Source organism: Acrocarpospora phusangensis (assembly GCF_016862995.1).
In the GTDB taxonomy this organism is placed as follows: Bacteria; Actinomycetota; Actinomycetes; order Streptosporangiales; family Streptosporangiaceae; genus Acrocarpospora; species Acrocarpospora phusangensis.
In genome coordinates this window covers 1-57,531 of record NZ_BOOA01000021.1, presented here as the reverse complement: position 1 = coordinate 57,531, position 57,531 = coordinate 1, and the positions used below count along the sequence as shown (strand labels likewise).

Genomic DNA, 57,531 nt, shown 5'->3' with positions numbered 1-57,531 from the left:
GTCAGGATCGTGGAGGGCGTGTCCGGCACGGTGGAGATGTCCACCGAGATCAGGATCAGGTTTGACTACGGCAGGATCGTGCCGTGGGTGCGCCGCCTGGACGGCAACCTGCAGGCCATCGGCGGGCCCGACTCGGTCTGGGTGCACTCCTCGATCCCGCTGAAGGGCGGCGACTACAAGCACCGGGCCACCTTCCGGGTCTCCGCCGGGGAGCGGCAGACCTTCGTGTTCACCTGGCATCCCTCGCACCAGCCCCGCCCCGAGGAGATCGACCCGATCGACCAGCTCGCCGAGACCGAGGCGTTCTGGTCCTCCTGGGTCGCCTCCGGCCGCCACGGCGGGCCCTGGCGGGACGCCGTGGTCCGCTCCATGATCACCCTCAAGGGCCTCACGTACGCGCCGACCGGCGGCATCGTGGCCGCCCCCACCACCTCCCTGCCCGAGGACATCGGCGGCGTGCGCAACTGGGACTACCGCTACTGCTGGCTGCGCGACGCCACGATGACGCTGGACGCGCTCACCCAGTCCGGCTACCTGGAGGAGGCCGGGGCCTGGCGGGAGTGGCTGCTGCGGGCCATCGCGGGCCGCCCGCAGGACCTCCAGATCATGTACGGCGTGGCCGGCGAGCGCCGCCTCCCCGAGACCACCCTGGAGTGGCTGCCCGGCTACGAGGCCTCCCGCCCGGTCCGCATCGGCAACGGCGCCGTCGACCAGCTCCAGCTGGACGTGTACGGCGAGGTGGTCAACTGCCTCTACCAGTCCCGCCGCCACGGCCTGCCCCCCAACGCGCACGCCTGGCAGTTGACCCGCAAGCTGATGGACTTCCTGGAGTCCGGCTGGGACCAGCCCGACGAGGGCCTGTGGGAGGTCCGCGGCCCCCGGCGCCACTTCACGCACTCCAAGGTGATGGCCTGGGTGGCGGCCGACCGCGCGGTCCGCCTGGTCGAGGAGCTGGACCGGCCGGGCCCGGCCGGCCGGTGGCGGGCGCTGGCCGACCGCATCCACGCCGAGGTCCTGCGCAAGGGCTACGACCCCGCCCGCAACACCTTCACCCAGTCGTACGGCTCCCGCGAACTGGACGCCGCCCTGCTGCTGATCCCGATGGTGGGCTTCCTGCCGCCGGAGGACCCGCGCGTGATCGGCACCATCGAGGCCGTGGAGCGCGAGCTGAGCAGCGACGGCTTCATCCTGCGCTACCCGATCGCCGAGGCCAACAGCGTGGACGGCCTGCCCGGCGGCGAGGGCGCGTTCCTGGCGTGCAGCTTCTGGCTGGCCGAGGCGAAGGCCAGGATCGGGCGCAAGGAGGAGGCGATCGAGCTGTTCGAACGCCTGCTGGCGCTCCGCAACGACGTCGGCCTGCTCGCCGAGGAGTACGACCCGCGGTACGGCCGCCTGGCAGGCAACTTCCCGCAGGCGTTCAGCCACGTGCCGCTGATCCACACGGCGCAGGCCCTCAGCTAGGCCCTCAGTTGGCCCCTCCGGCCAGGCGGGCCAGTAAACGGGCGAACTCGGCGGGCGGGGTGACCACCAGGCGGACCTGGCCGTCCTGGGCCACCAGGTCGGCCTGGATGCGGGTGAGCCGGTCCTGGTGCCACCAGTACACGTGCGGGCTGAGCCCTTCGCCGCGGCGCTCCTCGAACTCGCGCTGGGCGTAGACGCGCATGCGCTCCAGCGCCCGTACCACGCCGATGCCCTCGACCGGGTGGACGGCGATTGCGCCCGCGTGCGGGAGCACGACCAGCACGCCGTCGGCGGGGGCGGGCAGGCGGCGCAGGTGGGCGACGGCGGTGGGCGCGGTCAGCAGCCGCACGTTGACGCCGCCCAGGTTGAGGTGCTCGGCGGTGAGGCGCTCGTCGGCGAGGGCGTTGGCGAGCGCCACGTCGAGGGCCTCGGCGGGCGGGATCGGCCAGCAGAAGGCCTCCTCCGGCCGGACCGGGCGCCCGCCGATGGTGAGCACCTCGATCAGGTCGGCGCTCAGGTGGCGGCCGATGATCCGGGACGGGTCGGGGATGCCGGGGTCGTCGGCGGCGTGCACGCGGGTGCGGAGCAGCGGCTTTATCCGCGGCAGGTTGCAGGCGTCGAACGGCTCGCCGGAGATCGCGCGGGAGAGGTGCTCGGAGACCAGCATCGGCCAGTCCTCGCGGGACCGCCGCGCCGCCTCCCGGCGCAGGCCGACGAGGTTGACGGTGCGGACGGGTCCGGAGCCGTCCCCGGCGCGGTCGCCCATGAGCAGCGAGGTGCCGTCGTTCTCAAAGGCGCACGTGTAGCCCATCGTCTCCACGACGAGCCCGAGCAGCGAGTCGAGGTCCACGTCCTCGGCTGCTCTGGGCTCTGGCTGCACGGGCTGGCCGGGCCGGATCCGACCACGTAGCCGCCGCAACAGACCCAAGGCACCCATCCCTCCGCGTTCAGTTGAGAAGGCTTGCTGAAAGCCAGCTTCAGGGTGCCTTGTCCGTGTCGCTAATGAGGCCCGTCAGAGAGCACGATTCGGTATCAATAACCCCATCTGTCCCCAGCCACACACTGAACTGTGGTGATCCATGCCCGATCGGGAGCCCCGCGATGATCGGCACTCCCAGGGGCAGCAGCCGTTCCGCCAGGACCGGTAGCACGTTCCCACAGCCCACCCAGGACCCGAGGGCGAACCCCTTGACCCCGTCGAACGCCCCGTTCTGCAGCAACTGGGTGAGCATGCGGTCAACCCTGTACGGATCCTCCCCGACATCCTCAAGCAGCACGATATGCCCTTCCGCCCTCATCTCGTACGGCGTTCCGCACATCGCGGCAAGAAGGGTGAGATTTCCGCCGATCATCGGCCCCACCACCCGCCCCGGGGACATGACCAGCTCACCCGCCACGGCCGTCGGCGTGTGCCCGTGGAACAGCGTCGTGTGCAGGTGCCCCAGCGAGTACGGCTCAGGACCCTCCGGGTCGCCCAGGGTGGCGCAGGCGGGCATCGGGCCGAACACGGTAGCCAGGCCGAGCCGCCGGGAGAAGGCCAGATGCAGCGCGGTGACGTCGCTGGAGCCGACCAGGATCTTGTTCCCGGCCGACTTCATCGCGTCCCAGTCGATCAGGTCGAGCAGGCGGCTCGCGCCGTACCCGCCGCGGGCGCAGATGACGGCGGCGACCTCGGTGTCGCACCAGGCCTCCTGGAGGTCGGCGGCGCGGGCCACGTCGGGGCCGGCCAGATAGCCCCTGCGGGTGAAGATGCGGGAGCCGAGGACGACGTTCAGCCCCAGATCGGTGAGGACGCGGCGGCCGCGCCAGAGGCGCTCGGCGTCGATCGGTCCGGAGGGGGCGACCAGGGCTACGGTATCGCCGGGAGCCAGCCTCGGCGGGGTGCGTTCGTGCACCCCCCAAAGGGTGTCAGACTAGGGCTCACCTATGCGACATCCGACCCACATTCTCGTGGTAAACGGCGTAAAGGTCCGACAGCCGGTCTTCGTGCTCGGCGCCCCGCACTCCGGCGCGGACCTGCTCGCGCGTGCCCTGAAACGATCGCCGGGCTTCCATCTCACGATGGGCCGGGCGCCGGTGGCCCGCGTGGTCTACGCGTTCGCCCGCAAACCGTCCATCGCCAGGAGCGGCGGCGCGCCCCGGGTGCTCCGCGACGTACTGGCCGAGGCCTGGCAGGTGACGCCGGGCGCGTGCGGCGAGTGCGCGGCGCCGTGCCGGGAGGCGGGCGGCCTGATCGGCAACGGCGGCGCGGGCCCGTGCGCGCTGGAGCAGGTCGGCTCGGGCACGCTGGAGCGGTTCGGCGACGCCAGCCCCGACCTGCTCTACAGCGCGCCGGTGCTGCTCCAGGCCTTCCCCGACGCCCGGTTCGTGCAGCTCATCAGGGACGGCAGGGACGTGGTCGCCGACATGCTCACCGACCCGGCCGCGATGGCCTGGTTCAAGCCGCACATGCTGACCGAGGACACCGAGTTCCCCAACCCGTTCCTGGGCGTGAACGCGGCGGCCCACCGGGACCGCTGGAAGGAGATGGCCACCGCCGGCAAGAGCGCCCTGCGCTGGCGCGCCGCCATCCGGCTCAGCGCCGTCCTGCGCAAGCAGCTGCCGCCCGAGCAGCTGCTCACCCTGCGCTACGAGGACCTGCACCGCTCCCCCGCCGACGCCATCGACACGGTCTCCGCCTTCCTGGACGCCAAGATCTCCGCCATCGCCCTGTACGGCGCCAGCGCCCCCAAGGTCGGCGCCTGGCGGCGCCGCCTCACCCCGGCCGACCTCAAGATCGTGGAGAAGGTGGCCAGGGAGGAGCTCAAACGCCTGGGCTACCAGCAGTGACGGCGGTGACCGGTCACGCGGCGCCGGTGAACTGGGTGCGGTAGAGCTCGGCGTACAGGCCGCCCTCGGCCAGCAGTTCCTCGTGGCCGCCGCGCTCGGCGACCCGGCCGTCCTGCATGACCAGGATCGTGTCGGCCTCCCTGATGGTGGAGAGCCGGTGCGCGATCACCAGCGAGGTACGGCCCCGCAGGGCCGTCTTGAGCGCCTTCTGCACGGCCGCCTCGGACTCGGAGTCCAGGTGCGCGGTGGCCTCGTCCAGCACGACCACGTCGGGGGCCTTGAGCAGCAGCCGGGCCAGCGCCAGGCGCTGCTTCTCGCCGCCGGACAGCCGGTAGCCCCGGTCGCCGACGACGGTCTCCAGCTCGTCGGGCAGGCTGTGCACCAGGTCGGCGATCTGGGCCGCCCGCAGCGCCTCCCAGATCTCCTCGTCGGTCGCGTCCGGGCGGGCGTAGCGCAGGTTGCTGCCGATGGTGTCGTGGAACAGGTGAGCGTCCTGCATGACCACGCCCACCGTGTCCCGCAGGCTGCCCAGGGTGGCGTCGCGGACGTCCACGCCGTTGAGCCTGACGGCGCCCTCGGTCACGTCGTACAGGCGGGAGACCAGGGAGGTCGTGGTGGTCTTGCCGGCGCCGGAGGGGCCGACCAGGGCGACCAGCTCGCCGGGCCGGGCGGTGAAGGAGACGCCGTTGAGGACCTGGGCGGGCTCGCCGGTCTCGGGCCTGGCCACGGTCTCCAGGGAGGCCAGCGAGACCTCGGCGGCGGCCGGGTAGCGGAAGCGCACGTCGTCGAACTCGATCGTGACCGGGCCCGGCGGGATCGGGCGCGCGTCCGGCTTCTCGGCCACCATCGGCTTCAGGTCCAGCACCTCGAAGACCCGGTCGAAGCTGACCAGGGCCGTCATCACGTCCACGTGCACGTTGGAGAGGCTGGTCAGCGGGCCGTACAGGCGCATCAGGAGGGCGGACATGGCGACCAGGGTGCCCAGTTCGAAGGTGTCGCCGATGGCCAGGACGCCGCCGAAGCCGTACACGAGGGCGGTGGCGAGGGCGGCGATCAGGCCGAGCGCGACCCGGAAGACGGTGCCCGCCATGGCGACGGTGATGCCCAGGTCGCGGACCCGGCTGGCGCGGCGGCTGAAGTAGGCCGCGTCGTCGTCGGGGCGGCCGTAGAGCTTGGCGACCATGGCGCCGGCGACGTTGAAGCGCTCGGTCATGACCGAGCCCATCTCGGCGTCCAGCTGCATCTGCTCGCGGGTCAGCTGGGACATCCTGCGCCCGACCAGCTTGGCGGGGATCACGAAGATGGGCAGCATGGCCAGCGCCACCAGGGTGATCTGCCAGGACAGGATGAGCATGGTGACCAGCACGATGACCAGGCCGATCACGTTGGACACCACGGACGAGAGGGTGCTGGTGATGGCCCGCTGGGCGCCGATCACGTCGGAGTTGAGCCGGGACACCAGCGCGCCGGTCTGGGCCCGCATGAAGAACGCCACCGGCATGCGCTGCACGTGGTCGAAGACCTCGGTGCGCAGGTTGTAGATCAGGCCCTCGCCGATGCGCGCGGAGAACCACCGCTCGCCCATGCTCAGCAGCGCGTCCAGCACGGCCAGGCCGGCGATGGCCAGCGCCAGCCAGACCACCAGGTCCACCCGGTGCTGCGGGATGCCGGTGTCGATGATCGCCTTCACCAGCAGCGGGTTGGCGATCACGATCATGGAGTCCACGATCACGAACGCCAGGAAGGCCGCGATCTGCCAGCGGAACGTGCCCGCGTAGCTCCCGATGCGGCGAACCGTGCCCGGTTTGAGCCGTTCCTGCATCACCGAGCTGTCGCGCCGCATGGACCGCATCACCGAGGGGCCGTAGCCCCCGCCCATCATCGCCATACTCGTCCAAGCGTTGTAATCACGTAATCAGACAACCCGCCGGACGCCGCGCCGATTCCGCCTCAGCTGGAACCGAACAAAGTTCTAATGCGGGCGATCTGCTCCCTCCGCTCCGCGACCGCCTGCTGGTCCAGGGTCCGCCCCAGCGCGCCCTGCAGCAACCGCTTGGTCGCCGTCGCGGCGCCGCGGTCGGTCGCCAGCAGGGCGCCCGTCAGATCCCGTACGGCCTGCGCCAGCTCACCCGGCGGGACCGCCAGTTCGGCCAGGCCGAGCCGCACCGCCTCGTCGGCTGCGACGACGCGCGCGGTGAGGCACAGCTCGATGGCCCGGGACAGCCCGACCAGGTCGACCAGCGGCTTGGTGCCGGTCAGGTCGGGAACCAGCCCGAGTGCCGGCTCCTTCATACAGAATTTCACGTCATCCGCCACGACCCGCAGGTCGCAGGCGAGAGCCAGCTGGAAACCCGCGCCGATCGCGTGCCCTTGCACGGCCGCGATGGAGACGATGTCCGGGCGGCGCAGCCACAGGAAGCCGCGCTGAGCGTCCGCTATCCGTCTCTCGAAGGCGCTGTCCTCGAGAGACGCGGCCGAGACGAACGAGCCCTGCCCGGGCACCCCCTCCGGCGTGAACATGCGCAGGTCGATGCCCGCTGAGAAGGACGGCCCCTCGCCTCTCACGACGACGATGCGCACCTGGTCCGGGAGGTTCTCCCCGATCCGGGCCAGGGCCGACCAGGTCGCGAACGTCTGCGCGTTCCGCTTGTCCGGCCGGTCCAGCGTGATCGTCGCGATCGCACCGTCCACCTCGTAGCGCAGTCCGATCTCCGCGAGTTCGCTCGCCGAGACGGTCTCCGCACTCCCCCCAAGATTGGCGTCCACAGTCACCCGAGTCCCCTTCCCTGCGGTCGCGCCCGAGCTTACCGAACGAAGTTCTACCCGGACGCGGCCGCTCCGGAAATCGGGATTGAGCGGCTGCGGTCGCTACTGTGAGGCGGATCTAGCGCTTGGACTTGCCTCGGGTCGCCCCGCCGCGTCCGCGCAGAGTCACGCCGGACTCGGAGAGGATGCGGTGGATGAACCCGTACGACCGGCCGGTGGAAGCGGCCAGGGCACGGATGCTCTCACCCGCGGCATAGCGCTTCTTGAGATCGCTGGCCAGTTTTTCACGGTCGGCCCCGGTCACCCGGGTGCCCTTCTTCAGAGTCTCGGCCACGAGTACCTCCTGTAGTGCCAGACTTCCGCAGCGTTACTCACGCCATGATCAGTCATTTCGGCGGGATCGGCTACCTACTCCCAGGGAAAAGATCCGTACCCGCCAAAATTAAGATCAGGCGAGGGCCACAAGATCGGAAAATTCGTCGCTCCACGCGTCTTCGATTCCGTCAGGTAGCAAGATCACCCTATCCGGTTGCAGGGCCTCAACAGCCCCCTCATCATGCGTGACTAGCACAATCGCCCCCGAATAGGACCGCAACGCCGACAAGACCTGTTCCCGGGAAGCCGGATCGAGGTTGTTGGTGGGCTCGTCGAGCAACAGCACATTGGCGCTTGAAAGAACCAGAGTGGCCAGCGCCAGCCGGGTCTTCTCCCCTCCGGACAACACCCCCGCGGGCTTGTCCACGTCGTCTCCGGTGAACAGGAAGGACCCGAGCGTCTTGCGCAGGTCCACGTCGGCCAGGTCGGGCCCCGCGGACCGCATGTTCTCCAGCACGGTACGCCCCGGGTCGAGCGTCTCGTGCTCCTGCGCGTAGTAGCCGATCTTCAGCCCGTGACCTGGGCGGACCTCGCCCGTGTCGGGCTTCTCCAGGCCGCCCAGAATGCGCAGCAGGGTGGTCTTGCCGGCGCCGTTGAGGCCCAGGATGACCACCCGGGTGCCCCGGTCCACGGCGGCGTCCACGTCCGTGAAGACCTCCAGCGACCCGTACGACTTGGACAGTTCCACGGCGGTGAGCGGCGTGCGCCCGCACGGCGCGGGGGCCGGGAAGCGCAGCTTGGCCACCTTGTCGGCGCGCCGCTCGGTCTCCAGGCCGGACAGCAGCCGCTCGGCCCGGCGTGTCATGTCCTGCGCGGCCTTGGCCTTGGTGGCCTTGGCCCGCATCTTGTCGGCCTGCGACATCAGCACCGACGCCTGTTTCTCGGCGTTGGCGCGCTCGCGTTTACGGCGTTTCTCGTCGGTTTCCCGCTGGGCCAGATAGGCCTTCCAGCCGACGTTGTAGGTGTCGATGACGCAGCGGTTCGCGTCCAGGTGCAGTACGCGGTTTACCGTCGCTTCAAGTAGGCCAACATCGTGGCTGATAATGATCAAGCCGCCCTGGTGCGACCGTAAAAAATCACGAAGCCAGCCGATTGAGTCCTGATCGAGGTGGTTTGTCGGCTCGTCCAGAAGGAGAGTCTCCGCTCCGCTGAACAGAATCCTGGCCAGTTCGACCCGTCGCCGCTGACCGCCGGAGAGGGTCTCCAGGGGCTGCTTGAGCACCCGGTCGGGCAGGCCCAGGCTGGACGCGATGGAGGCGGCCTCGGACTCGGCCGCGTAGCCGCCGAGCACGTGCAGCCGGTCCTCCAGGCGGCCGTACGCGCGGACGGCCTTGTCGCGGGCGCGCTCGTCGGCGGCGGACATGCCCAGCTCGGCCTTGCGCAGGTCGCGGATGATCTCGTCCAGGCCGCGCGCGGAGAGGATGCGGTCCCGGGCCAGCACCTGCAGGTCGCCGGTGCGCGGGTCCTGCGGCAGATAGCCGACGTTTCCAGAAATGTTGACTGAGCCCGCGGCGGGGATGCCCTCGCCCGCGAGCACCCGGGTCAGCGTGGTCTTGCCGGCCCCGTTCCGGCCGACGAGGCCGATCTTGTCGCCGGGGTTGACCCGGAAGGTGGCCTTGTCGATGAGCAGGCGCGAACCCGCGCGCAGTTCGACGTCAGTAGCAATGATCATGATGAGTGGAACACTCCGGTGAGATGTGGCAGAGGAACCCAGTGACGGGGGTCGGTCAGTCGGGAGTGCCCATGCGCCAATTGTAAGGGCACATCGGAGCCCTCCCCCAAGATCACCCAAATCCCGGAAGGGGGGTTGCGCACCGGCCTTCCACTCTCACGGCCGACGGCTGCCGCCCCTTCGACCCGGAACGCTCCAGGATTGTCCCTCGGACTGGGCCAATCCCTCCCCAGGCCACCCGAAACTTCCGGCCCGATCAGATGCCAGACCGCACGAATAAGGTCAAGACTCGGTAAATATCGCGATATTTCACCCAAACGCCGCCAAGCTGGTACGGCATCCCCCCGCTGAGGCCGGAGCCACGATCAGCCTCGCGTGTGGCCATCGGCAGCCCAGCCTTCCGGGCGGCACCCCCCACTCAGGCCCGTTCAGGTGGCAGCGTCGACGACTCTGATCCGGACGGCCCGGAATAGTCCCGGTGTCTCGGTCAGGACCGCGAGCTTGGGGTCCGGAACCGTGAGAAAAGGCTCACGCTCCAACGCGAACAGCGGCCCCAGCCGCCGATCCCCCCGAAGCTCGTCCACCGCCCTCCGGTCCCCGCCGGTGACGAACGCGTCGAGCTCCCCCGCATGCGGAAGCAGCACCCGCGCGGCCACGTCCGCCGCCGCCTGGAACGCTTCCGCGGACTGCTTCTCCCGCCGCCGCGCGAACCGCTGCTGCGACCACCCACCGGCCGCGCTCCGGCCGTGGACCAGCCGGTTTCCCACCTTCGAGACGACCAGCCGGTCGCCCTCGAAGACCCCCGCCGCGTAACCCCCGAGCCGCACGAGGAGGACTCCCACCCGCCTGGGCAGATTCGCGTGCGCGACGAATCCCGCGATCAGGTCTCCGTCGCTGTCCAATGGCGGAAACGGGACATGGCACTCGGCCACCGACCCATCGGGCGCGACCAACGTCACGACTTCCGGTCCGCCCTCAACGAGGGGCTCCCCATGCCTTTCGGCGAACCCCCGAACCCAGCGCCCAATGCGCTCCGGGCCGACCGAAACCCATCTCCCTCCGCCCGCCGCAGGCCTCGCCCTCATGACAGGCAGCCTAGCCACCTCCGGGCCGCTCGCCGTACACGAGCATGGGCGGGGGTGGGGGTGGGGTGAACGCGGGCAGAGTGGGGTGGAGTCCCCACGCGGGTGGAGGGGAGTAAATCTCAGCCGTGGGCGGGGCGGGCGGAGCCCGAATGGGCAGTGCCCGAGAGCTGGGCGGGGCGGAGCCCGGGATGGGATGGGCGGAACCCGAGTAGGGCATAGCCCGGAACTGGGCGGGGCGGACCGGGCGGAGCGGAGCCCGGGGTGGGGAACGGGAGGAGCCGAGAAGGGCGTAGCCCCGGAGTTGGGCGGGGCGGACCGGGTGGGCGGAGCCCGGGATGGGGCGAGCGGAGCCCGAGTCGGCATAGCCCGGGAGCCCGGGCGGAGCGGACCGGGTGGGGCGGAGCCCGGGTGGGGCGAGCGGAGCCCGAATCGGCATAGCCCGGGCGGGGCGGACCGGGTGGGGCGGAGCCCGGGTGGGGGCGGGGGTGGAGCCCGGTGACGAGGGTGGGGGTGGGGTTATATGCCGCAATCAATTGAGGTATTTGCCGCAACAAACGGGGAAATGTCGGTGAACTTCGATTCACAGACACCGTCCCGTACCTGCGCAGACCCGACAATTCCAAGCGTGTCGGTTCCCATACCCCTTTCGGCACCGGTCGCGACCTCTCCGCCCGCCGCGGAACACTCGCCCTCCGGACCGTTCACCGTCTCGGGGTACATCCCCGCCTGGTCCGCCGTGCCCGCGAACCCCGCCCACGAGGACACCCGCGCCGCCATGCCCTCGGGCCCGGCCACCGTCTACACCCCGGTCGTCGACCTCGACTCCGGCGGCGTGATCGCCGTCCAGGTCACCTCGGAGGGCCGCTACGGCGCCGACCCCGCCGACATCACGGCCACCGTGAACGCCGTACAGGCCGCGACGACGGAGGAGGCCCGGCTCCCCCTCGTCCTGTCCATCCCCGCCGCCGCCGTCGTGTCCGGCTCCGCCGGGCTCGCCCCGCTGCACGAGGCGATGCGCGCCGGCGGGCGCCGCCCCCGCGAGGTCATCCTCGTCATCGAAGGCGACCTGCCCGCCGAGGACCGCAGCCACCTCCTCACCGGCGTCGACGGCCTGCGCGCCGCCGGCTACCTGATCGCCTTCGGCGGCCTGGGCGTCACCCACCTGCCGCTCGACCTGCTCGCCGACGCCTCCCCGTACGTCATCGTGATCGCCCCCCAGCTGGTCGACCGCATCCCCCGCGACGCCCGCCGCGGCGCCCTCGCCGAATCCCTGGTCACCATGGCCCGCGGCATCGGCGCCCACGTCCTGGCCCCCGGGATCCGGGACGAGTCCCAGCTCGGCGCGATCCGGGGCTGGGGCATCCGCCTCGCCCAGGGCCCGCTGCTCGCCCCGCACGACTGGAAGCCGTCCCACGGCCGCGTCCACGTCCCGGTCCCCATCCCCGAGGCCAGCCCCGTCGCGGCCCTGCTCGGCCCCCGCGTCCAGGAGTTCCTGCTCCCCGCCATGACCCTGGCCCAGACGGCCAGCGCCGAGGACGTGGTCGCCGCCTTCGGCTCCGAGTCCTCCGTGACCAGCGTCGTCCTGGTGGACGAGTACCAGCGCCCGCAGAGCATGATCGACCGCAGCCGATTCCTGCTCTTCATGGCCGGCGCGTACGGCCACGCCCTCCACGCCAAGAAACCCGCCCACCGGATCGCCGACAGCCCCCGCCTGGTCCCCAAGACCACCCCCGCGATCGCCGCCATGCAGCTGGCCGGCCGGGAAACCGAGCGCGTCTACGACGATCTCGTGGTGGTCGACGAGGTCGGCCGCTGCCTGGGCATCGTGCACGTCAGCGACCTGATCCGCCACGTCGCCAACAACCAGGCGGTGAAGGTCTGATCAGACGAGCCTGCTGACCCGCCCCGACTCCAGCGAGTAGTAGGCCCCCATCACCCGCAGCCCGCCGTCCTTCACCCTGGGCGCGAGCAGCGGATCCCGTACGAGCTGCCGCGCCACGGCCACCGTGTGGTCCCGCACCATGCTCTCCACCAGCAGCTGGTCGACGATCACCTGCCCCCGCCCGGTCATGCGCAGGTAGGCGGGCCGCAGCGCCGTCACGATGTGCTGGAGGCCGCCCGGCAGCCGGTCCCCCTTGCTGAGCGCCCGCGCCGCCGCCGTCACGGCCCCGCACCGCTGATGCCCGAGCACCACCACGAGTGGCGCCCGCAGATCCTCGGGTCCGTACTCGATGGCGGCCGTGACCAGCGGATCCACGGTGTGCGCGGCGGTACGCACGGCGAGCAGGTCCCCCACGCCCGCGTCGAACACCATCTCCGGCGGCACCCGCGAGTCGATGCACGACACCACCACCGCGTACGGCGCCTGCCCGCCGGCCACCTCCCTGCGCCGGGCCACGTCCTGGTTCGGATGCACCGAATGCCCCGACGCCCACCGCTCGTTCCCGGCCATGAGCAGCCGCCAGGCCGCGTCCGGGGTGCGCGGCGGGCTCTCGTGCGGCGTCTCCCGCCGGTCGATGGAGCCGACGGCCACGCCGCCGACGAATCCGGCGCCCGCGAGGAGCCCGCCCGCGAGCACCGCTCCGCCGTACAGGATCCGCCGACGTCTCACACCCGCGCCACTACTCACAGTGACGATTGTCCGTGCCCGGCCCCGGGATTGTCCGCCCGTTGGCGAACTCCTCCCGGCCGAGCTTTCCGGAGATTACAGGCGACAGGCGTAGATATCGGTCACCAGGATGGCCTTGGCGCCCAGGTCCCAGAGCTGGTCCATGATCGACTGGTGGCCCTTGCGCGGCACCATGGCGCGCACCGCCACCCAGCCCTCCCGGTGCAGCGGCGACACGGTCGGGCCCTCCATGCCCGGCGTGATCGCGATGGCCTCCTCGATCCGCTCAGCGCGGATGTCGTAGTCCATCATCACGTAGTCCCGCGCGACCAGCACGCCCTGCAACCGCCGCACGAACTGCTGGAACCCCGGCACGTCGGCCGCGCCCACCTGCTTGATGAGCACCGCCTCCGACTCGGCGATCGGCTCCCCGAACACCTCGAGCCCCACGTTGCGGAGCGTCGTCCCCGTCTCCACGACGTCGGCGACCGCGTCCGCGACCCCCAGCCGCAGCGCGGTCTCCACCGCGCCGTCCAGCTTGATCACCCGCGCATCCACGCCCTTGTCGGCCAGATACTTGCCGAGCAGCCCCACGTACGACGTGGCGATACGCTTGCCCATCAGGTCCTCGACCCGCGTGTACAGCCCCGGCGAGGACGCGAACCGGAACGTCGAACGCCCGAACCCGAGCGGCACGACCTCCTCGGCCGGCGCCCCCGAATCGAAGAGCATGTCCCGCCCGGTGATGCCCGCGTCGAGAGTGCCCTCCCCCACGTACACCGCGATGTCCCGCGGGCGCAGGAAGAACAGCTCGGTGGAGTTCTCGGGGTCGACGACCACCAACTCCTTGCTGTCCCTCCGCTGCCGGTACCCGGCCTCTCTCAGAATGGTCTGGGCGGCTTCGGTGAGCACACCCTTGTTCGGTACGGCTAGACGCAACATGATTCGCCCCTCGGCATGGATTCCGCTGGATTCTGATCTGGTTCGCTGATTCGCCTGGTTCGCCGGACTCCGTGGGAGTCCTACAGATGCTTGTACACCTGGTCCAGCCCGATCCCCCGCGCCACCATCAGCACCTGCAGGTGGTACAGCAACTGGGAGATCTCCTCGGCGGCCCGATCCGCCGACTCGTACTCCGCGGCCATCCACACCTCAGCGGCCTCTTCGACGATCTTCTTCCCGATCGCGTGCACCCCGGCGTCCAGCGCGGCCACCGTCCCGGACCCCTCCGGCCGGGTACGCGCCCTCTCGGACAACAACGAGTACAACTCATCGAAGGTCGTCATGATCCACTCTCACACTTAGCGAATTCTGCCACGTCAACCCTAAGCCCCCGCCCGACGATTCCGTGTGACCGTCCACCCTCCGAGACCCCATGTCCCCCACCCGCCCCACCAGACCCGCGAACGTAACCCCTCCAGCGTGACCACTCCGCAGCGGTCTTTCCGGGCCTTCCGCGTGCTGCCAGCGTCACGGTCAACGACGACCAACGGAGGGTCCCGCATGCTCCTCACCAGATTCCGGCGGGTGGTCATTCTCTCGGTCGCGGTGTGCCTCGGCTCACTGCTGACCGCCCTGCCCGCCGCACCCGCCCACGCGGCCGACGCCGCGGAACTCGATCTGCGCCTGCCCTGGCAGTCCGGACAGCATCCGGTCACCCAGGGCTTCGACTGCTCCTTCAGCCACGGCGGCGCCTACCCCTGGGACCGCTACGCGCTCGACTTCGACATGAACGTGGGCACACCGGTCACCGCCGCCTTCGGCGGCACGATCAGCCACATCGAGGACAACGACGGGTACGGCCACGCCATCCTGCTCCGCAGCGGCCCGTGGGTAGCGACCTACGGGCATCTGAGTAACCGCATCGCCCCCACCACCGTACAACGCGGCCAGGTGATCGGCTGGTCCGGCAATTCCGGCTGGTCGACCGATCCCCACCTCCACTTCAACCTCAGGTACGGCGGCAGCGGCCTCACCGACGGCACGCCCGTGAAGCCGCAGCCGATGAGCGGTTACGCGGACTTCGACCGGATCGGGTGCGGGACCAGCCATGAGTACCACCCCGAGGGCGACCTGCCCGGCGGCTGGTGGCTCGGCCCCACCCCGGGCGACCCCGTCACCGGCACCGCCGTACGAAGCCCCGGAACCACGCTGGAGATCAACTTCCGGGGCGCCGACAACGGCAACCAGGGGCTGGATCGCATCCTTCTCACCATGTACCAGCCGGGAGTGGGCTGGAGCACCATCTTCACGAAATCGGCCGGAGGGGCGGCTCAGCAGGACGCGTACACGACCCGGCAGATGCCGAACACGCCGTACATCCTGGTGAGCGCCGACGTCTACGCCAAGAACGGACGGATCCAGAAGGCCCCCAACGGGTGGCGCAAGATCTGCCGGTCGGCTCCCTGCGAGCGCCGCCCGGACGACGGCGGCGTGACCAACCCCGGCGGGGGCGGAGGCGGCGGAGGGGGGCAGCCCGACTGCACGCCGGGCCAGTACCAGGCGGCCGTCTTCACCGACGCCAACTACGGCGGCAGCTGCGTGCTGAAGGGCATGGGCGAGTACCCCAACCCGGAGTCCATCGGCCTGCCCAACGACAGCATCACGTCGATCAAGGTGGGGAGCGGGGCCAATGTGCGACTGTGCGACAACGCGGGGTTGAACAGCCCGTGTGAGTATTTCAGCGCCAGCGACCCCGATCTGGCGAACAACTCGATCAACACGAACACGGTCTCGTCGATGAAGGTCGAAGGCGGGGCGCCGACCACGGGATGCGCGCCCAACGACAGCCAGGTGGCCTTCTTCGTGAACGAGAACTACCAGGAGACCTGCATCATCAAGGAGGTCGGGCGGTACGAGGACCCGGCGGCGATCAACCTCCCGAACGACTCCATCTCCTCGCTCAAGGTGGGCAACCGGGTGAAGGTGCGGGTGTGCGACAACGCCGGCATGAACAGCCCCTGCGAGTACTTCGACTACGACGACGCCAACCTCGCCAACAACATGATCAACACCAACACGATCTCTTCGGCCGAGGTGGAGCTGCGTGGCGGCATCGCCTTGTGCGACGGCACGAATTACGGCGGCCCGTGCAAGTGGTTCGGTGTCGGCAAGTACAACATGCAGGAGCACGGCTTCAACGACATCACCGAGTCGGTTCGCTACGACGACAACTGGGCGAACCTGTACCACATCGTGCTGTGGACCGAGCGCGACCAGACCGGCAACCCGGCCCACTACGACAACAGCGTCGCCGAATTCGACGTCGGCACCGCGATGCGCAACCGCGTGCGGTCCATCGAGATCTACAAGCACACGCCGCCGAACTCGGAAATCATCGCCCCCGCCAACGGGACGGTGTTCCCGGCCAGTACGACCAGCGTGCAGCTCAGCTACCAGCACGGCCCGGAGAAACGCGTGCACGTGTGGAGCGACGGCTACGACTACCAGTCCACCTGGGCGTCAGGCGACAGCCGTACCGTGACCGACCTCTTCCCCGGCACCTACAGCTGGCAGGTCCAAGGCCGTAACCAGGTCGGCGAAGGGGCGTGGAGCCCGATCAGGACCTTCACCGTCAACGCGCCGCCGGTGGTGGCGGGCGGCAGCCTGACCATGGAGGCGGGCACCACCACGGAGGTCGAGATCCGCGCGGACGACCACGAGCGGTCGTCGCTGGTCCTCACCGCCGAGGACCTGCCGGGCTTCGCCACGTTCGCCGACGAGGGAGACGGCGTCGGCACCCTGACCCTGGAGCCGGGGCCGGGAGACGCCGGGGAGCACGTCATCACCGTCCACGCCGACGACGGCGCCCTCACCGGCAGCGGGACGATCACGGTGACGGTGTCGGCGGGCGCGGGCGCGTACGTCTTCGAGGACTTCCAGCAGGGCGCGGGCGCGTGGTGGAAGAGCGGCGACGTGACGGCGGCGAACGGAGTCATGCGCATCGTCACTCCCGCCGGCGGGGCCGCCGAGACCTCGAAGAACGCCGGCACCGCCGCCCTGGCCGGCCACGACGCGATCAAGCTCAGGCTGGACCTCAACGGCGCCACGCTGCTCGGGGCCGACGCGTCGGCGCTCTACCTCGACCAGGGCGGCGGCTGGAAGTTCGTACCGCTCGCCGGCCATGTGGACCAGGGCCACGACGGATGGCAGGACGTCACCGTTCCGCTGACCGCCTTCCAGGGATTCGACAAGTCCCAGCCGTTCGCCCGCCTCGGCTTCCGCTTCTGGACCCCGGCCGCCGAGACACTGGAGCTCGACGAGATCGCCTTCACCGGCGGCGGAACCCCGGCGGGCGTGGAACTCCTGCCCGAACCCTGGCACCTGACCGGGTCCAACGGCGCCGATGAGGAGTACCAGGAGTTCGACCCCGGCCTCCTGGAGGGCAAGACGGTCCTGCGGGTCACCTACGACCTGCACGGCCTGCAGGCCATCGGCGGCGACGCCTCCGCGATCATCTTCGACCAGGGCGGCTGGCGGTTCGCCAGCCTCGCCGACTACGGCCAGAACGGCCACGACGGGGAGCAGACCGTGGACATCCCGCTGGCCGACTTCGACGGCCTCGACCTCGGCGAGCCGACCGAGGGCATGCTGCACACCCGCTTCTGGTACGGCAGCCCGTTCACCGTGGACATCCTCAGCGTCCGCGCCCTCTGACGCGCCCGGGGTGGCCGGCCCGAGTAACTCGGGCCGGCCGCCCCGGGACGTGAGGCGTCAGGGGCCGATCAGGGCGTTGGCGCCGAGGAGGACCTTGATGTCGCCGGCGAAGGCGCCGTTGGTGATGTTGACGGCGTAGTCGGGGAGTTCGAGGAGGTTGGTTTTGCGGTTGAGGCGTTCGACGCGGATGCGGACCGGGGTGTCGCCCGAGTGGACCGTGAGGATGCGTTTGAGTTCGCTGACCAGGTCCTTGGTGATGCGTTCCTCGCGGAGGGCGATGACGACGGGCTCGCGGCCGTCGGCCTGGATGCCGGAGATGTCGAGAAAGGTGATGTCCATGGCGTTGAAGGACACCGTGGCCTCTTCGCCGTCGCCGCGGGACCGGATCCGGCCGGTCACGGAGACGACCAGGTCGGGGGCGAGGTTGCTGCCGTAGAGCTGGTAGGTGTTGGGGAAGCAGGGGACCTCGATGGAGGCGTCGTGGTCCTCGATGGTGAGGATGGCCCAGACGTCGCCCTTCTTGGTGACCTTCTTGTCGACGCCGGAGATGATGCCGGCGATGCGGACGTTGCCGAAGCCCGCCTGGCCGTCCAGGATCTGGGCGACGGTGAGGTCGCGGTTGCGCTCCAGGACACGTTCGGCGCCGTTGAGCGGGTGGTCGGAGACGTACAGACCGAGCATTTCGCGTTCGAAGGAGAGCTTGGTCTTCTTGTCCCATTCGCCTTCGGGCACCGTGACGTGGAAGACGCTGCCGTCGCCGCTGTCCTCGAAGGCGCCGAACAGGGAGTCCTGCCCCATGGCCTCCTTGCGTTTGACGTCGATGACCGAGTCGATGGCCTGGTCGTGGATCTGCACGAGGCCGCGGCGGGGGTGGCCGAGGCCGTCGAAGGAGCCCGCCTTGATCAGCGACTCGATGGTGCGCTTGTTGCAGACGACCTGGGGGACCTTGGTGAGGAAGTCGTTGAAGTCGGTGAAGACGCCCTTGGCCTTGCGGGCGGAGATGATGCCGTTGATAGCGTTCTCGCCGACGTTCTGGATCGCGCCGAGCCCGAACCGCACGTCCTCGCCGACGGCGCTGAACTGCAGCCCCGACTCGTTGACGTCGGGCGGCAGCACCTTCAGCTTCATGCGGCGGCACTCGGCCAGGTAGATCGCCATCCGGTCCTTGTTGGTGCCGACCGAGGTGAGCAGGGCGGCCATGTACTCGGCCGGGTAGTTCGCCTTGAGATAGGCCGTCCAGTACGACACCAGCCCGTAGCCCGCCGTGTGGGACTTGTTGAACCCGTACGAGCTGAAGGGTTCGAGGACGTCCCAGACGGCCTTGGCGGCCTCCTCGGTGTAGCCCTTGGAGACCATCCCGGAGGAGAAGGTGGCCCACTGCTTGTCCATCTCCTCCTTCTTCTTCTTGCCCATCGCCCGGCGCAGGATGTCGGCGCCGCCGAGCGTGTAGCCCGCCAGCTGCTGCGCGATGGCCATGACCTGCTCCTGGTAGACGACCAGGTGGTAGGTCGTGCCGAGAATCGGCTCCAGGGCCTCCTTGAGGGCCGGGTGGATCGGCTTGATCTCCTGCTGGCCGGCCTTGCGCAGCGCGTAGTTGGTGTGCGCGTTGGCGCCCATCGGGCCGGGCCGGCCCAGCGCCAGGACGGACGAGATGTCCTCGAACCGGGCCGGGGCGATCAGCTTGGTCAGGTCGCGCATCATCGAGCTGTCGAGCTGGAAGACGCCGAGCGTCTCGCCGCGGGCCAGCAGCTCGTAGGTCTTCTCGTCGTCCAGCGACAGCTTGAGCATGTCCAGGTCGACGGCCCGGTTGCTCTTCACGTTCTGGATCGCGTCGCCGATGACGGTGAGGTTGCGCAGGCCGAGGAAGTCCATCTTCAGCGCGCCCATGTTCTCGCTGCTGGGCCCGTCGAAGCCGGTGATGCGGGCGCCGTCGTCGGGGCGCATGAAGATGGGCATGACGTCGATCAGCGGCTGCGAGGACAGGATGACGCCCGCCGCGTGCACGCCGGTGCCCCGGGTCAGCCCTTCCAGGCCGAGCGCGGTGTCGATGACCTGCCGGACGTCCTGGTCGTCCTCGTAGAGTTTGCGTAGCTCGGTGGCCTCGGCGTAACGGGCGTGCTTCTCGTCGAAGATGCCGGTGAGCGGGATCTCCTTGCCCATGACGGCGGGCGGGAACGCCTTGGTGATCTTCTCGCCGACCGGGAAGGGGTAGCCGAGGACGCGCGCCGCGTCCTTCACGGCCGCCTTCGACTTGATCGTCATGTAGGTGATGATCAGCGAGACGTTGTCCTCGCCGTAACGCTCGGTGACGTATCTGATCATGTCACCGCGCCGGCGCTCGTCGAAGTCCAGGTCGACGTCGGGCATGGAGATTCGTTCGGGGTTCAGGAACCGCTCGAACAGCAGCGAGTGCTCGATGGGGTCGAGCTCGGTGATGCCGGTCACGTAGGCGACCATGGAGCCGGTGGCGGAGCCTCGGCCGGGGCCGACCCAGATGCCGTTGTCCCGCGCGTACTGACAGATGTCGGCGACGACGAGGAAGTAGCCGGGGAAGCCCATGTTCTCGATGACGCCGAGCTCGTACTCGATGCGCTCCAGCACCTCGGCGGGGACGGGTTCGCCGTAGCGGCGCACGGCTCCGCGCTGGGTCTCCTTGCGCAGCCAGCTCATCTCGGTCTCGCCCTCGGGGACCGGGAACTTGGCGGCCAGGTCGCGGTGCTTGAACACCTCGTCATACGGCTCGACGCGCTCGGCGATCACCAGGGTGTTCTTGCAGCCCTGCGCCCACAGTTCCGAGGTCGGGTCCAGCGCCCACATCTCCTCGGCGGAGCGCACGTAGTAGCCGTTGCCGGAGAAACGGAACCGGCTGGGGTCGCTGATCTGGGAGTTGGTGCCGACGCAGAGCAGGGCGTCGTGCGCGGTGGACTGGTCTTCCGTGACGTAGTGGGAGTCGTTGGTGACGAGCGGCGGGATGCCGAGCGTCTTCCCGATCCTGAGCAGTTCCTCGCGGACCCCCGTCTCGATGGGGATGCCGCCGTGATCCATGATCTCCAGGAAGTAGTTGTCCCTGCCGAAGATCTCCTGGTACTTGGCGGCGTGCTCGAGTGCCTTGTCGTACTGCCCCAGCCGGAGGCGGGTCTGGACGGCGCCGGACGGGCAGCCGGTGGTGGCGACGATGCCCTCGTGATACTGCTCGAAGAGTTCGTCGTCCATGCGCGGATACTTCTTCATGTGGCCTTCGAGCGAGGCCAGCGACGAGATCCGGAACAGGTTGCGCAGCCCCTGCGCGTTGACCGCCCACATCGTCTTGTGCAGGTACGTCCCGCTGGCCGAGACGTCGCCGCCCAGGCCGGTCCGCTCGTCGGACTTGCGCTGGTGCGGCTCCCCCCAGAAGACCGGCCGCTTGTGGTGCCGGGACTCGGGGCTCACGTAGCCCTCGATCCCGATGATCGGCTTCACTCCGGCCGCGGTCATCTTGTTCTGGAACTCGTACGCCCCGAACATGTTGCCGTGGTCGCTCATGGCGATCGCGGGCATCCCCAGCTCGGCCGCCCTGGCGGCCAGCTTGCCGATCTTCGCCGCCCCGTCCAGCATCGAGTACTCGGTGTGAACATGCAGGTGAACGAACGAGTCAGCCACAGGTGATCTTGGCCTTTCGAGCACGGGACGGACAGGCCCCCAAACTCTATCGACCCCGACCGACAAGACTGATGCCCTAACCCGGATTACACCGAATCAAGCCGAATGTCCCGCGCGCTGAGAAACGCCCACGCGGCGGACCAATGACGAAACCGCCGCCGCGAAGAGTCGCGGCGGCGGTTTCGTGCCAAGAGCCGTTTCGTGCCAAGAGCCGTTTCGTGGCCAGAGCGGTTTCGTGGCCAGAGCGGAGGGTCAGCGGCCGTGGCGGCTGCCGGAGTGGCCGCCGGGGCGGCCGCCCTGGCGGAAGCCGCCGCCCGTGCGGGGGCGGAAGCCGCCGCGCTGCTCGGGGCGGCCCTCGCGGGAGTCGGAGCGGCCTTCGCCGTTCCAGCCGCCGCGCGTCTCGGTACGGGGACGGTCCCCGCCCTGGTAGGAGCCGCGGTTGTCGTTGCCCCGGTATCCGCCGCGCTCGCCGCGGTCCTCGAAACGGCGTCCGCCGTCCCGGTCGCCGGTGAACGGACGGCCCCGGCCGGCCGGGCGGTTGGCGCTGAACGGCCGGTCGCCCCGGTCCTGACGGTCGTACGCGGGCCGGTCGTAGGACGGACGGTCGTAAGACGGCCTGTCGTAGGAGGGCCGATCGTAAGACGGACGGTCGTTGGCGAAGCCGCGCCGGTCGTCCCGGCCGTACGAGCGACCGTAGGGCCGGTCGTTCGAACGCTCACCGGAACGCTCGTAAGGACGGTCGCCCGCACGCTCGAAGGGGCGGTCGGAGCGGTCGTAGGACCGGTTCTCGCGGGGGCGGTCGCCGTTGACCGTGCGGGGGCCGCGGTCGTCGCGGTACTGGCCGCGCGGACCGGCGTTGTCGCGCCGGCGCGACTCGCCGTCCTCCGCCGGGCGGCGGAAGTCGTCGGACCGGTTCCGGTCGCCGAACCGGCGCGGACGCCGCTCGCCGTCGCCGAAACCGCCGCGCGGGCCGCGGTCGTCGCGCTTGGGCCGCAGCGGCTTGCGCACGTCGGGCTCCCAGACGGGGATGGACTCGCCGGACGGCTCCTGCGCGCCGGCGATCTCCGCCAGCACCGGGTCGCCGGGCGTGACCTTGTGCCGGGACGGGTTGATCCCGGCCCGCCGTGCCATCGCCTCGGTGGTCCGCCGCTCGTTCGGCATGACCAGCGTGACCACGGAGCCGCGCTCCCCGGCCCGTGCCGTACGGCCGCCGCGGTGCAGGTAGCTCTTGTGGTCGGCCGGCGGGTCGATGTGCAGGACCAGGCTCACGTCGTCGACGTGGATGCCGCGGGCGGCCACGTCGGTGCAGACGAGCACCTGGACGTTGCCCTCGCGGAACTCGCCGAGGATGCGGGTGCGCTGGTTCTGGCGCTTGCCGCCGTGCAGGCCGCCGGCCTTGACGCCGACGCGGGCGAGCTGCTTGACCACGCGGTCCACCCCGTGCTGGGTGCGGACGAACATGATCGTACGGCCCTCGCGCGCCGCGATCTGCGCGGTGACGTCGGGCTTGTCGTGGAAGGTGACCTGGAACATGTGGTGTTCCATCAGCTCGACCGGCGAGGTGGCGGGCGCGAGCGAGTGGGTCACCGGGGCGGTGAGGAAGCGCTGGACGAGCTTGTCCACGTCGCCGTCGAGGGTGGCCGAGAAGAGCAGGCGCTGGCCGTCGGCGGGGGTCTCCTCCAGGATGGCGCTGACCACGGGGAAGAAGCCGAGGTCGCACATGTGGTCGGCCTCGTCCAGGATGCTCACCTGGACGTCCTCGAGGGAGCACTCGCCCTGCTCCATGAGGTCGGTGAGGCGGCCGGGCGTGGCCACGACGACCTCGACGCCGCGGCGCAGGGCCTCGATCTGCTTGCCCATGGACATGCCGCCGACGACGGTCTTCATGCGCAGGCTGAGGCCGCGGCCGAGCGGCTCCAGCGCGTCGGCGACCTGGAGGGCCAGTTCGCGGGTGGGCACCAGGATGATCGCGCGGGGGCGGCGCGGCTGCGCCTTCTCGCCGGCGATCCTGGCCATCATCGGCAGGCCGAAGGCGAGGGTCTTGCCGGAGCCGGTCTGGCCGCGCCCGAGCACGTCGTGGCCGGCCAGGATGTCGGGGATGGCGGCCCGCTGGATCGGGAACGGCGCGTGGATGCCGGCGCGCGCCAGGCCGGAGACCAGGGGGCGGGGCAGACCCAGCAGGGAGAACTCCGGCACAGCGGGAGTCTCCTCGGGGGCTTCCACAACGGCGTCCAGGTCGCGGGCGTCGCCGGGCATGGCAGGGTCAAGCGTGGTCACGAAGTCGTGCCTTTCCATAGAAGATGACGTGCCGCAGCACGGGCGTGGGCGCGTCACTTCTGCGTAAGGACGAGCCAGGCGGTCCGGGCGGCCTGAGGCCGTACCGGATGAGGCACCCCTTCCAGGTGCCGGACGGTGCCGGTTCTGCGCACCGCCCCGGTGGCCGGGGATCCGTCCCCGGCCAGGTCGACGCCACTTCAGCGTGGCGCGAAGTCTGCTCAGCAGTGTGCAGGTGCCGCGGTTCACAGTCGCGGCGCGTGGTCACTGGTCGTGACCGGACCCAGCGGCCTTGGAAGCCGGGGTCCGGATTATGTTACCCCGGATTTCCGGTCGTCATGACCATTCAGCGTTCGGAGAGTGACGTTCAGACGTTGAAGCCCAGCATGCGCAGCTGGTCCCGGCCCTCGTCGGTGATCTTGTCGGGGCCCCACGGTGGCAGCCAGACCCAGTTGATGACCACGCCGGAGACCAGGTCGGCCAGGGCCGAGTTGGCCTGGTCCTCGATGACGTCGGTGAGCGGGCAGGCCGCGCTGGTGAGCGTCATGTCGATGGTCGCGATCGGCCGCTCGCCCTCGGCGGCGGGGTCCAGGTTGATGCCGTAGATCAGGCCCAGGTCCACGACGTTGATCCCCAGTTCGGGGTCGACGACGTCCTTCAGGGCCTCCATCACGTCGTCCAGGGCCAGGTCGCCGTCGTAGGCCGCAGCGGTCGGCGTCTCAGTCGGCTTGCTCATCAGGAACTCCTCACCACAGCGTCCTTGTATGCCATCCAGGCCAGCAGCGCGCATTTCACCCGCGCGGGGAACTTGGCCACCCCGGCGAACGCGACCGCGTCACCGAGCACGTCCTCGTCGGCCTCGACGGTGCCCCTGCCCTGCATCAGGCGGGTGAACTCGTCGACGACCGCGAGCGTCTCCTCGACGGTGTTGCCGGCGGCCAGTTCGTGCAGCACCGACGCGGCGGCCTGGCTGATCGAGCAGCCCTGCCCTTCGTACGACACGTCGGCGACCTTGCCCGACTCCACCTTCACCCGCAGCGTGATCTCATCGCCGCAGGTCGGGTTGACGTGGTGCACCTCGGTGTCGTACGGCTCCCGCAGGCCACGCCCCTGCGGGTGCTTGTAATGCTCCAGGATCAACTCCTGGTACATCGATTCCGCGATCATTCGAACACTTTCTGCACATGGCGAAGCCCGCGAACCAGGGCGTCGATCTCGTCGGTGGTGTTGTACAGATACAGCGAGGCCCGCGTCGTGGCGGGAATCCCGAACCGCAGATGCAGCGGCCGCGCACAGTGATGCCCCACCCGTACGGCGATCCCGAACACGTCGTCAAGGATCTGCCCCACATCGTGCGGATGTATGTCGAAACCGCCCGGCGTCTTGAGGGTGAAGGACACCGTGCCGCCGCGCGCCACCAGCGTGCGGGGACCGATCACCGTCAGGCCCGGGATCTCCGCCAGGGCGTCCAGCGCGTACCCGGTCAGGTGCTGTTCCCAGGCCTTGACCTGGGGCATGCCCACCTCGGTCAGGTAGTCCACCGCGGCGCCCAGGCCGACGGCCTCGACGATCGGGGGCGTGCCCGCCTCGAACTTGTGCGGAATCGGCGCGAACGTCGCGCGGTCCATCCAGACCGCCTCGATCATCTCGCCGCCGCCGAGGAACGGCGGCATCGCGTCCAGCAGCTCCGACCGGCCCCAGAGCACGCCGATCCCGGAGGGACCGACCATCTTGTGCCCGGTGAAGGCGACGAAGTCGACGCCCAGCTCGGTCACGTCGACCGGCTTGTGCGGCACCGCCTGGGAGGAGTCCAGCAGCACCAGGGCGCCCACCTGGCGGGCGCGCGCCAGGATGGGCGAGATCGAGTTGACCGTGCCCAGCACGTTGGACTGGTGCGCGAACGCGACGATCTTCGTCCGCTCGTTGACCAGCTCGTCCAGGTTGGACAGGTCCAGCCGGCCCTCGTCGGTGACGCCGAACCAGCGCAGCGTGGCGCCGCCGCGCTGGGCCGCGAACTGCCACGGCACGATGTTGGAGTGGTGCTCCATCTCGGTGATGACGATCTCGTCGCCGGGGCCGAGCCGGAACCGCTCATCCGTGTTGAGCGGGTTTCCGAAGGCGTACGCGACGAGGTTGATGGCCTCGGAGGCGTTCTTGGTGAAGACCACCTCGTCCCGCGAGGGCGCGCCGATGAAGGCGGCCACCTTGTCGCGGGCGTTCTCGTACGCCTCCGTGGACTCGGCGCCCAGTGCGTGGTGGGCCCGCCCGACGTTGCTGTAGTGCAGCGCCAGATGGTCCCGCATGGCGTCGATCACCTGGACCGGCTTCTGCGAGGAGTTGCCGGAGTCCAGGTAGATCAGCGGCCGGCCGCCGGGCAGCTCGCGGGAGAGGACCGGGAAGTCCTTCCTGATCCGCTCCACGTCAAGACCGTTCATCAGTGCGCGGCCTTCGTGTAGGCCTCGTAGCCCTCGTCCTCCAGCTTCTCGGCCAGCTCGGGCCCGCCCTCCTCGACGATGCGGCCGTTGGCGAAGACGTGCACGAAGTCGGGCTTCACGTAGCGCAGGATGCGGGTGTAGTGCGTGATCAGCAGCACCCCGGTGTCGCCGGAGCCGCGGAACCGGTTGATGCCCTCGGACACCACGCGCAGCGCGTCCACGTCCAGGCCGGAGTCGGTCTCGTCGAGCACGGCGATCTTCGGCTTGAGCAGCTCCAGCTGGAGGATCTCGTGCCGCTTCTTCTCGCCGCCGGAGAAGCCCTCGTTGGTGTTGCGGGTGGCGAAGGAGCTGTCGATGGCCAGCGCGTCCATGCCGTTCTTCAGGTCCTTGGCGAACTCGCGCAGCTTGGGGGCCTCGCCGCGGACGGCGGTGACGGCGCTGCGCAGGAAGTTGGAGACCGAGACGCCCGGCACCTCGACGGGGTACTGCATGGCCAGGAAGAGGCCGGCGCGGGCCCGCTCGTCCACGGACATGTCCAGCAGGTCCTCACCGTCCAGCAGGACCCGCCCGGAGGTGATCGTGTACTTGGGGTGCCCCGCGATCGCGTACGCGAGGGTGGACTTGCCGGAGCCGTTGGGGCCCATGATGGCGTGCGTCTCCCCCGAGCGGACCACCAGGTCGACCCCCTTGAGGATCTCCTTGTCGCCGACGGAGACGTGCAGGTCGTGAATCTCAAGCGTGGACACGGTTATGACTCCTTCGAGAGCGAGACATACACGTCGTCGCCGTCGATCTTGACTTGGTAGGTGGGGACGGGGCGGGTGGCGGGCGGCCCCGTCGGCTTGCCGGTGGCCACGTCGAAGCAGGAGCCGTGCAGCCAGCATTCGAGCGTGCCGTCGTAGACGTCGCCCTCGCTCAGCCGGACCTCGGCGTGCGAGCAGACGTCGTGCAGCGCGTACACCCGCTCGCCGGAGCGGACCACCGCGACCGGGGTGCCGTCGACCTCGACGGGGATGACGCCCTCGTCGGGGATGTCGGCCAGCTTGCAGACCTTCTCGAAAGTCATCGGGTGAGCTCCGCCTCCACCGCCGCCAGCACGCGCTCCTGGACCTCGGGGACCTCGATGCGCTGGATCAGCTCGTTGAAGAATCCGTGCACCACCAGCCGCCGGGCCTCCATCTCGGGGATGCCGCGGGCCTGGAGGTAGAACAGGTGCTCGTCGTCCAGCCGGCCGGACGCGGAGGCGTGGCCCGCGCCGGTGATCTCACCGGTGAGGATCTCCAGGTTGGGCACCGAGTCGGCCCTGGCCCCGTCGGTGAGGAGCAGGTTGCGGTTGAGCTCGTAGGTGTCGGTGCCGGTGGCCTCGGCGCGGATGATGACGTCGCCGATCCAGACGGTGTGCGCGTCGTCGCCCTGCAGGCCGCCCTTGTAGATCACGTTGCTGCGGCAGTCGGGGATGCTGTGGTCTACCAGCAGCCGGTGTTCCAGGTGCTGGCCGCCGTCGGCGAAGTAGAGGCCGACCAGCTCGGCGTCGCCGCCGGGCCCGGCGTAGCCGACCCGCGGGGAGAGCCGGACCACGTCGCCGCCGAGGGTCACCACGATCGACTTGAAGGTGGCGTCCCGGCCGACCAGCGCGGTGTGCTGGGACAGGTGGACCGCGTCGCGGTCGCCGTCCTGTACGGCCACGAAGACGACCTTCGCGCCGTCCCCGACCAGGAACTCCACGTTCCCTGCCCGGACGCCGGTCCCGGTGTGGGTGAGCACCACCACGACCTCGGCCATCGGCTTGACGTCCACCACCAGGTGGCTGAAGAGCGTGCCGCCCTGGCCGTGCACGTCGATCCTGATCGGCTCGGCGGGCACCGCCTCGCGCGCCACCGTGATCACGGTCGCCTGCTCGAACGACGCGAACGCCTGGGCGGCGACCCGGTCGGCGGGCTTGCCGGCCGCGCCGACCCGGGAGTCCTCCCGGCCGACCAGCTCGGAGGTGACGCCCTCGGGCAGCGACAGCTCCACCTTGTCGGCGCCGTCGGCGACGGCGGAGCCGTCGTGCAGGCCCTTCAGGCGGGACAGCGGCGTGAACCGCCACTCCTCCTCGCGCCCGGTCGGGACCGGGAAATCGGCGAGGTCGTATGACGCCTTCTCGTGCAAGGTGACGAGAGGCTTGGTCTCCAGGCCCATCGTTAGCCCACCGCTCCTTCCATCTGCAGTTCGATGAGCCGGTTGAGCTCCAGCGCGTACTCCATCGGGAGCTCCCGCGCGATCGGCTCGACGAAGCCGCGCACGATCATCGCCATCGCCTCGTCCTCGCCCAGGCCGCGGCTCATCAGGTAGAAGAGCTGGTCCTCGGAGACCTTGGACACGGTCGCCTCGTGGCCCATGGAGACGTCGTCCTCCCGCACGTCCACGTACGGGTAGGTGTCGGAGCGGCTGATCTGGTCCACCAGCAGCGCGTCGCACTTCACCGTGGAGGCGGATCCGGCCGCGCCCTCCTCGATCTGCACCAGCCCGCGGTACGACGTGCGTCCGCCGCCCCTGGCCACCGACTTGGAGATGATGGTGGAGGAGGTGTTCGGCGCGAGGTGCACCATCTTGGCCCCGGCGTCCTGGTGCTGGCCCTCACCCGCGAACGCGACCGAGAGGGTCTCGCCCTTGGCGTGCTGGCCCATCAGGTAGACGGCCGGGTACTTCATGGTGACCTTGGAGCCGATGTTGCCGTCGATCCACTCCATGGTAGCGCCCTCGTACGCCACGGCGCGCTTGGTGACCAGGTTGTAGACGTTGTTCGACCAGTTCTGGATGGTCGTGTACCGGCAGCGGGCGCCCTTCTTCACGATGATCTCGACGACCGCGGAGTGCAGGGAGTCGGAGGAGTAGATCGGCGCGGTGCAGCCCTCGACGTAGTGCACGTACGAGTTCTCGTCGACGATGATCAGGGTGCGCTCGAACTGGCCCATGTTCTCGGTGTTGATCCGGAAGTAGGCCTGGAGCGGGATCTCCACGTTGACGTTCGGGGGCACGTAGATGAAGGAGCCGCCGGACCAGGTCGCGGTGTTGAGCGCGGCGAACTTGTTGTCGCCGACCGGGATGACGGTGCCGAAGTACTCCTTGAAGAGCTCCTCGTGCTCGCGCAGGCCGGTGTCGGTGTCGACGAAGATGACGCCCTTCTCCTCAAGGTCCTCACGGATCTTGTGGTAGACGACCTCCGACTCGTACTGCGCGGCGACGCCGGCGATGAGGCGCTGCTTCTCCGCCTCGGGGATGCCGAGTTTGTCGTAGGTGTTCTTGATGTCCGCGGGCAGCTCGTCCCAGGACGCGGCCTGCTTCTCGGTGGAGCGCACGAAGTACTTGATGTTGTCGAAGTCGATGCCCGTGAGGTCGGAACCCCAGGTGGGCATGGGCTTCCGCTCGAACAGCCGCAGGCCCTTCAACCGCAGATCGAGCATCCACTCCGGCTCGTTCTTGAGCCCGGAGATGTTGCGGACGACGTCCTCGGAAAGGCCACGGCGCGCCGCGGCTCCCGCGGCGTCCGAGTCGGACCAGCCGAACTTGTAGTTCCCGAGGCCTTCCAGCTCCGGGCGGTCGGTGATAGTCACCTTCCGGACTCCTTGCTCTCTCTGTTCTGCGGTCTAGGGCTTACATGGGTGGTGCAGATGCCATCGCCGTGCGCGATGGTGGCCAGGCGCTGCACGGGCGTGCCCAGGAGCTGCGCGAACGCCTCGGTCTCGGCCTCGCACAGCTGGGGGAACTCCGCGGCCACGTGCGCGACCGGGCAGTGGTGCTGGCACAGCTGCTCGCCGCCGGTGCCGGTCTTGCTCGCCGAGGCCGCGTAGCCGTCGGCGGACAGGGCCTCGGCCAGCACCCGCAGCCGCTGGTCCTCCGGCGCCTCGCGGATGACCGGTGTCAGGCGGGCGACCAGGGCGGACACCTGCGATCTGGCGAAGTCGGCCACGGCCTCGCCGCCGAGGCGCTCCGCCAGGAAGCGCAGGGCGCTCCCGGCCAGGTCGTCGTAGGCGTGCTCGAAGGCGCTGCGGCCGGCGTCGGTGATGCCGAACAGCTTGGCCGGGCGGCCGCGGCCGCGCTGGCCGCGCTGCCTGGCCGTTCGGGGTTCTATCATGCCTTCGGCCAGCAGCGCGTCGAGATGGCGGCGGACGGCGGCGGGGGTGAGCCCGAGCCGTTCGCCGAGCGCCGCGGCGGTCACCGGCCCGTGCTCCAGGATGAGCCGGGCCACGCGGGCACGGGTCCCGCGCTCGGCCGGCGGCACGACGGAGGGCCGCGAGGCCGCGGTCTCCCTGGTGTTCGCCGTCCCGGTCACGTATTTCACAACATCAGTGTGGCGTAATTCCTTCCCGCGGCACAAACGGAAGCCCGATACGCGAAGAATGTAATTTGTCACGCAGGTAAGCCTTACCTAACCTGCGGAAACGTTCCAGGGCACGCCGACCGGACCGGGACCGCGCGGTGTCCCGGCCCGCCGTTTCCGCTAGCTCTGTTCCCAGACGGCGAAGGCCGCGCCCTGCGGGTCGGCGAACACCGCGAACCGCCCCATCCCGGGGATGTCCTTCGGTCCGTAGAGCTGCCGGGCGCCCAGTCCTCCCGCCGCCGCGACGGTGGCGTCCAGGTCCGTGGCGCCGAAGTAGACCAGCCAGTGCGCGGGCACCCCGGCGGGGAACCTCTCCCCCATCGGCATCATGCCGGCGACCGTCTCCCCGGCCATCATGAACATGGTGTAGGTCATCGTGTCCATCTGCCGGGTCTCCGCCGTCCAGGCGAACACCTGGTTGTAGAAGATCTTGGCGGCGTCGACGTCGCGGGTGGCCAGCTCGACCCAGTTGAGCGTGCCCGGCTCCCCGGCCACCTGGGCGCCGGGGTGGCGGTCGGACTGCCAGACGCTGACGAACGCGCCGGTGGGGTCCTTGCAGACGGCCATGGTGCCCTCGTCCATGATCTCCATGGGCTCCACCACCACCGTGCCGCCGGCCTCCCGTACGGACTGGGCGGTCTTGGCCGCGTCCTCGCTGGCGAAATAGGTGTTCCAGGTGGTGGGCTGGCTGTCGGCCAGGGTACGGGCGATGCCGGCCACCGCCTTGCCCGCGCGGCGGAACATGCCGTACCCGCCGGCCTCGGGCCGGTCCTTGAACTCGGCCGTCCAGCCGAACAGCTGTCCGTAGAACTCCACCGACCGCTGGACGTCGGCGCTGGCCAGGTCCACCCAGCAGGCCGTACCCGGGCGGTACTTCGTGAACTCCGGCATGGCGATCACCCCTCTCGGTGCACCACAGGGACAACTCCAGCGTTACACGTCATTTGTCCGGAAATCTGCGGACTTTACGGGATTCCAGGCAAGGGTTTACCCGGTACGCCGGAGGCGGGAGCGGCCCGGTGACTCCCTAAACTCGTAGACATGATTTCCCCTGCCGTCGAGATCACCGGCCTGGTGAAGCGGTACGGGCGGACCACAGCCGTCGACGGGCTGACCTTGAGGTGCGCTCGTGGCGAGGTGACGGCGATCCTGGGCCCCAACGGCGCGGGCAAGACGTCCACGATCGAGATCTGCGAGGGGTTCCTGCGCTTCGACGCGGGCTCGGTGCGGGTGCTCGGCCTGCCGCCGGGCGATCCCGGCCTGCGGGCCAGGGTCGGGATGATGCCGCAGTCCGGCGGGGTGCCGCAGGCCATCAGGGCGGGCGAGTGGCTGCGCCTGGTGTCCCGCTTCCACGCCCGCCCGATCCCGGCCGGCGCGCTGCTGGAGCGGCTGGGGCTGGCCGAGCACGCGCGCACGCCCTTCCGGCGGCTGTCGGGCGGGCAGCAGCAGCGCCTGTCGCTGGCCGCCGCCGTGATCGGCCGTCCCGAGCTGGTCTTCCTGGACGAGCCGACGGCGGGTCTCGACCCGCAGGCCAGGCACGCCTGCTGGGAGGTCGTGGGCGAGCTCCGGCGGGCCGGGGTGTCGGTGGTGTTGACCACCCACTACATGGACGAGGCGGAGCGCCTCGCCGACCACGTCGCGATCATCGACCGGGGGCGGGTGGTCGCCGAGGGCAGTCCCGCCAGCCTCACCGGCGCGGAGCGCCAGCTGCGCTTCCGCGCCCGGCCGGGCCTGGACCTGGACGAGCTGCTGTCCGCCCTGCCGCCGGGCAGCGCCGCCAAGGAGTCCCCGGCGGGCCACTACATCATCGAGGGCGTGGTCGACCCCTCGCTGCTGGCCACGGTGACCGCCTGGTGCGCCACCGAGGGCGTGACGACCGAGGACCTGAGCATCGAGCGGCGCACCCTGGAGGACGTGTTCCTCGAACTCACCGGAAGAGAGCTCAGATGACCCCCGCGACCGTCCTGGACTTCACCCCGGCTCCGGGGGCCGCGCCGCTCGGGCGCATGGTGGCCGCGCAGGCGGGGGCCGAGATCCGGGCGATGCTCCGCAACGGCGAGCAGCTGCTGCTGACCATGATCATCCCGGTGCTGCTCCTGGTCGGCTTCTCCAAGGCCCCGCTCCTGGACGTGCCGGGCGAGCGGGTGGACTTCGTGGCCCCCGGCGTACTGGCCCTGGCCGTCATGTCCACCGCGTTCACCGGCCAGGCCATCGCCACCGGCTTCGAACGCCGGTACGGCGTGCTTAAGCGCCTGGGCGCCACCCCGCTGTCCCGTATCGGCCTGATGCTGGCCAAGACGCTGGCGGTGCTGACGGTGGAGGCGCTCCAGGTCGTGGTGCTGGTGCTGGTGGCCCTGACGCTCGGCTGGTCGCCGACCGGCAATCCGCTCTGGGCGGCCCTGCTGATCCTGCTGGGGACGGCGGCGTTCAGCGGCCTGGGCCTGCTGATGGCCGGGACCCTGCGCGCCGAGGCCACCCTGGCGGGGGCCAACCTGGTCTACCTGGTGATGCTGGCGCTGGGCGGCGTCGTGCTCCCGCTCTCGGCCTACCCGGCCGCGGTCGAGCCCTTCCTGGGGTTCCTGCCCCTCGGGGCCTTCACGACCGGCATGCGCGCGGTGCTCGCCGAGGGCGGCGGGCCGCCCTGGACGGCGCTGTGCGTGCTCGCGGCCTGGGCGGCGGCGTCCCTGGCGCTGGCGGCCAGGACCTTCAGATGGGAGTGACCGCCGCGGCGCACGCGGCCAGCAGCAGCCGTTCGGCCTCGTCCAGGTAGGTCGCGAGCAGGTGCTCGGCCTCCGCGTCCCGGCCCGACTCCAGCAGGGCCAGCAGGTCGCGGTTGCGCGGCAGGAAGGGCGCGTGCAGCGCGCGCGGGTCCATGGCGTGGAAGACCAGGCGGAGCTCGGCCAGGGTCTGGGCCATCATCGCGTTCACCCGCCGGCTGCCCAGCAGCGACGCGATGATCTGGTGGTAGCGCAGGTCGGCGGTGCCGACGTCGAGCCAGTGGCCCTTCCCGGCGGCCGTCTCGGCGTCGGCGACCGCGTCCCGCAGGGCGGCCAGGGAGACGGGGTCCTTGTCCGGCCGGCGTACGGCGGCGCCCTCGATCATGCGTCGGACCCGGTAGATGTCGGCGACGTCGGCCGGGGACAGGACGCGCACGTAGACGCCCCGGTTGAGCTTGTGCTCCAGCAGCCGCTCGTGGCCGAGCAGGCGGAACGCCTCCCGCAGGGTGTTGCGGGAGACCTCCAGCTCCGCGGCCAGCTCGTCCTCGACCAGGCGGCTCCCGGGCAGCAGGCCACCCTGGGTGACCCGCCGCCTCAGGATCGCCGCGGCCCATTCGGCCGTGCTGCTGCGGACCCGGATCGGGCGTGTCTCCTCATAGTCGTCCGAGGAGCCTCGTTCACTCACGGTCAGCAGAAAATCACTAGTCGGTCCTCGTTGTCGACTCCCTACTTGCCCGCGGCGTTGACGCCCTCGGGATTGCCGGGCGCGTAGACCGTGATGCCGTCCGGCAGCGCACTGATCTTGTCGATCTCCACGCAGGCGGGGCAGGCCTCGTAGCCCTTCTGACGGGCCCGGTTGGCCTCCGCCTCGGCCTCGGCGCTGGTCACCATCGCCTGGCCGTCGATCTTGGCCCGTTCGGCCTCCGCCTCGGCCTCGCGGATGCCCGCCTGCGCCCCCTGCGCGGTGGAGATGCTCTGCTGGACCTCGGTGGGCAGGGTGATCCGTACCAGGTTGAACCGGAACCCGGTCAGGTACGGCCCGCCCAGCATGGCCTGGATCTCCCGTTCCAGGCTGGCGTTGACCCCGGACTGCACCCGGGCCAGGTTGGCCAGGCCGACGTCCGGCTCGGGGGTGGCGGCGCCGTTGAGGAAGGCGCAGGTGGGCACCAGTTCCTGGCAGCGCAGGCCCCCGATCTGCACGCGCAGGGCGTTGTAGATGACCGGCCGGACCGCCTGGCCGAAGAAGGCGCTCCACCCTTCGTCGCCGTCCCAGGCGTAGAGCATGTCGTCGTCCTCGCCGATGTACGTGCGGGTCCCGTACCGCTCGTCGAAGGCTTTGAGGGTCTCGTGGTCGAGGTTGAGGCTGAAGTAGAGCGTGCCCTCCACGCCCACGTTGACGCCGTCGCCGCTGGGCACGACGACCTCGTCCACGCCGAGCGTGGTGGCCCGCTTGGGGTCCGAGGTGATCGTGTAGATGCGCTGCTGCGCCGGGTAGGCGTGGGCGCTGGACCAGAAGCCGGTCCAGGTGGGCCCGGTGGCCGGGTTGAGGACCTGGCGGATGCCGCTGTCGTCCAGGGGGCCGCCGTCGCGGATGACGGTGACGACCCCCGCCTCCGTCTGGGTGAACCCGGTCGTGTACGTGATCAGTGCGATGAGCCCGGTGAGGGCGGCGAGTAAGACTCCGATCGTAGATCTGGCCATAAGTTCAATATAAGGATTGTTCAACAATCTGATAAGAGGAAAAATCCAGACGCGACCGTCCTCGTGGCCCGATGAGTGGTATCCGGCCGTTCGCCCAGATTGCGAAGGCTTTACCATTGAGGGCCCGCTCATTCGTGGAGGAGTCGCCTGGTGTCCGCCGAGACCGTTTCCGGGTCCGCACGGCCGTATCGGAACCGGATCGGGTCCGGGGTCAGGGCCGCGTTCGACGCCGTGCCGCCGTCCGGGCTGGTGCTGCTGGGGATCCTGTCGGTCCAGGTCGGGGCGGGACTGGCGAAGAACCTGTTCACCGTGCTGCCGCCCAGCGCGGTGGTGTTCCTGCGGATCAGCACGGGCGCGCTGGTGCTGCTGGCGGTCGCCCTCCCCCGCCTGCGCGGCCTCAACCGCGGGGACCTGCTGGCGGGTACGGCCTTCGGCGTGAGCCTCGGCCTGATGAACCTGTCGTTCTACGAGGCGCTGGCGCGGCTGCCGATGGGGGTCGCGGTCTCGATCGAGTTCCTCGGCCCGCTGACGGTCGCGGTGGTGGCGTCGCGGCGCAGGCTGGACCTGCTCTGGGTGCTGCTGGCGGCGGCCGGGATCGTCCTGCTCGCGCCGTGGGGGGACCTGGCGGGGGCCAGCTGGGCGGGCATCGGGTTCGCGCTGGCCGCGGGCGCGCTCTGGGCGGCCTACATCCTGCTGTCGGCGTCGGTCGGGCGGCGGTTTCCCGGCGCGACCGGCCTGTCGTTCGCGATGCTGGTGTCGGCGCTGGTCAGCGCCCCGGTCGGGATCGCCGCCGGGGGCGTGGACCTGTTCAGGCCCGAGATCCTGCTGCTCGGGCTGGGCGTCGGGCTGCTGTCGTCGGTCATTCCGTACACGCTGGAGCTGGAGGCGCTGCGGCGCATGCCGAAGCGGGTGTTCGGCATCCTGATGAGCCTGGAGCCGGCCGCCGCCGCCCTGGTCGGGCTGTTCGTGCTGGGGGAGATCCTGCACGTGCGCGAGTGGGCGGCGATCGGCTGCGTGGTCCTCGCCTCGATCGGCGCCACCAAGACCTGAGTTATTCGGGCTTGTTGGCCCAGATCCCCCGTACGTGCTGGATGTGGTGGTTCATGATGTCCTCCGCGGTGGCGCGGTCGCCGCGGATGAGGGCGTCGAGCAGGTCGATGTGCTCGTGCGCCGAGTGGGCCAGCAGGCCGCGGTCGGCCAGGCCCTTCAGCCCGTAGAGCCGGGCGCGGGCGCGCAGGTCGCGGACCACCTCCACCAGGCGCACGTTGCCGGACATGCCCAGCAGCTCCAGGTGGAAGCGGAGGTCGGCGTTGACGTAGGTGAGCAGGTCGCCGCGGACGGCGGCGGTGACGATCTCGCGGGCCAGCGGCCGGAGCCGCTCCAGCTCGGCGGCGCGGGCCGGGTCGGCCAGCCGCGCCACGGTGGGCACCTCGATCAGCTTACGGAGCTCGGTGATCTCGTCCAGGTCCCGCTCGGACATCTCGGTGACCCGGAAGCCCTTGTTGCGCACGGCCTCGACCAGGCCCTCCTTGGCCAGGTCCAGCATGGCCTCCCGGACCGGGGTGGCCGACACCCCGAACTGGGCGGCCAGCACGGGGGCCGAGTAGACCACCCCCGGCCGCATCTCCCCCGCGACAAGGGCGCCCCGCAACGCCTGGGCGACCTGCTCGCGCAGGCTCAGCCGCTCCCCGACCGCCGGCAGGCCGAGCCCGTCAGCTCCCGCAGCCATCCCACTCCCCACTCGCGCACTCCCTGCCAGCATGACATCCGTTCCAGGGCTTTCCGGCGCCGGAAGGGTTCCGGCTGGATGGCCAAAGAGGGATCGTACCGTTTCGCATCAGGACAAACGGCATCAGGACGTCAGAGCAGGAATCCTTTTGGGAACGGGTCAGACGGATCGAGGAAATATTGGGCGGTGCCGGTGACCCAGGCCCGGCCGGTGATCGTCGGGACCACGGCCGGGTGGCCGCCGACGGTGGTCTCCTCGATCAGGCGTCCGGTGAAGCGGGTGCCGATGAAGGACTCGTTGACGAAGTCCGTACCGACGGGGAGTTCGCCGCGGGCGTGGAGCTGGGCCATCCTGGCGCTGGTGCCGGTGCCGCACGGGGAGCGGTCGAACCAGCCGGGGTGGATGGCCATGGCGTGGCGGGAGAGCCGGGCGTCGGAGCCGGGGGCGACGAACTGCACGTGGTGGCAGCCCCTGATACCCGGGTCGAGCGGGTGCACGGGTTCGGGAATGGCGTCCATGATTGCCAGCCCGGCGTCCAGGATCTGCTGTTTGTACGCCCGGTCGAACGGAAGCCCGACGGCCTCGATGGGGATAATCGCGTAAAAATTCCCGCCATAGGCGAGGTCATAGGTTATTTCGCCATATCCGGCCACTTTTACGGTCTGGTCCAAGGCGACGCTGTAGGACGCCACGTTCTGGATCGTGACCGACCTCGCGGCCCCGTCCTCGACGGCGACGGACGCGGTGACCAGTCCCGCCGGGGTGTCCAGGCGGATCGTGGTGACCGGCTCGGTCACCTCCACCATGCCCGTCTCGACCAGCACGGTGGCCACGCCGATCGTGCCGTGCCCGCACATGGGCAGGCAGCCGGACACCTCAATGAAGAGCACCCCCCAGTCGGCGTCCGGGCGGGTGGGCGGCTGGAGGATGGCGCCGCTCATGGCCGCGTGCCCGCGCGGCTCGTACATGAGCAGGGTGCGCACATGGTCCAGCTCGGCCATGAAATGCTCCCGGCGCTCGGCCATGGTGGCGCCCGGGATCACCCCGACTCCCCCGGTGATGACCCGGGTGGGCATGCCCTCGGTGTGCGAGTCCACCGCGTGGAAGACACGTTTGGTCCGCATGTCAGCGCAGTCCTTCCGCCAGGCACTTCTCGGTCGCCGCCCGGACCGCGGCGTCCTGGTCGGCGAGCAGCGGCTGCCTGGGCGGGCGGCAGCCGCCGCCCCGGCGCCCGGCCAGGTCCATGGAGAGTTTGATGGCCTGCACGAACTCGGTCCTGGCGTCCCAGCGCAGCAGCGGATGCAACGCACGGTACAGGGGCAGGGCGGTCTCCAGGTCCCCGGCCACCGCCGCCCGGTAGAGGGCCGCCGTGGACTCGGGCAGCGCGTTCGGGTAGCCGGCCACCCAGCCGACCGCCCCGGCCAGGGCCAGTTCGAGCAGCACGTCGTCGGAGCCGACCAGCAGGTCGAGGCCGGGCGCCAGCTCCGCGATCTCGTACGCCCTGCGCACGTCGCCGGTGAACTCCTTGACCGCCACGATCAGCCCCTCGGCGTGCAGCCGCGCCAGCAGCCCCGGGACGAGGTCGACCTTGGTGTCGATCGGGTTGTTGTACGCGACGACGGGCACGCCCGCCCCGGCCACGATCCGGTAGTGCTCCAGCACGGCCCGCTCGTCGGCCCGGTACGCGTTGGGCGGCAGCAGCATGACCGCGCCGCATCCGGCCTCGGCGGCCTGCTCGGCCCAGCGCCTGGCCTCGTGCGCGCCGTACGCGGCGATGCCCGGCATGACCCGGTCCGCCCCGATCGCCGCGACGGCGGTCTCCACGACTCGGGCGCGCTCCTCGGGGGTGAGGGTCTGGTACTCGCCCAGCGAGCCGTTGGGCACGACGCCGTCGCAGCCGGAGGCGACCAGCCAGCGGCAGTGCTCGGCGTACGCGTCGAAGTCGACGGACAGGTCGGGGTTGAGCGGGAGCGCGGTGGCGACCATCACGCCGCGCCACGGCTTCTCACGGGACATCGGGGCTCCTCCGGGGGTGGGCGGCCAGATCCTGCAGGGTGATGGGCTGGGCGATGGGGCGGCGCGGCGGGGGCGGGTCCTCACCGGCCAGGCGGGCGACGGCGTAGCCGCACATCCGGCCCTGGCACCAGCCCATGCCTGGCCGTGCCAGCAGCTTGATCGACCGCGCGTCGGTGGCCCCCAGGTCGCGGGCGTCCTCGATGTCCCGGTACGGGACCTCCTCGCACCGGCAGACGAGCGTGTCGTCGCGCAGCCAGGTCCGCCAGCCGTCGCGGACGGGGAACACCTCGTGCAGCAGCCGGGCGAACTCCCTGGCCCGGTCGCGGCGGCGGGCCAGCCGCTCCGGGAGCGGCGTGCCGAGGACGGCGCAGGCGGCGGCGAGCCCTTCGAGTTCGGCCAGTTCCGCGCCGCCGACGCCGGTGGTCTCGCCGGCCGCGTACACGCCGGGGACCGAGGTGCGCTGCCCGGCGTCGACCGCGACGACGGGGGTGCCGTCGGGGTCGCGGGTGGTGGCGCAGCCGAGCTGCACGGCCAGGTCCAGCTGGGGCGTGAACCCGTAGCCGACGGCGAGCGTGTCGCAGGCGATCTCCCGGGTGCCGAGCACCCGCCAGTCCCTGTCGATGTCGGCGACGGTGACTCCGGTGAGCGCGTCGTCCCCGTGCGCGGCGACGACGGCCTGTCCCCGGTGGTACGGCACCCGGTGCCGCGCGAGGCGCAGGCCGTATCCGGCGCCCTGGACGGCTCTGGCGGGGTGGCGGGCCAGCGCGCCCAGCCGGTGGGACGCCTCGAACACGCCGGCGACGCGGGCGCCGGCGGCGGCCAGTCCCGTCGCGACGGGAAGCAGGAAGGGCCCGGTCCCGGCCACCACGATCCGGCGGCCCGCCACCACGAGGTTCCCCTTGAGCAGGGCCTGGGCGCCTCCGGCGGTCAGCACGCCGGGCAGGTCCCAGCCGGGGAACGGCAGGACGCGGTCGTGCGCGCCGGTGGCGATCAGCAGCCGCTCGGCGGTCAGGGTGCCGCCGTCGTGGTGCACGGAGAAGCCCGGCTCCACCGCCCAGACCCGGCGGCCCAGATGCAGGTCGGCCCTGGTCAGCCGGTCGCGCAGCCGGAGGAAGTCCTGACTGGGCGGGCCCGCGCCGGGCGGCGGCTGGCGGTGGAACTGGCCGCCGAGCCGGGGCGCGCCGTCGATCAGGGCCACCCGCAGGCCGCCACGCGCCGCCGCGCCGGCCGCCGCCATGCCGGCCGGTCCGGCTCCGATGACCGCGAGGTCGTACCTCATGACGGGGTCACCTCGTCTCCCGGAGCGGCGACCCGCAGGCAGGCGCGCACGCCGGACTCGCCGTTGACGGTGAGCAGGCAGTCGAAGCAGACGCCGATGCCGCAGAACAGGCCGCGCGGACGGCCGTTCACCCGCGTGGTGCGCCAGGACCTGATCCCGGCGGCGTGCAGGGCCGCGCCGATGGTCTGACCGGGTGTGACCGGGATCGGCCGCCCGGAGAAGACGATCTCGAAGCCGCTCATGCGAACCTCTCGGGACGGAACGGGAAGAGGTCCAGCGGCGGGGCCGCGCCGGTGAGGAGCCGGGAGATCAGCAGGCCGGTGGCCGGGGCGAGGCCGATGCCCGCGCCCTCGTGTCCGGTGGCGTGGAAGAGACCGGGCGCACGCGGATCCGGGCCGATCACCGGGAGATGATCCGGGCAGTACGGCCGGAAGCCGCAGTACGCCCGGATGACCTGCCGGCCGGCGAGGGCCGGGAAGAGCGCGACGGCCTGCGCGGCCAGCCTGGCCAGCACCGGATACGACACCGTCCGGTCGTAGCCCACGCGTTCCCGGGAGGCCCCGATGAGCACGGTCCCGGCCGGCGTGCCCTCCACCACGGCCGAGGTCTCCAGGCCCTCGTCCTCGCTGGCCACGTTGGTGACGTACGCGGCGGTGTAGACCTTGTGCCGGATCAGCGGCTCCGGCAGGGGTTCGGTCACCAGGATGAAGCCGCGCCGGGGCAGCACCGGCAGCCGGATCCCGGCCAGCGCGGCGACGTCGCCCGCCCAGGTGCCCGCCGCGTTCACGACGGCTCCGGCGCGCAGGTCGCCCTCGTCGGTGCGCACCCCGGTGATCCGGTCCCCCGACCGGGTGAGACCCGTCACCCGTACGCCCGTGCGGACCTGGGCGCCGCTGGCGCGCAGCAGGCGGGCGGCGGCCAGCATGGGCTGGACCTGCGCGTCCTGCGGGTAGTACACGGCCCCGGCCAGCCCGGAGGTGATGTGCGGTTCGTAGTCCTGCGGCTCCACCCCTGCGGCCCGTACGCCGCTGGACTCCTGCTTGGCGGCGAGACCGGTCAGCGCGGTCATGGCCTCGGGCGTCTCGGCGACGACCAGGCCGCCCTTCGGCTCGTGCTCGAAGCCGCCGACGTCGGCGGCCAGCCCGGCCCAGAGCCCGGACGACAGCAGCGCCAGGTCCAGTTCGGGCCCCGGTTCCTTGTCGGAGACCAGGACGTTGCCCTCCCCCGCCCCCGTGGTCCCGCCCGCGACCGTGCCCTGGTCCACGACGGTGACGCCGAGGCCGGCCCGCGCGGCGTAGAGGGCGCACGCGGCCCCCACGACCCCCGCCCCGATCACCACCACGTCCGGCATGAAGGTAAAATGTCACATGCCACCGGGTGCCCGCAAGAGCGTGAGGGCGAAACCGGGACCGCCGCCCACGGCACCTACGATGTCAGGCGTGAACCTGCGCTCTCTCCATCAGTCGTTCTGGACCCCCACCCGGCGCAGCATGCGCGGATGGGCACTGGCGGCGGTCGTGGTCAACGCGGGCATCACGGTCACCGGCGCCGCCGTCCGCCTGACCGGCTCCGGCCTCGGCTGCCCGACCTGGCCGAGATGCACCCCGGACAGCTTCATCCCGGTCGCGCACCCCGAGATCTCCCCGATCAACACCGCGATCGAGTTCGGCAACCGCATGCTGACCTTCCTCGTCCTCGCGGTCGCGGTGGCCTGCTTCCTGGCGGCGCTGCGCCTGACCCCCCGCCGCTCGTCGCTGCTGCGCCTGGCGGCGCTCCAGCCGGTGGGCGTGCTCACCCAGGGCCTCTGGGGCGGCCTGGTGGTGCGCTCCGCGCTCAACCCGGTCACCGTGAGCGTGCACTTCCTGGTCTCCATCGGCATGATCGCCGCCGCGTACGCCCTCTACGCCCGCTCCGGCGAGGGCGACGAGCCCCCGCGCCGCCTGGTCCACCGCGACATCCGCACGCTCGGCTTCGCGCTGGTCGGCTCGGTCCTCGTGCTCCTGGTCGCGGGCGTGGTCGTCACCGGCACCGGACCGCACTCCGGCGACGAGGCCGCCTCCCGCTTCTCCTTCGACATCGAGACCGTCGCCCGCATCCACGCCGACCTGGTCTGGATCGCGGTCGGCCTCACCATCGCGCTCGCCTTCGCCCTGCACGTCACCAACGCCCCCGGCCTGGCCCGCCGCGCCGCCCTCGTCCTGTTCGCCGTGGAACTGGCCCAGGGCGTCATCGGCTACGTCCAGTACTTCCTGGCCGTCCCCGCCTTCCTCGTCGGCCTGCACGTGCTGGGCTCCACCCTGGTCTGGATCGCCACTCTCCGCGTGGTCTTCCTCATGCGCAGCCGAGGCTCCCTCCCCGACGCCACCGCCCCCCAAGCCAAGGCCGCCCAGGTCGGCATCTGACCTGGGTGGTTCATCAGATCGGCGGCGGGTACCGCGTGCCCGGCGGCACGTTCGGCGGCGCGCCGGGCGCGTAGCCGGGCGGCGGGACGCCGCGGGCGGCGGAGGCCTGGTGGCGCTCGGGGACGGGGAAGTTGGAGCGGGCGTAGGCCATCAGGTCGGCGAAGGACCGCTGCCTGATCCGGAAGTCCGCCTCGCCGACGCCGCCGCGGACCGCGCGCTCGTGCAGCAGGCCGAGCTCGGTCGCGGCCAGCTGGTAGTCGCTCATCGCCAGCAGCCCCGCCCTGCCGCCGTTGGCCCTGGCCCACTGCCGGGCCTGGCGGCGCTTCTCCAGCGACGAGAGCATGAAGATGTCGGAGGCGTTGATCAGCCCGTTCGCCTCGTACGGCGGCAGGTAGTGCTGGATCAGCCCGACGATGCGCTTCCGGTCCCTGACGATCACCCACAGCTCCACGAACAGCAGCGCCATCAGCAGCAGGTACGCCACCGCCAGCCCCTGGAACCCGCCGAAGGAGGCGAGCCCGTTCCAGAGCCCGTGCAGCGCCATGGCCCCCAGCCACCCGAGCAGGACCACCCACCCCGCGCCCTTGCGCAGCGCCGCGTACGCCACCGCGATGCCGATCAACGACGTGAACAGCGGATGCGCGAACGGCGACAGGATCCCGCGCAGCACCACGGTGGCGGCCAGGCCCTCCGGGCCGTTGTCGGCCAGCGCCGCCAGGTAGTAGCTGACGTTCTCCGACATGGCGAAGCCCAGGCCGACCATGCTGGCGTAGATGATGCCGTCGGTGGGGCCGTCCAGCTCGTACCGCCGGAACCGGAGCAGGCCGAGCAGCACCAGGCCCTTCATCGTCTCCTCGACCAGCGGCGCGCCGAAGGTGGCCACGTAGTTGCGGGCGGTCGCCGCGTCGCCGAGCCGGTTCTCCACGTAGATCAGGTTGAGCGAGTTGAGGATGCCCGCGATCAGCACGGCCACCCCCGCGCCCCAGGCGAAGGCGAAGATCAGGTTGCTGCGCGGCTCCGGCTCCATGCGGTCCAGCGCCAGCACGCCCGCCAGCAGCAGCGGCACGGGCGCGATGGCCAGCGCCAGCGCGATGAAGAAGTGCACGGGCTCGCCGTTGAGGATGTCGAAGGAGAACGACACCAGGGCGCAGATGCCCGCCACCACGAGGCCGATGATCAGGCCGAGCGACGGGCGTTCTCTCAGCACCGCGCGCGGATCAAGGCTCGCCATCCCGCGAGCGTAACCGACCCGCAACGTCCTGTCCGCTCCCGTTCCCGAAGATTCTCGTCACACCAGCAGGGAGTCCACCGCGACGGCCAGGAACAGCAGCGCCAGGTAGATGTTGGACCAGTGGAAGAACCGCATCGGCCGCAGGTCCACCCCGGTCTTGCCGGCGTTGAGGCGGCGGCGCAGCGCGTACACCTCGAACAGGCAGGCGGCGCCGAGGGCGGCGGCGACGGCCGGGTAGAGCGGGGTGGTGGCGGCGACCGGCCAGAGCAGCAGCGAGCAGAGCACGGTCGCCCAGGTGTAGGCGATGACCTGCCGGACGACCACCCGGTCGGAGGCCACCACCGGCAGCATCGGCACCGCGGCGGCGGCGTAGTCCTCGCGGTAGCGCATGGCCAGCGTCCAGGTGTGCGGCGGCGTCCAGAAGAACACCACGCCGAACAGCACCAGCGGGGCCCAGGCCAGCTCGCCGGTGATCCCGGCCCAGCCGATCAGCACCGGCATGCAGCCGGCGATGCCGCCCCACACGATGTTCTGCGACGTGCGCCGCTTCAGGATCATCGAGTAGACGAGCACGTAGAACAGGATGGCGGCGAGGGACAACCACGCCGCGATCCAGTTCACCGTCAAAGCAAGGCCAAAAGTGGACAAGGCACCCAAAATCACGCCAAAGACCAGCGCGCCGCGCGGGGAGACCTGGTGGCGGGCGAGCGGGCGGCGGCGGGTGCGCCGCATCACCTCGTCGATGTCCCTGTCGATGTAGCAGTTCAGCGCGTTCGCGCTGCCCGCCGACAGGGTGCCGAACACCATCGTCCAGGTCGCCGGCCACAGATCGGGCAGGCCACGGGCGGCCAGGAACATGACGGGCAGCGTGGTGATCAGCAGCAGCTCGATGATCCGCGGCTTCGTCAGCGCCACATAGGCCCGCACGACCTCGCCGGCGGTGCGGCGGGCCGTGGTCGCGGCCCCGGCCGGGACCGTCGTCGGGTTGTTCGTCAGCACCGTCAAGGCGCTTCCAGCACGTGCGGGGTCAACGCGTAACCTCTGATTAGAGCGGATCTCCGGACAGCCGCCGGCAACTTGAGGACTCACTGTAGTCCCGGGAACCGGCGGTCCCTGAATCGGGGCTGCTCAGGTCGGATCGAGCGCGGACACCGGAGGGATACGGGGCGGTTACCAGGTGGTCTACCGAACGGTACGCCAGCCGACCCGTTAAGGTCCCGTGTGGGCGGGAAATGCCAAAACCGGCGCGAAAAAATCAGAGGGGATCGAGCAGTTGAGCAGCGCAAGCCTTGAGTGGGGCGACCTCGATCGGCAGGCCGTCGACGTGGTGCGTGCCCTGGCGATGGACGCGGTCGAGAAGGCGGGCTCGGGCCACCCCGGCACCGCGATGAGCCTCGCCCCCGCCGCCTACCTTCTGTTCCAGAAGACCATGCGGCACGACCCCTCCGACCCGACCTGGGTGGGCAGGGATAGATTCGTCCTTTCGTGCGGGCATTCCAGCCTGACGCTATATATCCAGCTCTTTCTGTCCGGGTACGGCCTGACCATCGAGGACCTCAAGGGCCTGCGCCAGTGGGACAGCCTCACCCCCGGCCACCCCGAGCACGGCCACACGGTCGGCGTGGAGACCACCACGGGACCGCTCGGCCAGGGCATCGGCAACGCGGTCGGCATGGCCATGGCGGCCCGCCGCGAGCGCGGCCTGTTCGACCCCGAGGCCGAGGCCGGCGCCTCCCCCTTCGACCACCACATCTGGTGCATCGCCTCCGAGGGCGACATCGAGGAGGGCATCAGCCACGAGGTCAGCGCCCTGGCCGGCCACCAGCAGCTGGGCAACCTGACCGTCATCTTCGACTCCAACCACATCTCCATCGAGGACGACACCCAGATCGCCCTCTCCGAGGACGTGGTCAAGCGCTACGAGGCGTACGGCTGGCACACCCAGACCGTGGACTGGACCGAGACCGGCGAGTATGTCGAGGACGTCCGGGCCCTCAACGAGGCCCTGGAGGCCGCTCGCGCCGAGACCGACCGGCCCTCGTTCATCCGGCTGCGCACGATCATCGGCTGGCCGGCGCCGCACAAGCAGAACACCGGCAAGATCCACGGCTCGGCGCTGGGCGCGGACGAGGTGGCCGCCACCAAGCGGGTGCTCGGCATGGACCCGGAGCAGTCCTTCGCGGTCCCCGCCGACGTGCTGGCCCACGCGCGCGCGGTGGTCGAGCGCGGCCGCTCCGCGCACGCCGCCTGGGAGAAGGGCTACCTGGAGTGGCGCGACGCCCACCCCGAGCGGGCCGCCCTCTTCGACCGCCTGGCCACCCGCACCCTGCCCGACGGCTGGACGGCCGCGCTGCCCAGCTTCGAGATCGGCTCCTCCGTCTCCACCCGCAAGGCCTCCGGCGAGGTGCTGTCCGCGCTCGGCCCGGTCCTGCCCGAGCTGTGGGGCGGCTCCGCCGACCTGGCCGAGTCCAACAACACGACCATGAAGGGCCAGCCGTCCTTCATCCCCGAGGAGTTCCAGACCAAGGAGTTCCCCGGCAACCCGTACGGGCGGACGCTGCACTTCGGCATCCGTGAGCACGGCATGGGCGCCATCCTCAACGGCATCGCCCTGCACGGCGGCACCCGGCCGTACGGTGGCACGTTCCTGGTGTTCAGCGACTACATGCGCCCGGCCGTCCGGCTGGCCGCGCTGATGAAGCTGCCGGTCACCTACGTGTGGACGCACGACTCCATCGGCCTGGGCGAGGACGGCCCGACCCACCAGCCGGTCGAGCACCTGTGGGCGCTGCGCGCCATCCCCGGCCTGGACGTGGTCCGCCCGGCCGACGCCAACGAGACCGCCGCCGCCTGGCACGTCGTGCTGGAGCACACCGACCGCCCGGCCGCGCTGGCGCTCACCCGGCAGAACCTGCCCGTGTTCGCGGGCACCGGCGACGCCGCCAAGGTGGCCAAGGGCGGCTACATCCTCGAAGAGGCCTCCAACGGCCAGCCCGAGGTGCTCCTGATCGCCACCGGCAGCGAGGTCGAGATCGCCGTCGAGGCCCGCGGGCTGCTGGAGGCGGAGGGCGTCCCCACCCGGGTGGTGTCGATGCCGTGCGTGGAGTGGTTCCACGCCCAGGACGCCGCCTACCGGATGACCGTGCTGCCCCCCTCGGTGCCGGCCCGCGTGGCCGTGGAGGCGGGCATCGCCCTGGGCTGGCGGGAGTTCGTGGGAGACCATGGGAACGTGGTCAGCCTTGAGCACTTCGGCGCGTCCGCGCCGTACCGGACTCTGTACGAGCAGTTCGGCCTCACCGCCGAGCGAGTGGTGGCCGCGGCCAAGGGCAGCATCGCGAAGCTGGGCGGCGACCCCGGCGAGACGACGGGAAACTAGACATGACTGAGATTCTGAACAAGCTCACCGGCTTCGGGGTGTCGATCTGGCTCGACGACATCAGCCGGGACCGGCTCAAGAGCGGCAACCTGGCCGCCCTGATCCGCGACAAGCGGGTCACCGGCGTCACCTCCAACCCGACCATCTTCGCGGCCGCCCTCAGCAAGGGCGAGGCGTACCAGACGCAGCTGCACGACCTGGCCGTGCGCGAGACCTCGGTGGACGAGGCCGTGCGGGCGCTCACCACGTTCGACATCCGGTGGGCGGCCGACGTGCTGCGGCCGGTGTACGACGCGACCGGCGGCGTGGACGGACGGGTCTCCATCGAGGTGGACCCCCGGCTGGCCAGGAACACCGAGGCGACCATCGCCGAAGCGCGGGCGCTGTGGTGGCTGGTGGACCGGCCCAACCTGTTCATCAAGATCCCGGCGACCGTGGAGGGCCTGCCCGCGATCACCGCGGCCATCGCCGAGGGCATCAGCGTCAACGTGACGCTGATCTTCTCGCTGGAGCGCTACCGCGCGGTCATGGACGCCTGGCTGACCGGCCTGGAGCAGGCGCAGGCCAAGGGCATCCCGCTGGCCGGCATCGAGTCGGTGGCCTCGTTCTTCGTGAGCCGGGTGGACACCGAGGCGGACGCCCGGCTGGACAAGATCGGCACGCCGGAGGCGCTGGAGCTGAAGGGCAAGGCCGCGGTGGCCAACGCCCGCCTGGCGTACGCGGCGTTCGAAGAGGTCGTGAACACGCCGCGGTGGCAGGCCCTGCGCGCCGCCGGGGCGCGCCCGCAGCGTCCGCTGTGGGCCTCCACCGGCACCAAGAACCCGGACTACCCGGACACGCTGTACGTGGACGAGCTGGTCACCGCCGGGACCGTGAACACCATGCCGGAGAAGACGATGAACGCCGTCGCCGACCACGGCAAGATCTCCGGCGACACCATCCGCCCCTTCTACGAGCAGGCCTGGAACACCATGGCCGCGCTCAAGGAGGCCGGCATCGACTACGACGACGTCGTACGGGTGCTGGAGGAGGAGGGTGTCGACAAGTTCGCCGCGTCCTGGCAGGAGCTCATCGACACCGTCCAGGCGGAACTGGGGAAGGCCTGACATGGGCGTCGAGGTGTACCTGGGCGACGCGGCCGGGGCCGCGGACGCCGTACGCGGGGAGCTGGCCGGGGCGGGGGTGCCGCGGGCGCTCGCCGAAGGGGACCCCACGCTGTGGGGGCCGGAGGCGCAGCCCGAGGCCGAGATCCGGCTCGGCTGGCTGAACCTGGCGCGGACCAGCAGGGAGCTGCTGCCGGAGATCGCCAAGCTGGTGGAGCGGGTCCGGGCCGAAGGGCTCGACCACGTGGTGCTGGCCGGCATGGGCGGCTCCTCGCTCGCGCCCGAGGTGATCTGCGCCACCGAGGACGTGCCGCTGACCGTGCTGGACACCACCGACCCCGGGCAGGTGCGGCGGGCGCTCGGCGACCGGCTGGACCGCACGATCGTGGTCGTCTCCAGCAAGAGCGGCGGCACGGTGGAGACCGACAGCCACCGGCGCATCTACGAGCAGGCGTTCCGGGACGCCGGGATCGACCCGGCCGACCGGATCGTGGTCGTCACCGACCCGGGCTCGCCGCTGGAGAAGTCGGCCGGCGAGGCCGGCTACCAGGTGTTCCTGGCCGACCCGAACGTCGGCGGGCGCTACAGCGCGCTGAGCGCGTTCGGCCTGGTGCCGAGCGCGGTGGCGGGCGCGGACGTGGCCCGGCTGCTCGACGACGCGGCGGCCGTGCAGCCGCTGCTGGCGCGGGACGAGGGCAACCCCGGCCTGGACCTGGGCGCCCTGCTCGGCGCGATGGCGCTGGCCGGGAAGGACAAGCTGATCCTGCGCGACAGCCTGTCCGACATCAACGGCCTGCCCGACTGGATCGAGCAGCTGATCGCCGAGTCCACCGGCAAGTCCGGCAAGGGCATCCTGCCGGTGGTCGGCGCCGAGTCGGCCGAGGGGCCCGACCAGTACACGGTCAACATCGGCGCCGAGGGCGACGTCCGGGTCGAGGGCCCGCTCGGCGCCCAGTTCCTGGTCTGGGAGTACGCGACGGCCATCGCCGGCCGGGTGCTCGGCATCGACCCGTTCAACCAGCCGAACGTGGCCGAGTCCAAGGAGAACACCGGCAAGATCCTGGAATCCGCTCCGGAGATCGGCGCGCCGCTGCTGGTGGACGGCCCGGTCGAGGTGTACGGCGAGCTGCCCGGCCACCCCAAGAACCTGGCCGACGTGCTCACCGCCCTGCTCCACGCGATCCCGGAGCGGGGGTACCTGGCGATCATGGCGTACCTGGACCGGGAGGCGGCCTACGACGCAGCGCCGCTCGGCACCGCCGACTTCGAGCAGACCGCCGAGGCCTGGGCCGCCGCCGACGTGGCCACCCTGCGGGCGCTGCTGGACTACCGGACCGGGCACGCGGTGACCTTCGGCTGGGGCCCCCGGTTCCTGCACTCGACCGGGCAGTTCCACAAGGGCGGCCCGCAGTCCGGGGTGTTCCTGCAGATCACCGGCGCGGTCTCGGACGACGTGCCGGTGCCGGGCCGGCCGTACACGCTGGGGCGATTGCAGCTGGCGCAGGCCCTGGGGGACATCGGAGCGCTACGGTCCCGTAACCGGCCCACCGTACGGTTGCATCTGACCGATCGGGTGGCCGGGGTCGCCCATCTGCTCGCCGTAGCGGAGGAGCTCTGAGCAATGGCACGGAACAACGCGGGCAAGCAGCCCGCGATCTCGGAAGAGGCGCACGTGGCCGCCGCGGCGGTGGCGGCCACGGCCACCACCGCTGAGGCGTACGACCAGAACCCGCTGCGCGATCCCCGGGACAAGCGGCTGCCGCGGGTGGCCGGGCCGTGCGTGCTGGTGCTGTTCGGCGTCACCGGCGACCTGGCCAAGCGCAAACTGCTCCCGGCGATCTACGACCTGGGCAACCGGGGGCTGCTGCCGCCCGGCTTCTCCCTGGTCGGGTTCGCCCGCCGGGACTGGGCGCACGAGGACTTCGCGCAGGTCACGTACGAGGCGGTGAAGGAGCACGCGCGCACGCCGTTCCGGGAGGAGGTCTGGAAGCAGATCTGCGAGGGCATCCACTTCTGCCCGGGCGAGTTCCACGACGACGGCGCGTTCGACGTGCTCGCGATGATGCTGAAGGAGATCGACGAGACCCGGGGCACGGGCGGCAACTACGCCTTCTACCTGTCGGTCCCGCCGAAGTTCTTCCCGACGGTGATCGAGCAGCTCAAGCGCACCAACCTGGCGAAGGCCCCGGAGGGGGCCTGGCGCCGGGTGGTGATCGAGAAGCCGTTCGGGCACGACCTGAAGAGCGCCCAGGAGCTCAACGCCATCACCAGCGCGGTCTTCCCGGAGAGCTCGGTCTTCCGGATCGACCACTACCTGGGCAAGGAGACCGTCCAGAACATCCTGGCGCTCCGCTTCGCCAACACCCTGTACGAGCCGATCTGGAACCGCGGCTACGTCGACCACGTGCAGATCACGATGGCCGAGGACATCGGGATCGGCAGCCGGGCCGGCTACTACGACGGCATCGGCGCGGCCAGGGACGTCATCCAGAACCACCTGCTGCAGCTGCTGGCGCTGGTCGCGATGGAGGACCCGACCTCCTTCGACGCCGACTCGCTGCGCCGGGAGAAGGAGAAGGTGCTCAAGGCGGTGCGGCTCCCCGAGGACCTCGGGACGGGCACCGCCCGGGGCCAGTACACGGGCGGCTGGCAGGGCGGCGAACGGGTGATCGGATACCTGGAGGAGGACGGCATCCCGCCCGAGTCCAAGACCGACACCTACGCGGCGATCAAGCTGGAGGTGGCCAACCGGCGCTGGGCGGGCGTGCCGTTCTACCTGCGCGCGGGCAAACGGCTGAGCCGCCGGGTGACCGAGGTGGCCGTGGTGTTCGAGCGGGCCCCGCACCTGCCGTTCAGCAAGGACGACACCGAGATCCTGGGGCAGAACGCGCTGGTCATCCGGGTGCAGCCGGACGAGGGCATCACCGTCAGGTTCGGCTCCAAGGTGCCGGGCACGGCGATGGAGGTCCGGGACGTCTCGATGGACTTCGCGTACGGCGAGTCGTTCATGGAGAGCTCGCCGGAGGCGTACGAGCGGCTGCTGCTGGACGTGTTGATAGGAGATCCGCCGCTGTTCCCGCACCAGCGGGAGGTGGAGCTGTCCTGGCAGATCCTCGACCCGATCGAGGAGTACTGGGCCAAGCACGGGCGTCCGGACGGGTACCCGGCCGGCAGCTGGGGGCCGTCCTCGGCCGACGCCATGCTGGCCCGCGACGGACGCGTCTGGAGGCGGCTGTGACCAGCTTCAACCTGACCGGAACGAAGGCGTCGGACATCTCGGCGACGCTGACCAAGCTGCGCCACCAGATGGGCGCGCCGGCCGTGGGCATGGTGCTCACGCTGGTCGTGGTCTGCGACGAGGCCGGGCAGTACGACTCGGTCCGCGCCGCCACCGAGGCCGCCCGCGAGCACCCGTCCAGGATCCTGGTGGTGATCGCGCGCGACCCGGCCGAGCCCAACCGGCTCGACGCGGAACTGCGGGTCGGCGAGTCCTCCCCCGGCGAGGTGGTGCTGCTCCGCCTCTACGGCGAGCTGACCCAGCACGCCGAGTCGGTGATCAGCCCGCTGCTGCTGACCGACACGCCGGTGGTGGTCTGGTGGCCGGGCGCGAGCCCGCGCGTGCCGGCCGACGACAAGGTCGGCAAGCTGGCCAGCCGCCGGATCACCGACGCGCTCGCCTCGCGGGACTCGGTGAAGTCGATCGCCGGCCGCTGCGACGGGTACGTGCCGGGCGACACCGACCTGTCCTGGACCAGGCTGACGACCTGGCGTTCGCTGCTGGCCGCGGCGTTCGACCAGCGGATCGGCAAGGTCAGGCGGGGCATCGTGGAGGCGATCCCCGGGCACGCCAGCGCGGTCCTGCTGGCGGCGTGGCTGTCGGACCGGCTCGGCGCGCCCATCGAGGTGGGCGAATCGGCGGGTCCGGGGCTGACGACGGTGCGGCTGAACCTGGCGGACGGCGGCGACCTGACCATCACCCGGTCGGACGCCCGCCTGGCCACGCTGTCGCGGCCCGGTCAGCCGGACCGGCGGGTGGCGCTGGCCCGGCGGCCGACCTCGGAGCTGATCGCCGAGGAGCTGCGCCGGCTGGACCCGGACGAGATCTACGCGTCGGCGCTGAAGCACCTGGCCACCAGCGCGAAGTGACTCCATGGGGGCCGGATCCGCGATGGGTCCGGCCCCTTTTCCTGTACCACCGGAGGAAGTTCCCTTGAGTGTTCCCAGCGTCCTCGTGCACAACAACGCGGCCGTGCTGGCCGAGGCGGTCGCGGCGCGGCTGATCACGCGGCTGGTGGACGTGCAGGCCGCGCGGGGGTCGGCGCACGTCGTCCTGACGGGCGGCACGGTCGGCATCGCCACGCTGGCCGCCGTGGCGGCGACCCCGGCCAGGGACGCGATCGACTGGCGCGCGCTGGACCTGTGGTGGGGGGACGAGCGGTTCCTGCCCGCCGGGGATCCGGAGCGGAACGAGACGCAGGCCAGGGAGGCGCTGCTGGACCGGGTCGAGCTGACGCCGTCCCGGGTGCACGCGATGGCGCCCGCCGGCGCGGGGCTGACCGCCGAGGAGGCGGCCGAGGCATACGCGGCGGAGCTGGCCAAGGCGGCCAATCCGGAGGATCACGGGCCGGTGCCCTCCTTCGACGTGCTCATGCTCGGCATGGGCCCGGACTCGCACGTCGCGTCCCTGTTCCCCGGGCATCCGGCGCTGTACGAGGAGGAGCGGTCGGTGGTGGCGGTGCACAACTCCCCCAAGCCGCCGCCCACCCGGGTGTCGCTCACCTTTCCGGCGATCCAGGCCGCGCGTGAGGTGTGGGTCGTGGCGGCTGGGGCGGAGAAGGCGCAGGCGGTGCATCTGGCGCTGACGGCGGGGCGGCTGCAGGCGCCGGCCGCGGGGGCGCGCGGGCGGCAGCGCACGCTGTTCCTGCTCGACCGCGCGGCGGCGGCGCAGATCCCGCCCGGTCTGGGACGCATCGCGTCCCCTTGACGAGCGCCGTGCACAACACTCCCTGGCTTGACGGCCGCCAACCCTGGCATAGGTGTTGAGGTCCCTGGGTAAACCCTTCGAACTCATCCCGCAAAAGCCGGATTTTCCGTGACTTCTGGTGCGTCAGACGTATAAGGCGTGCGATAAGGAGGGGCGGGCATGGCGGTAATCACGAAATATCGGGCGGGCATGCCGTGCTGGGTTGACCTGTCGACCGCGAACGTGGACGAGTCCGTCGGTTTCTATGGGCAGATCTTCGGCTGGACGATCGAGTTCGACGAGGTCGGCGGGTACGGGCAGTTCTACCGCAGGGACAAGTCCGTGGCCGGGCTCGGCTCGACCATGGGCGACGGCACGCCCACCGTGTGGAACATCTACATCGCCACCGACGACGCCGCCAAGAGCGTCGAGCTGGCCAGGGAGGCGGGGGCCGAGGTCATCGCCGAACCCATGGAGATCACGGGCGAGGGCACGGTGGCGGTGTTCCGGGACCCCACCGGCGCGTACGCGGGAGTCTGGCAGGCTGATCTGCACGCCGGTGCCGAACTGATCAACGAGCCGGGCGCGGTGAGCCTGCTCGAACTCGTGACCGACGACGTGGAGACCGCGAAGGACTTCTACGAGCAGGTCTTCGGCTGGATGGCGGCGGCCCCGGCGGACCGCTACACGCCCATGCTCTGCGACGGCAGCCCCGTCGCCGGCATCCTCCGGCCCGACGACCAGTTCCCGGCCGAGATCCCGCCCCGCTGGCTGGTCTACTTCGGCACCGCCAGCCTCGACGCCACCATCGCCCAGGCGCGCGGCCTCGGCGGGCGGGTCCTGCTCGGCCCGATCGACATGCCCGGCAGCGGCCGTTTCGCCGTCCTCGGCGATCCGATGGGCGCCCCCTTCGCCGCCTGGCAGCCCGTTCACGGGTAGGGGTGATCCCTGTGCTGGTGGGAACGTCCGGCTGGCAGTACGCCGACTGGCGCGGCGTCCTCTATCCGCCCGGCCTCGCCCAGAAGCGCTGGCTGGAGCGGTACGGCGACTGCTTCCAGACCGTCGAGAACAACGGCACCTTCTACCGCCTGCCCGCCCGGGAGACCTTCGAGGACTGGCGCGCCCGCACCCCCGACGACTTCGTCATGACGATCAAGGCCAGCCGCTACCTCACCCACGTCAGACGCCTCGCCGACCCGAAGGATCCGGTCCACCGCCTCCTCGACGCGGCCTCCGGCCTGGGCGACAAGCTCGGCCCCGTCCTGCTCCAGCTCCCCCCGACCCTGGAGGCCCGGCCGGACGCCCTGGCGGCCTGCCTGAGCTGCTTCCCCTCCGGCGTACGGGTGGCCGTCGAGCCCCGCCACGCCTCGTGGTGGACCCCCGAGATCAAGGACATCCTCCGCTCCCACGCCGCCGCCCTCTGCTGGAGCGACCGCTTCGGCCGTCCCCAGACGCCCCTGTGGCGTACCACCGAGTGGGCCTACCTCCGCTTCCACCAGGGCGCCTCCGCCCGGCCCCCCTCGTACGGCGACGCCGCCTTCCGCTCCTGGCTCCGCCGCCTCGACCACCTCGACGACGCCTACGTCTACTTCAACAACGACGCCACCGGCGCCGCCGTCCGGGACGCCACCCGCTTCGCCCGCCTCGCCACCCGCGCCGGCCACACGGTGAGCCGCGCCACCGGAGGTTGCTGAGCGGCGGCTTGGGGCGCGCCGGCCGGGGGTGGTGAGCTGGGCGGCGCTGTCGGCCAGGCCGTGTGCTCCGGGCTCGCGCCGCGGATTCACGTGGCGAGGACCGCCTCCACCCTGGCGGGCACGTGTTTGTGCCACGGCGTCCCCGCGTACGGGTCGCGGTCGGAGGCGGTGGTGAGGTCGTTGGGCGACACACCGGTGGGGGTGAGGGCGCCGTCCGCGTCCGGGTAGGTGAGGCCCAGGCCGTTGGGAAGGGAGATGTGGCCGGGCAGGAGCGTGTCGGTGATCTCCACCGGGGCTTCCACCGTGCCCTGGCGGGTCGTGACACGGGCGGGGGAACCTTCGGCGAGGCCCAGGGCGGCCGCGTCGGCGGGACAGATGCGCAGGCTGCCCGCCGGGTCGCGCCGCCGCCAGGCCGGGTCGCGGAAAATCGTGTTGGCGGTGAAGGCGCGGCGTTCCCCGGCCGAGAGCACGAACGGGTAGTCGGGGTCGGCGGGCGGCCCGTCGCCGAGCGCGGCCACCTCCGCGAGCAGGTCGGGCAGCGCGAGGTGGATCCTGCCGTCGGGCGTGCCCACCCTGGTCAGGCCGTCCTCGGGCTCGTCCATGGTGAACACGAGCCCGGACGGGCTGGCGAGCACGGCGTCGAACAGGTTGTCCCCCAGCTCCAGCCCCTCCCCCTCGATCCCGGCCCGGCGTACGGCGGCGGGCTGTGCCAGCGCGACCTTGTGGGCCAGCGCCCAGAGCCCGGCCGCCGCGGCGGCCCCTCCCGGGAGCGTGGGCCCGAGCGTGCGGTACAGGGCGACCGGGGCGACCTTGGCCAGCGCGGGATCGGCCAGCGCGGCCAGGAAAGCCGACGCGAACGCGGGCCGCCCCTCCGCCAGAGCCTTCCGCAGCGGCGTCAGGTCGGGGACGGCGCCGACGGCCTCGCAGAGGCGCGCGTGGATCTCCGGTTCGGGCAGCAGGTCGCTGCCGGGCGGCGGATCGAGGACCGGGCGGCGCAGATGGAAGTAGTTGGCCGGCGTCTCCACGTTGAAGAACGTGGCCTCCCATTTCTCGAACTGGGAGGGCGCCGGGAGGATGTAGTCGGCCAGGCGGGCGGTCTCGGTCATGGCGACATCGACGACGACCAGCAGGTCCAGAGCCTCCAGAGCCTCCCGCATCCGCCCGGATCCGGCCAGCGAGTGCGCCGGGTTGGCGGTCTCGACCAGCATGGCCCGGTAACGCCGCGGATGATCGGTGAGGATCTCGTCCGCGATGACGTTGCACGGCACCAGGCCGGAGATGATCCGCGCCCCCGCCACCGGGCTGAACCGCTCGGCGCGCGGCCCCCAGTGCGAGAACGTGACCAGCGGCGCGAACAGGATCGGCGGGTTGTTGGTGCCCGGCCGCCCGAAGTTGCCGGTCAGCGCCCAGAGCAGCGTGTCCAGGTAGCTGTTGACCGTGGAGTGCAGCGTCATCTGCACGCCCAGGTCCTCGTGCACGGCCACCGAATCCGCGGCGGCGATGCGGCGGGCGGTCCGCCGGACGAGGTCCTCGTCCACACCGGCGATCTCCGCGTACCGGGCGACCGGGACGGCGGCCAGCACGTCGCGGACCTCGTCCAGACCGGTCGTGTGGGCGGCCAGCCACTCGTGCGGCAGCAGGTCCTCCTGGACCAGGGTCGCGGTGAGCGCGGCCAGCAGCCACGCGTCGGCGCCGGGCTTGGGACGCAGGTGGATGTCGGCGAGTTCGGCCGTCTCGGTGCGGCGGGGGTCGATCACGATCAGGCAGCGGCCGGGGTCGCGGGCGATCTCCCGCAGGGTCGGGCGGGCGCGCGGGATGCCGTGCGACTGCCAGGGGTTCTTGCCGACGAAGAGCGCGACCTCGCAGTGCTCGAAGTCGCCGGTGGCGACGTTGCCGAGCATGCGGTCGCCGACCCAGAACTGCCCGGTCTTCTCCTGGGCCAGCGCGTTGGAGCGGTAGCGGGCGCCCAGGGCGCGCATGAACGATCCGGCGTAGGAGCCGCCGAGATGGTTGCCCTGGCCTCCGCCGCCGTAGTAGAAGATCGTCTCGCCGCCGTGGGCGTCGCGGGTCCCGGCGAAGGCGGCGGCCACCTCACGGATGGCGGTGTCCCAGTCGACGCGCTCGAAGGTGCCGTCCGCGCGGCGGCGGAGCGGATGCGTCAGCCGGTCCGCGCCGTTCTGGTAGTGGTCCAGGCGGAGGGCCTTCTCGCAGGTGTAGCCCTGCGAGGAGGGATGCGCTTTGTCGCCGCGTACGCGCTCGAACCGGCGGCCGTCGAGTTTGACCTCGATGCCGCAGTTGCAGGCGCACAGCACACAGGCAGTCGGCTGCCACTCCATACCCGCCTCCTGAGTCCAGACAATGAACTCAGGCTACCGAACAAACCTCTGTCTGTCGCCGGGCGATTTCACCGATCGGCGAGCCGGTCCCTGGCGGCGTCCGCGCGGGCACGGGCGGACGCCGCGCCGCGGCGGGCGCGGGCCTCGTCGCGCTGGGCCGCGTCCGCGCGTTTGACGGCACGCGCGTGCTTCTCCCTGGCGGCGGCCAGCCTGCTCTCGATCTCGGCCAGCTTGGTCTCCAGCCCGGCCAGCTTCTCCGCCCGCCGATCCCTTTCCCGTACGGCTTCCGCCAGCTCGCGCGCCCACTCCGCGTGCGCCGCCTCCGACTCGGCGGCCTCCCGCTCGGCCGCCTCCGCCAGCTCCTGCGCCCTGCGTTTGGCCGCCGCCTCCCGCTCGGCGGCGGGCTGCCGCGGGGCTTTGGGGGCGGCGGTGCGCGTCGCGGTGCGGCTGACGGGGGCGGGCGCGAAGCCGCTGTAGGCGAGGGCGGCGGTGAGGCGCGCCTGCCGTACCCGGGTGGCGGCCTCGGCGTCGACGACGGCGGCGTCGAGGGTCTGCTCGACCTCGGTGAGCGCGGCGAGACGCTGGCCGGATTCGGCGGCCAGGTCGGCGACGAGGCGGGCGACGCGGGCGGTGAGGGCGGTCCTGCGGGCGGACAGCGCGGCCAGGGCGGCCGCGTCCTGCTCCTGCCAGGCCCGCCGGAGGTCCTCGCCGAGGGTGAGCAGTTCGGCGAGCTCGGGCGGATTCCGGCGGGCGAGCTGGTTCACCGCCCACGCGACGACGGTGGGACGGCGGAGTTTCGCCACCTCGCGGGCGAGGGCGGC

The 57,531-nt window shown here is 71.0% G+C and carries 48 protein-coding genes and 1 pseudogene (1 of these 49 only partly in view); 16 read left to right on the top strand and 33 right to left on the bottom strand.

Annotated elements, in window-relative coordinates:
- A protein-coding gene (locus tag Aph01nite_RS14930) for a glycoside hydrolase family 15 protein (protein ID WP_204041461.1) crosses the window boundary here: on the top strand, nt 1–1,461 show its 3' portion. The gene continues 294 nt to the left of window position 1, outside the view; the window shows 1,461 of its 1,755 coding nt (coding positions 295–1,755); the start codon falls outside the window, past its left edge; it ends in the stop codon at nt 1,459–1,461.
- 4 nt (nt 1,462–1,465) lie between these two features.
- On the opposite strand, the gene Aph01nite_RS14925 is transcribed toward Aph01nite_RS14930, so the two are convergent.
- Nucleotides 1,466–2,389: a hypothetical protein gene (locus tag Aph01nite_RS14925; RefSeq protein WP_239161701.1), complete on the bottom strand. Its 924-nt coding sequence runs from the start codon at nt 2,387–2,389 to the stop codon at nt 1,466–1,468.
- Between the two features lie 49 nt (nt 2,390–2,438).
- Entirely contained in the window at nt 2,439–3,356 is a 918-nt protein-coding gene (locus Aph01nite_RS14920; RefSeq protein WP_204041460.1) for a S66 peptidase family protein, read from the bottom strand.
- A gap of 31 nt (nt 3,357–3,387) precedes the next feature.
- Between Aph01nite_RS14920 and Aph01nite_RS14915 the strand changes: the two genes are divergently transcribed.
- Nucleotides 3,388–4,290, top strand: coding sequence for a sulfotransferase family protein (locus Aph01nite_RS14915; protein ID WP_204041459.1), 903 nt, complete (start codon nt 3,388–3,390; stop codon nt 4,288–4,290).
- Nucleotides 4,291–4,303: 13 nt separating this feature from the next.
- Here Aph01nite_RS14915 and Aph01nite_RS14910 read toward each other — a convergent pair whose 3' ends face one another.
- The 5 genes from Aph01nite_RS14910 to Aph01nite_RS14890 form a co-directional block, all read right to left on the bottom strand.
- Nucleotides 4,304–6,178, bottom strand: a complete 1,875-nt coding sequence (locus Aph01nite_RS14910) for an ABC transporter ATP-binding protein (RefSeq protein WP_204041458.1) — start codon at nt 6,176–6,178, stop codon at nt 4,304–4,306.
- 62 nt (nt 6,179–6,240) lie between these two features.
- On the bottom strand, nt 6,241–7,062 hold the full coding sequence (locus tag Aph01nite_RS14905; protein WP_373872298.1) for an enoyl-CoA hydratase/isomerase family protein: 822 nt from the start codon (nt 7,060–7,062) through the stop codon (nt 6,241–6,243).
- 112 nt (nt 7,063–7,174) lie between these two features.
- Nucleotides 7,175–7,390: a helix-turn-helix domain-containing protein gene (locus Aph01nite_RS14900; protein WP_155336977.1), complete on the bottom strand. Its 216-nt coding sequence runs from the start codon at nt 7,388–7,390 to the stop codon at nt 7,175–7,177.
- Between the two features lie 114 nt (nt 7,391–7,504).
- The gene (locus tag Aph01nite_RS14895; RefSeq protein WP_204041457.1) at nt 7,505–9,103 is read right to left on the bottom strand and encodes an ABC-F family ATP-binding cassette domain-containing protein; all 1,599 of its coding nucleotides are present in this window, start codon (nt 9,101–9,103) and stop codon (nt 7,505–7,507) included.
- 428 nt (nt 9,104–9,531) lie between these two features.
- A complete protein-coding gene (locus Aph01nite_RS14890; RefSeq protein WP_204041456.1) occupies nt 9,532–10,188 on the bottom strand; it encodes an acVLRF1 family peptidyl-tRNA hydrolase in 657 nt (218 codons plus the stop codon).
- A 625-nt stretch (nt 10,189–10,813) separates the two neighbouring features.
- Between Aph01nite_RS14890 and Aph01nite_RS14885 the strand changes: the two genes are divergently transcribed.
- Complete coding sequence (locus Aph01nite_RS14885; protein ID WP_239161699.1) at nt 10,814–12,070, top strand: EAL domain-containing protein; 1,257 nt, start codon at nt 10,814–10,816, stop codon at nt 12,068–12,070.
- On the opposite strand, the gene Aph01nite_RS14880 is transcribed toward Aph01nite_RS14885, so the two are convergent.
- From Aph01nite_RS14880 to Aph01nite_RS14870, 3 genes are all read right to left on the bottom strand, one after another.
- Nucleotides 12,071–12,799 (bottom strand): carbonic anhydrase, encoded by a 729-nt coding sequence (locus Aph01nite_RS14880; protein WP_204041455.1) that lies wholly within the window; start codon nt 12,797–12,799, stop codon nt 12,071–12,073.
- A 93-nt stretch (nt 12,800–12,892) separates the two neighbouring features.
- Entirely contained in the window at nt 12,893–13,738 is an 846-nt protein-coding gene (gene hisG, locus Aph01nite_RS14875; RefSeq protein ID WP_204041454.1) for an ATP phosphoribosyltransferase, read from the bottom strand.
- 80 nt (nt 13,739–13,818) lie between these two features.
- Nucleotides 13,819–14,082 carry a phosphoribosyl-ATP diphosphatase gene (locus tag Aph01nite_RS14870; RefSeq protein ID WP_155356633.1) on the bottom strand — a complete coding sequence of 88 codons (264 nt, stop codon included), beginning with the start codon at nt 14,080–14,082 and terminating at the stop codon, nt 13,819–13,821.
- 217 nt (nt 14,083–14,299) lie between these two features.
- Here Aph01nite_RS14870 and Aph01nite_RS14865 point away from each other — a divergent pair, with 217 nt between their 5' ends.
- A complete protein-coding gene (locus Aph01nite_RS14865) occupies nt 14,300–17,452 on the top strand; it encodes a peptidoglycan DD-metalloendopeptidase family protein (protein WP_204041453.1) in 3,153 nt (1,050 codons plus the stop codon).
- A gap of 57 nt (nt 17,453–17,509) precedes the next feature.
- Here Aph01nite_RS14865 and dnaE read toward each other — a convergent pair whose 3' ends face one another.
- From dnaE to Aph01nite_RS14810, 11 genes are all read right to left on the bottom strand, one after another.
- Nucleotides 17,510–21,091 carry a DNA polymerase III subunit alpha gene (gene dnaE, locus Aph01nite_RS14860; RefSeq protein WP_204041452.1) on the bottom strand — a complete coding sequence of 1,194 codons (3,582 nt, stop codon included), beginning with the start codon at nt 21,089–21,091 and terminating at the stop codon, nt 17,510–17,512.
- 252 nt (nt 21,092–21,343) lie between these two features.
- Entirely contained in the window at nt 21,344–23,368 is a 2,025-nt protein-coding gene (locus Aph01nite_RS14855; protein ID WP_239161698.1) for a DEAD/DEAH box helicase, read from the bottom strand.
- Between the two features lie 364 nt (nt 23,369–23,732).
- Complete coding sequence (locus tag Aph01nite_RS14850) at nt 23,733–24,101, bottom strand: metal-sulfur cluster assembly factor (protein WP_204041451.1); 369 nt, start codon at nt 24,099–24,101, stop codon at nt 23,733–23,735.
- Nucleotides 24,101–24,532, bottom strand: coding sequence for a Fe-S cluster assembly sulfur transfer protein SufU (gene sufU / locus Aph01nite_RS14845; RefSeq protein ID WP_204041450.1), 432 nt, complete (start codon nt 24,530–24,532; stop codon nt 24,101–24,103). The genes Aph01nite_RS14850 and sufU overlap by 1 nt, the downstream gene beginning before the upstream one ends.
- Nucleotides 24,529–25,800 (bottom strand): cysteine desulfurase, encoded by a 1,272-nt coding sequence (locus tag Aph01nite_RS14840; protein WP_204041449.1) that lies wholly within the window; start codon nt 25,798–25,800, stop codon nt 24,529–24,531. The genes sufU and Aph01nite_RS14840 overlap by 4 nt, the downstream gene beginning before the upstream one ends.
- On the bottom strand, nt 25,800–26,546 hold the full coding sequence (sufC, locus tag Aph01nite_RS14835) for a Fe-S cluster assembly ATPase SufC (protein ID WP_204041448.1): 747 nt from the start codon (nt 26,544–26,546) through the stop codon (nt 25,800–25,802). The genes Aph01nite_RS14840 and sufC overlap by 1 nt, the downstream gene beginning before the upstream one ends.
- 2 nt (nt 26,547–26,548) lie before the next feature.
- Nucleotides 26,549–26,866, bottom strand: coding sequence for a non-heme iron oxygenase ferredoxin subunit (locus Aph01nite_RS14830; protein ID WP_204041447.1), 318 nt, complete (start codon nt 26,864–26,866; stop codon nt 26,549–26,551).
- On the bottom strand, nt 26,863–27,981 hold the full coding sequence (sufD, locus tag Aph01nite_RS14825; RefSeq protein WP_204041446.1) for a Fe-S cluster assembly protein SufD: 1,119 nt from the start codon (nt 27,979–27,981) through the stop codon (nt 26,863–26,865). Before sufD ends, Aph01nite_RS14830 begins: the two co-directional genes overlap by 4 nt.
- A gap of 2 nt (nt 27,982–27,983) precedes the next feature.
- Nucleotides 27,984–29,396, bottom strand: coding sequence for a Fe-S cluster assembly protein SufB (gene sufB, locus Aph01nite_RS14820; protein ID WP_204041445.1), 1,413 nt, complete (start codon nt 29,394–29,396; stop codon nt 27,984–27,986).
- Nucleotides 29,393–30,124: a helix-turn-helix transcriptional regulator gene (locus Aph01nite_RS14815; protein WP_204041444.1), complete on the bottom strand. Its 732-nt coding sequence runs from the start codon at nt 30,122–30,124 to the stop codon at nt 29,393–29,395. Before Aph01nite_RS14815 ends, sufB begins: the two co-directional genes overlap by 4 nt.
- 159 nt (nt 30,125–30,283) lie before the next feature.
- Entirely contained in the window at nt 30,284–31,054 is a 771-nt protein-coding gene (locus Aph01nite_RS14810) for a VOC family protein (RefSeq protein ID WP_204041443.1), read from the bottom strand.
- A gap of 150 nt (nt 31,055–31,204) precedes the next feature.
- On the opposite strand from Aph01nite_RS14810, the gene Aph01nite_RS14805 reads away from it, so the two are divergent.
- Nucleotides 31,205–32,113 (top strand): ABC transporter ATP-binding protein, encoded by a 909-nt coding sequence (locus Aph01nite_RS14805; RefSeq protein WP_204041442.1) that lies wholly within the window; start codon nt 31,205–31,207, stop codon nt 32,111–32,113.
- Nucleotides 32,110–32,883 carry an ABC transporter permease gene (locus Aph01nite_RS14800; protein WP_204041441.1) on the top strand — a complete coding sequence of 258 codons (774 nt, stop codon included), beginning with the start codon at nt 32,110–32,112 and terminating at the stop codon, nt 32,881–32,883. Before Aph01nite_RS14805 ends, Aph01nite_RS14800 begins: the two co-directional genes overlap by 4 nt.
- Here Aph01nite_RS14800 and Aph01nite_RS14795 read toward each other — a convergent pair.
- Entirely contained in the window at nt 32,870–33,565 is a 696-nt protein-coding gene (locus tag Aph01nite_RS14795; protein ID WP_204041440.1) for a GntR family transcriptional regulator, read from the bottom strand. The genes Aph01nite_RS14800 and Aph01nite_RS14795 overlap by 14 nt on opposite strands.
- A 41-nt stretch (nt 33,566–33,606) precedes the next feature.
- Nucleotides 33,607–34,581: an SPFH domain-containing protein gene (locus Aph01nite_RS14790; RefSeq protein ID WP_204041439.1), complete on the bottom strand. Its 975-nt coding sequence runs from the start codon at nt 34,579–34,581 to the stop codon at nt 33,607–33,609.
- Between the two features lie 150 nt (nt 34,582–34,731).
- Between Aph01nite_RS14790 and Aph01nite_RS14785 the strand changes: the two genes are divergently transcribed.
- On the top strand, nt 34,732–35,631 hold the full coding sequence (locus tag Aph01nite_RS14785; protein WP_204041438.1) for an EamA family transporter: 900 nt from the start codon (nt 34,732–34,734) through the stop codon (nt 35,629–35,631).
- Between the two features lies 1 nt (nt 35,632).
- On the opposite strand, the gene Aph01nite_RS14780 is transcribed toward Aph01nite_RS14785, so the two are convergent.
- The 6 genes from Aph01nite_RS14780 to Aph01nite_RS14755 all read right to left on the bottom strand — a co-directional run bounded on the left by Aph01nite_RS14780 (nt 35,633) and on the right by Aph01nite_RS14755 (nt 40,956).
- Complete coding sequence (locus Aph01nite_RS14780) at nt 35,633–36,310, bottom strand: GntR family transcriptional regulator (RefSeq protein ID WP_204041437.1); 678 nt, start codon at nt 36,308–36,310, stop codon at nt 35,633–35,635.
- A gap of 131 nt (nt 36,311–36,441) precedes the next feature.
- The gene (locus tag Aph01nite_RS14775) at nt 36,442–37,434 is read right to left on the bottom strand and encodes a proline racemase family protein (protein WP_204041436.1); all 993 of its coding nucleotides are present in this window, start codon (nt 37,432–37,434) and stop codon (nt 36,442–36,444) included.
- A 1-nt stretch (nt 37,435) separates the two neighbouring features.
- On the bottom strand, nt 37,436–38,326 hold the full coding sequence (locus tag Aph01nite_RS14770) for a dihydrodipicolinate synthase family protein (RefSeq protein WP_204041435.1): 891 nt from the start codon (nt 38,324–38,326) through the stop codon (nt 37,436–37,438).
- Nucleotides 38,316–39,605 (bottom strand): FAD/NAD(P)-dependent oxidoreductase, encoded by a 1,290-nt coding sequence (locus Aph01nite_RS14765; RefSeq protein WP_204041434.1) that lies wholly within the window; start codon nt 39,603–39,605, stop codon nt 38,316–38,318. Before Aph01nite_RS14765 ends, Aph01nite_RS14770 begins: the two co-directional genes overlap by 11 nt.
- On the bottom strand, nt 39,602–39,847 hold the full coding sequence (locus tag Aph01nite_RS14760; RefSeq protein WP_204041433.1) for a (2Fe-2S)-binding protein: 246 nt from the start codon (nt 39,845–39,847) through the stop codon (nt 39,602–39,604). The genes Aph01nite_RS14765 and Aph01nite_RS14760 overlap by 4 nt, the downstream gene beginning before the upstream one ends.
- Complete coding sequence (locus Aph01nite_RS14755; RefSeq protein ID WP_204041432.1) at nt 39,844–40,956, bottom strand: NAD(P)/FAD-dependent oxidoreductase; 1,113 nt, start codon at nt 40,954–40,956, stop codon at nt 39,844–39,846. Before Aph01nite_RS14755 ends, Aph01nite_RS14760 begins: the two co-directional genes overlap by 4 nt.
- A 79-nt stretch (nt 40,957–41,035) precedes the next feature.
- Between Aph01nite_RS14755 and Aph01nite_RS14750 the strand changes: the two genes are divergently transcribed.
- The gene (locus Aph01nite_RS14750; RefSeq protein WP_204041431.1) at nt 41,036–42,007 is read left to right on the top strand and encodes a COX15/CtaA family protein; all 972 of its coding nucleotides are present in this window, start codon (nt 41,036–41,038) and stop codon (nt 42,005–42,007) included.
- A gap of 13 nt (nt 42,008–42,020) precedes the next feature.
- On the opposite strand, the gene Aph01nite_RS14745 is transcribed toward Aph01nite_RS14750, so the two are convergent.
- Complete coding sequence (locus Aph01nite_RS14745; protein WP_204041430.1) at nt 42,021–43,238, bottom strand: PrsW family intramembrane metalloprotease; 1,218 nt, start codon at nt 43,236–43,238, stop codon at nt 42,021–42,023.
- Between the two features lie 57 nt (nt 43,239–43,295).
- A complete protein-coding gene (locus tag Aph01nite_RS14740; RefSeq protein WP_239161696.1) occupies nt 43,296–44,243 on the bottom strand; it encodes a heme o synthase in 948 nt (315 codons plus the stop codon).
- A 337-nt stretch (nt 44,244–44,580) separates the two neighbouring features.
- On the opposite strand from Aph01nite_RS14740, the gene tkt reads away from it, so the two are divergent.
- The 8 genes from tkt (at nt 44,581) to Aph01nite_RS14700 (ending at nt 54,374) form a co-directional block, all read left to right on the top strand.
- On the top strand, nt 44,581–46,614 hold the full coding sequence (gene tkt, locus Aph01nite_RS14735; RefSeq protein ID WP_373872299.1) for a transketolase: 2,034 nt from the start codon (nt 44,581–44,583) through the stop codon (nt 46,612–46,614).
- Between the two features lie 2 nt (nt 46,615–46,616).
- The gene (gene tal / locus Aph01nite_RS14730) at nt 46,617–47,720 is read left to right on the top strand and encodes a transaldolase (RefSeq protein WP_204041429.1); all 1,104 of its coding nucleotides are present in this window, start codon (nt 46,617–46,619) and stop codon (nt 47,718–47,720) included.
- Between the two features lies 1 nt (nt 47,721).
- Complete coding sequence (locus Aph01nite_RS14725) at nt 47,722–49,335, top strand: phosphoglucose isomerase-related protein (RefSeq protein WP_204041428.1); 1,614 nt, start codon at nt 47,722–47,724, stop codon at nt 49,333–49,335.
- Nucleotides 49,336–49,338: 3 nt separating this feature from the next.
- Nucleotides 49,339–50,955, top strand: a complete 1,617-nt coding sequence (gene zwf / locus Aph01nite_RS14720) for a glucose-6-phosphate dehydrogenase (protein ID WP_204041427.1) — start codon at nt 49,339–49,341, stop codon at nt 50,953–50,955.
- On the top strand, nt 50,952–51,863 hold the full coding sequence (locus tag Aph01nite_RS14715; protein ID WP_373872297.1) for a glucose-6-phosphate dehydrogenase assembly protein OpcA: 912 nt from the start codon (nt 50,952–50,954) through the stop codon (nt 51,861–51,863). The genes zwf and Aph01nite_RS14715 overlap by 4 nt, the downstream gene beginning before the upstream one ends.
- Nucleotides 51,864–51,927: 64 nt before the next feature.
- Nucleotides 51,928–52,701: a 6-phosphogluconolactonase gene (gene pgl / locus Aph01nite_RS14710; protein ID WP_204041426.1), complete on the top strand. Its 774-nt coding sequence runs from the start codon at nt 51,928–51,930 to the stop codon at nt 52,699–52,701.
- A gap of 159 nt (nt 52,702–52,860) precedes the next feature.
- Complete coding sequence (locus Aph01nite_RS14705) at nt 52,861–53,619, top strand: VOC family protein (protein WP_204041425.1); 759 nt, start codon at nt 52,861–52,863, stop codon at nt 53,617–53,619.
- Between the two features lie 11 nt (nt 53,620–53,630).
- Complete coding sequence (locus Aph01nite_RS14700) at nt 53,631–54,374, top strand: DUF72 domain-containing protein (RefSeq protein ID WP_239161695.1); 744 nt, start codon at nt 53,631–53,633, stop codon at nt 54,372–54,374.
- An 86-nt stretch (nt 54,375–54,460) separates the two neighbouring features.
- Here the strand turns inward: Aph01nite_RS14700 and Aph01nite_RS14695 are convergent, their stop codons facing one another.
- On the bottom strand, nt 54,461–56,710 hold the full coding sequence (locus Aph01nite_RS14695; protein WP_204041424.1) for a molybdopterin-dependent oxidoreductase: 2,250 nt from the start codon (nt 56,708–56,710) through the stop codon (nt 54,461–54,463).
- Between the two features lie 68 nt (nt 56,711–56,778).
- A pseudogene (locus Aph01nite_RS14690) lies at nt 56,779–57,531 on the bottom strand (hypothetical protein); the annotation flags it as partial.

Excerpts from the sequence above, each read along its gene's own strand:
- Aph01nite_RS14775 (WP_204041436.1), bottom strand. The coding sequence starts at position 37,434 with ATGCGGACCAAACGTGTCTTCCACGCGGTGGACTCGCACACCGAGGGC.
- Aph01nite_RS14840 (WP_204041449.1), bottom strand. The coding sequence starts at position 25,800 with ATGAACGGTCTTGACGTGGAGCGGATCAGGAAGGACTTCCCGGTCCTC.
- sufU (WP_204041450.1), bottom strand. The coding sequence starts at position 24,532 with ATGATCGCGGAATCGATGTACCAGGAGTTGATCCTGGAGCATTACAAG.
- Aph01nite_RS14790 (WP_204041439.1), bottom strand. The coding sequence starts at position 34,581 with ATGGCCAGATCTACGATCGGAGTCTTACTCGCCGCCCTCACCGGGCTC.
- Aph01nite_RS14765 (WP_204041434.1), bottom strand. The coding sequence starts at position 39,605 with ATGAGGTACGACCTCGCGGTCATCGGAGCCGGACCGGCCGGCATGGCG.
- Aph01nite_RS14695 (WP_204041424.1), bottom strand. The coding sequence starts at position 56,710 with ATGGAGTGGCAGCCGACTGCCTGTGTGCTGTGCGCCTGCAACTGCGGC.
- Aph01nite_RS14805 (WP_204041442.1), top strand. The coding sequence starts at position 31,205 with ATGATTTCCCCTGCCGTCGAGATCACCGGCCTGGTGAAGCGGTACGGG.
- Aph01nite_RS14895 (WP_204041457.1), bottom strand. The coding sequence starts at position 9,103 with ATGATCATTGCTACTGACGTCGAACTGCGCGCGGGTTCGCGCCTGCTC.
- Aph01nite_RS14910 (WP_204041458.1), bottom strand. The coding sequence starts at position 6,178 with ATGGCGATGATGGGCGGGGGCTACGGCCCCTCGGTGATGCGGTCCATG.
- Aph01nite_RS14830 (WP_204041447.1), bottom strand. The coding sequence starts at position 26,866 with ATGACTTTCGAGAAGGTCTGCAAGCTGGCCGACATCCCCGACGAGGGC.
- Aph01nite_RS14705 (WP_204041425.1), top strand. The coding sequence starts at position 52,861 with ATGGCGGTAATCACGAAATATCGGGCGGGCATGCCGTGCTGGGTTGAC.
- tal (WP_204041429.1), top strand. The coding sequence starts at position 46,617 with ATGACTGAGATTCTGAACAAGCTCACCGGCTTCGGGGTGTCGATCTGG.
- Aph01nite_RS14810 (WP_204041443.1), bottom strand. The coding sequence starts at position 31,054 with ATGCCGGAGTTCACGAAGTACCGCCCGGGTACGGCCTGCTGGGTGGAC.
- Aph01nite_RS14750 (WP_204041431.1), top strand. The coding sequence starts at position 41,036 with ATGTCAGGCGTGAACCTGCGCTCTCTCCATCAGTCGTTCTGGACCCCC.
- sufD (WP_204041446.1), bottom strand. The coding sequence starts at position 27,981 with ATGGGCCTGGAGACCAAGCCTCTCGTCACCTTGCACGAGAAGGCGTCA.
- Aph01nite_RS14755 (WP_204041432.1), bottom strand. The coding sequence starts at position 40,956 with ATGCCGGACGTGGTGGTGATCGGGGCGGGGGTCGTGGGGGCCGCGTGC.
- hisG (WP_204041454.1), bottom strand. The coding sequence starts at position 13,738 with ATGTTGCGTCTAGCCGTACCGAACAAGGGTGTGCTCACCGAAGCCGCC.
- Aph01nite_RS14850 (WP_204041451.1), bottom strand. The coding sequence starts at position 24,101 with ATGAGCAAGCCGACTGAGACGCCGACCGCTGCGGCCTACGACGGCGAC.
- tkt (WP_373872299.1), top strand. The coding sequence starts at position 44,581 with ATGGACGCGGTCGAGAAGGCGGGCTCGGGCCACCCCGGCACCGCGATG.
- Aph01nite_RS14760 (WP_204041433.1), bottom strand. The coding sequence starts at position 39,847 with ATGAGCGGCTTCGAGATCGTCTTCTCCGGGCGGCCGATCCCGGTCACA.
- Aph01nite_RS14915 (WP_204041459.1), top strand. The coding sequence starts at position 3,388 with ATGCGACATCCGACCCACATTCTCGTGGTAAACGGCGTAAAGGTCCGA.
- Aph01nite_RS14780 (WP_204041437.1), bottom strand. The coding sequence starts at position 36,310 with ATGGCTGCGGGAGCTGACGGGCTCGGCCTGCCGGCGGTCGGGGAGCGG.
- Aph01nite_RS14870 (WP_155356633.1), bottom strand. The coding sequence starts at position 14,082 with ATGACGACCTTCGATGAGTTGTACTCGTTGTTGTCCGAGAGGGCGCGT.
- Aph01nite_RS14890 (WP_204041456.1), bottom strand. The coding sequence starts at position 10,188 with ATGAGGGCGAGGCCTGCGGCGGGCGGAGGGAGATGGGTTTCGGTCGGC.
- zwf (WP_204041427.1), top strand. The coding sequence starts at position 49,339 with ATGGCACGGAACAACGCGGGCAAGCAGCCCGCGATCTCGGAAGAGGCG.
- Aph01nite_RS14770 (WP_204041435.1), bottom strand. The coding sequence starts at position 38,326 with ATGTCCCGTGAGAAGCCGTGGCGCGGCGTGATGGTCGCCACCGCGCTC.
- Aph01nite_RS14725 (WP_204041428.1), top strand. The coding sequence starts at position 47,722 with ATGGGCGTCGAGGTGTACCTGGGCGACGCGGCCGGGGCCGCGGACGCC.
- Aph01nite_RS14865 (WP_204041453.1), top strand. The coding sequence starts at position 14,300 with ATGCTCCTCACCAGATTCCGGCGGGTGGTCATTCTCTCGGTCGCGGTG.
- Aph01nite_RS14745 (WP_204041430.1), bottom strand. The coding sequence starts at position 43,238 with ATGGCGAGCCTTGATCCGCGCGCGGTGCTGAGAGAACGCCCGTCGCTC.
- Aph01nite_RS14800 (WP_204041441.1), top strand. The coding sequence starts at position 32,110 with ATGACCCCCGCGACCGTCCTGGACTTCACCCCGGCTCCGGGGGCCGCG.